57 protein-coding genes and 1 pseudogene (2 of these 58 cut by a window edge) are annotated in these 56,743 nt (G+C 59.0%); 26 read left to right on the top strand and 32 right to left on the bottom strand.

From position 1 onward, the window contains the following. The 6 genes from HEP89_RS28400 to HEP89_RS28375 form a co-directional block, all read right to left on the bottom strand. Positions 1-139, bottom strand: partial view of a transporter substrate-binding domain-containing protein gene (locus HEP89_RS28400; protein ID WP_023001370.1) — the start only. Its footprint begins 1,109 nt before the window's first position; the window shows 139 of its 1,248 coding nt (coding positions 1-139); its start codon is at positions 137-139; its stop codon lies beyond the left edge, outside the window. Between the two features lie 219 nt (positions 140-358). After that, positions 359-1,012 (bottom strand): ANTAR domain-containing protein, encoded by a 654-nt coding sequence (locus tag HEP89_RS28395; protein ID WP_023001371.1) that lies wholly within the window; start codon positions 1,010-1,012, stop codon positions 359-361. 56 nt (positions 1,013-1,068) lie between these two features. Further along, positions 1,069-2,211, bottom strand: coding sequence for a transporter substrate-binding domain-containing protein (locus tag HEP89_RS28390; RefSeq protein WP_023014441.1), 1,143 nt, complete (start codon positions 2,209-2,211; stop codon positions 1,069-1,071). A 65-nt stretch (positions 2,212-2,276) separates the two neighbouring features. After that, the gene (locus HEP89_RS28385; protein WP_077294382.1) at positions 2,277-3,299 is read right to left on the bottom strand and encodes an alpha/beta fold hydrolase; all 1,023 of its coding nucleotides are present in this window, start codon (positions 3,297-3,299) and stop codon (positions 2,277-2,279) included. Between the two features lie 57 nt (positions 3,300-3,356). Further along, entirely contained in the window at positions 3,357-4,673 is a 1,317-nt protein-coding gene (locus HEP89_RS28380; protein WP_077294379.1) for a cytosine permease, read from the bottom strand. Positions 4,674-5,156: 483 nt separating this feature from the next. Then, positions 5,157-6,464 (bottom strand): NtaA/DmoA family FMN-dependent monooxygenase, encoded by a 1,308-nt coding sequence (locus HEP89_RS28375; RefSeq protein WP_168693671.1) that lies wholly within the window; start codon positions 6,462-6,464, stop codon positions 5,157-5,159. 112 nt (positions 6,465-6,576) lie between these two features. Here HEP89_RS28375 and HEP89_RS28370 point away from each other — a divergent pair, with 112 nt between their 5' ends. From HEP89_RS28370 to HEP89_RS28345, 6 genes are all read left to right on the top strand, one after another. Beyond that, the gene (locus HEP89_RS28370) at positions 6,577-7,362 is read left to right on the top strand and encodes an ABC transporter ATP-binding protein (RefSeq protein WP_228148154.1); all 786 of its coding nucleotides are present in this window, start codon (positions 6,577-6,579) and stop codon (positions 7,360-7,362) included. Then, on the top strand, positions 7,362-8,375 hold the full coding sequence (locus tag HEP89_RS28365; protein WP_077294370.1) for an iron ABC transporter permease: 1,014 nt from the start codon (positions 7,362-7,364) through the stop codon (positions 8,373-8,375). Before HEP89_RS28370 ends, HEP89_RS28365 begins: the two co-directional genes overlap by 1 nt. Next, entirely contained in the window at positions 8,375-9,439 is a 1,065-nt protein-coding gene (locus tag HEP89_RS28360; RefSeq protein ID WP_168693754.1) for an iron ABC transporter permease, read from the top strand. The genes HEP89_RS28365 and HEP89_RS28360 overlap by 1 nt, the downstream gene beginning before the upstream one ends. Positions 9,440-9,449: 10 nt before the next feature. Then, positions 9,450-10,415 (top strand): ABC transporter substrate-binding protein, encoded by a 966-nt coding sequence (locus HEP89_RS28355; protein WP_168693670.1) that lies wholly within the window; start codon positions 9,450-9,452, stop codon positions 10,413-10,415. A 298-nt stretch (positions 10,416-10,713) separates the two neighbouring features. After that, positions 10,714-13,737, top strand: coding sequence for a condensation domain-containing protein (locus HEP89_RS28350; RefSeq protein WP_168693669.1), 3,024 nt, complete (start codon positions 10,714-10,716; stop codon positions 13,735-13,737). Positions 13,738-14,075: 338 nt separating this feature from the next. Further along, the gene (locus HEP89_RS28345; protein ID WP_168693668.1) at positions 14,076-15,164 is read left to right on the top strand and encodes a fatty acid desaturase; all 1,089 of its coding nucleotides are present in this window, start codon (positions 14,076-14,078) and stop codon (positions 15,162-15,164) included. A 272-nt stretch (positions 15,165-15,436) separates the two neighbouring features. Here HEP89_RS28345 and HEP89_RS28340 read toward each other — a convergent pair whose 3' ends face one another. Continuing rightward, positions 15,437-16,144: a response regulator transcription factor gene (locus tag HEP89_RS28340; protein WP_168693667.1), complete on the bottom strand. Its 708-nt coding sequence runs from the start codon at positions 16,142-16,144 to the stop codon at positions 15,437-15,439. A gap of 579 nt (positions 16,145-16,723) precedes the next feature. Next, complete coding sequence (locus HEP89_RS28335) at positions 16,724-16,948, bottom strand: DUF4287 domain-containing protein (RefSeq protein WP_075283427.1); 225 nt, start codon at positions 16,946-16,948, stop codon at positions 16,724-16,726. Positions 16,949-17,064: 116 nt separating this feature from the next. Between HEP89_RS28335 and HEP89_RS28330 the strand changes: the two genes are divergently transcribed. From HEP89_RS28330 to HEP89_RS28300, 7 genes are all read left to right on the top strand, one after another. After that, a complete protein-coding gene (locus HEP89_RS28330; RefSeq protein WP_168693666.1) occupies positions 17,065-17,586 on the top strand; it encodes a MarR family transcriptional regulator in 522 nt (173 codons plus the stop codon). Positions 17,587-17,682: 96 nt separating this feature from the next. Next, on the top strand, positions 17,683-18,060 hold the full coding sequence (locus HEP89_RS28325) for a YciI family protein (protein WP_168693665.1): 378 nt from the start codon (positions 17,683-17,685) through the stop codon (positions 18,058-18,060). Continuing rightward, complete coding sequence (locus HEP89_RS28320; RefSeq protein ID WP_168693664.1) at positions 18,047-19,300, top strand: RNA polymerase sigma factor; 1,254 nt, start codon at positions 18,047-18,049, stop codon at positions 19,298-19,300. The genes HEP89_RS28325 and HEP89_RS28320 overlap by 14 nt, the downstream gene beginning before the upstream one ends. A 71-nt stretch (positions 19,301-19,371) precedes the next feature. Further along, positions 19,372-19,836 carry an SRPBCC family protein gene (locus HEP89_RS28315; protein WP_055661001.1) on the top strand — a complete coding sequence of 155 codons (465 nt, stop codon included), beginning with the start codon at positions 19,372-19,374 and terminating at the stop codon, positions 19,834-19,836. Positions 19,837-19,847: 11 nt separating this feature from the next. Then, positions 19,848-20,243, top strand: a complete 396-nt coding sequence (locus tag HEP89_RS28310; RefSeq protein WP_077294634.1) for a DoxX family protein — start codon at positions 19,848-19,850, stop codon at positions 20,241-20,243. Positions 20,244-20,497: 254 nt separating this feature from the next. Then, positions 20,498-20,731 carry a type II toxin-antitoxin system CcdA family antitoxin gene (locus tag HEP89_RS28305; RefSeq protein WP_152507871.1) on the top strand — a complete coding sequence of 78 codons (234 nt, stop codon included), beginning with the start codon at positions 20,498-20,500 and terminating at the stop codon, positions 20,729-20,731. After that, the gene (locus tag HEP89_RS28300) at positions 20,731-21,030 is read left to right on the top strand and encodes a CcdB family protein (protein WP_075283422.1); all 300 of its coding nucleotides are present in this window, start codon (positions 20,731-20,733) and stop codon (positions 21,028-21,030) included. Before HEP89_RS28305 ends, HEP89_RS28300 begins: the two co-directional genes overlap by 1 nt. A gap of 37 nt (positions 21,031-21,067) precedes the next feature. Here the strand turns inward: HEP89_RS28300 and HEP89_RS28295 are convergent, their stop codons facing one another. From HEP89_RS28295 to HEP89_RS28265, 7 genes are all read right to left on the bottom strand, one after another. Continuing rightward, a complete protein-coding gene (locus HEP89_RS28295) occupies positions 21,068-22,096 on the bottom strand; it encodes an ATP-binding cassette domain-containing protein (RefSeq protein ID WP_168693663.1) in 1,029 nt (342 codons plus the stop codon). Then, positions 22,093-22,842 (bottom strand): glycerophosphodiester phosphodiesterase family protein, encoded by a 750-nt coding sequence (locus HEP89_RS28290; RefSeq protein ID WP_168693662.1) that lies wholly within the window; start codon positions 22,840-22,842, stop codon positions 22,093-22,095. Before HEP89_RS28290 ends, HEP89_RS28295 begins: the two co-directional genes overlap by 4 nt. A 12-nt stretch (positions 22,843-22,854) precedes the next feature. Beyond that, positions 22,855-23,664, bottom strand: coding sequence for a carbohydrate ABC transporter permease (locus tag HEP89_RS28285; protein WP_168693661.1), 810 nt, complete (start codon positions 23,662-23,664; stop codon positions 22,855-22,857). Continuing rightward, on the bottom strand, positions 23,654-24,523 hold the full coding sequence (locus HEP89_RS28280) for a sugar ABC transporter permease (RefSeq protein ID WP_168693660.1): 870 nt from the start codon (positions 24,521-24,523) through the stop codon (positions 23,654-23,656). The genes HEP89_RS28285 and HEP89_RS28280 overlap by 11 nt, the downstream gene beginning before the upstream one ends. 70 nt (positions 24,524-24,593) lie before the next feature. Beyond that, a complete protein-coding gene (locus tag HEP89_RS28275; RefSeq protein WP_168693659.1) occupies positions 24,594-25,850 on the bottom strand; it encodes an ABC transporter substrate-binding protein in 1,257 nt (418 codons plus the stop codon). A gap of 140 nt (positions 25,851-25,990) precedes the next feature. After that, a complete protein-coding gene (locus tag HEP89_RS28270) occupies positions 25,991-26,875 on the bottom strand; it encodes a MurR/RpiR family transcriptional regulator (RefSeq protein WP_023001396.1) in 885 nt (294 codons plus the stop codon). Between the two features lie 125 nt (positions 26,876-27,000). Next, positions 27,001-27,660, bottom strand: coding sequence for a helix-turn-helix domain-containing protein (locus HEP89_RS28265; RefSeq protein ID WP_168693658.1), 660 nt, complete (start codon positions 27,658-27,660; stop codon positions 27,001-27,003). Positions 27,661-27,760: 100 nt separating this feature from the next. On the opposite strand from HEP89_RS28265, the gene HEP89_RS28260 reads away from it, so the two are divergent. From HEP89_RS28260 to HEP89_RS28250, 3 genes are all read left to right on the top strand, one after another. After that, positions 27,761-28,486, top strand: a complete 726-nt coding sequence (locus HEP89_RS28260) for a DUF1428 domain-containing protein (RefSeq protein ID WP_168693657.1) — start codon at positions 27,761-27,763, stop codon at positions 28,484-28,486. Beyond that, positions 28,483-29,157 (top strand): glutathione S-transferase family protein, encoded by a 675-nt coding sequence (locus tag HEP89_RS28255; RefSeq protein WP_168693656.1) that lies wholly within the window; start codon positions 28,483-28,485, stop codon positions 29,155-29,157. Before HEP89_RS28260 ends, HEP89_RS28255 begins: the two co-directional genes overlap by 4 nt. Positions 29,158-29,253: 96 nt before the next feature. Continuing rightward, positions 29,254-29,730, top strand: a complete 477-nt coding sequence (locus HEP89_RS28250) for a VOC family protein (protein ID WP_152508003.1) — start codon at positions 29,254-29,256, stop codon at positions 29,728-29,730. A 41-nt stretch (positions 29,731-29,771) separates the two neighbouring features. Here the strand turns inward: HEP89_RS28250 and HEP89_RS28245 are convergent, their stop codons facing one another. The 10 genes from HEP89_RS28245 to HEP89_RS28200 form a co-directional block, all read right to left on the bottom strand. Beyond that, entirely contained in the window at positions 29,772-30,248 is a 477-nt protein-coding gene (locus tag HEP89_RS28245; protein WP_168693654.1) for a deaminase, read from the bottom strand. A 10-nt stretch (positions 30,249-30,258) separates the two neighbouring features. Then, on the bottom strand, positions 30,259-31,695 hold the full coding sequence (locus tag HEP89_RS28240) for an aldehyde dehydrogenase family protein (RefSeq protein WP_168693653.1): 1,437 nt from the start codon (positions 31,693-31,695) through the stop codon (positions 30,259-30,261). Positions 31,696-31,708: 13 nt separating this feature from the next. After that, entirely contained in the window at positions 31,709-32,572 is an 864-nt protein-coding gene (locus HEP89_RS28235; RefSeq protein WP_077294320.1) for a dihydrodipicolinate synthase family protein, read from the bottom strand. After that, on the bottom strand, positions 32,569-32,916 hold the full coding sequence (locus HEP89_RS28230; RefSeq protein WP_168693652.1) for a ferredoxin family protein: 348 nt from the start codon (positions 32,914-32,916) through the stop codon (positions 32,569-32,571). Before HEP89_RS28230 ends, HEP89_RS28235 begins: the two co-directional genes overlap by 4 nt. A 14-nt stretch (positions 32,917-32,930) precedes the next feature. Further along, positions 32,931-33,707, bottom strand: a complete 777-nt coding sequence (locus HEP89_RS28225) for an enoyl-CoA hydratase-related protein (protein WP_168693651.1) — start codon at positions 33,705-33,707, stop codon at positions 32,931-32,933. Then, entirely contained in the window at positions 33,704-34,870 is a 1,167-nt protein-coding gene (locus HEP89_RS28220) for a CoA transferase (RefSeq protein WP_168693650.1), read from the bottom strand. The genes HEP89_RS28225 and HEP89_RS28220 overlap by 4 nt, the downstream gene beginning before the upstream one ends. Positions 34,871-34,884: 14 nt before the next feature. Beyond that, complete coding sequence (locus tag HEP89_RS28215) at positions 34,885-36,252, bottom strand: FAD-dependent oxidoreductase (protein WP_023001408.1); 1,368 nt, start codon at positions 36,250-36,252, stop codon at positions 34,885-34,887. A 77-nt stretch (positions 36,253-36,329) separates the two neighbouring features. Beyond that, complete coding sequence (locus HEP89_RS28210; protein WP_023001409.1) at positions 36,330-37,139, bottom strand: ABC transporter permease; 810 nt, start codon at positions 37,137-37,139, stop codon at positions 36,330-36,332. Then, entirely contained in the window at positions 37,139-37,936 is a 798-nt protein-coding gene (locus tag HEP89_RS28205; RefSeq protein ID WP_168693649.1) for an ABC transporter ATP-binding protein, read from the bottom strand. Before HEP89_RS28205 ends, HEP89_RS28210 begins: the two co-directional genes overlap by 1 nt. Before the next feature lie 4 nt (positions 37,937-37,940). Next, complete coding sequence (locus HEP89_RS28200) at positions 37,941-38,984, bottom strand: ABC transporter substrate-binding protein (protein ID WP_031269507.1); 1,044 nt, start codon at positions 38,982-38,984, stop codon at positions 37,941-37,943. Between the two features lie 182 nt (positions 38,985-39,166). Between HEP89_RS28200 and HEP89_RS28195 the strand changes: the two genes are divergently transcribed. From HEP89_RS28195 to HEP89_RS28160, 8 genes and pseudogenes are all read left to right on the top strand, one after another. Beyond that, a complete protein-coding gene (locus HEP89_RS28195; RefSeq protein ID WP_055660965.1) occupies positions 39,167-40,072 on the top strand; it encodes a LysR family transcriptional regulator in 906 nt (301 codons plus the stop codon). A gap of 165 nt (positions 40,073-40,237) precedes the next feature. After that, a complete protein-coding gene (locus HEP89_RS28190; RefSeq protein WP_168687670.1) occupies positions 40,238-41,167 on the top strand; it encodes a winged helix-turn-helix transcriptional regulator in 930 nt (309 codons plus the stop codon). 151 nt (positions 41,168-41,318) lie between these two features. Next, positions 41,319-42,830 (top strand): alpha-N-arabinofuranosidase, encoded by a 1,512-nt coding sequence (locus HEP89_RS28185; RefSeq protein ID WP_168693648.1) that lies wholly within the window; start codon positions 41,319-41,321, stop codon positions 42,828-42,830. Between the two features lie 13 nt (positions 42,831-42,843). Further along, a complete protein-coding gene (locus HEP89_RS28180) occupies positions 42,844-43,914 on the top strand; it encodes an ABC transporter ATP-binding protein (protein ID WP_168693647.1) in 1,071 nt (356 codons plus the stop codon). A 74-nt stretch (positions 43,915-43,988) separates the two neighbouring features. Then, positions 43,989-45,260, top strand: a complete 1,272-nt coding sequence (locus tag HEP89_RS28175) for an extracellular solute-binding protein (RefSeq protein ID WP_077294300.1) — start codon at positions 43,989-43,991, stop codon at positions 45,258-45,260. A gap of 90 nt (positions 45,261-45,350) precedes the next feature. Then, positions 45,351-46,232 (top strand): annotated as a pseudogene (locus HEP89_RS28170) (sugar ABC transporter permease). Further along, positions 46,229-47,056, top strand: coding sequence for a carbohydrate ABC transporter permease (locus HEP89_RS28165; protein WP_168693646.1), 828 nt, complete (start codon positions 46,229-46,231; stop codon positions 47,054-47,056). Before HEP89_RS28170 ends, HEP89_RS28165 begins: the two are co-directional and overlap by 4 nt. A 202-nt stretch (positions 47,057-47,258) precedes the next feature. Beyond that, the gene (locus HEP89_RS28160) at positions 47,259-49,253 is read left to right on the top strand and encodes an alkaline phosphatase family protein (RefSeq protein ID WP_168693645.1); all 1,995 of its coding nucleotides are present in this window, start codon (positions 47,259-47,261) and stop codon (positions 49,251-49,253) included. Positions 49,254-49,276: 23 nt separating this feature from the next. Here HEP89_RS28160 and HEP89_RS28155 read toward each other — a convergent pair whose 3' ends face one another. Together HEP89_RS28155 and HEP89_RS28150 are read right to left on the bottom strand one after the other, a co-directional pair. Continuing rightward, complete coding sequence (locus tag HEP89_RS28155) at positions 49,277-49,897, bottom strand: LysE family translocator (RefSeq protein ID WP_286201089.1); 621 nt, start codon at positions 49,895-49,897, stop codon at positions 49,277-49,279. 2 nt (positions 49,898-49,899) lie between these two features. Beyond that, on the bottom strand, positions 49,900-50,802 hold the full coding sequence (locus tag HEP89_RS28150; protein ID WP_286201088.1) for a DMT family transporter: 903 nt from the start codon (positions 50,800-50,802) through the stop codon (positions 49,900-49,902). A gap of 120 nt (positions 50,803-50,922) precedes the next feature. Between HEP89_RS28150 and HEP89_RS28145 the strand changes: the two genes are divergently transcribed. Then, a complete protein-coding gene (locus HEP89_RS28145; RefSeq protein WP_168693753.1) occupies positions 50,923-51,816 on the top strand; it encodes a LysR substrate-binding domain-containing protein in 894 nt (297 codons plus the stop codon). 54 nt (positions 51,817-51,870) lie between these two features. On the opposite strand, the gene fba is transcribed toward HEP89_RS28145, so the two are convergent. The 5 genes from fba to HEP89_RS28120 are packed head-to-tail and all read right to left on the bottom strand — an operon-like array spanning position 51,871 to position 55,943. Beyond that, entirely contained in the window at positions 51,871-52,908 is a 1,038-nt protein-coding gene (gene fba, locus HEP89_RS28140; protein ID WP_055660946.1) for a class II fructose-bisphosphate aldolase, read from the bottom strand. Positions 52,909-52,918: 10 nt separating this feature from the next. Next, positions 52,919-53,905, bottom strand: a complete 987-nt coding sequence (locus tag HEP89_RS28135) for a class 1 fructose-bisphosphatase (protein ID WP_023001424.1) — start codon at positions 53,903-53,905, stop codon at positions 52,919-52,921. A 32-nt stretch (positions 53,906-53,937) separates the two neighbouring features. Next, positions 53,938-54,393 (bottom strand): RpiB/LacA/LacB family sugar-phosphate isomerase, encoded by a 456-nt coding sequence (locus tag HEP89_RS28130; protein WP_077294282.1) that lies wholly within the window; start codon positions 54,391-54,393, stop codon positions 53,938-53,940. A 1-nt stretch (position 54,394) separates the two neighbouring features. Next, positions 54,395-55,174, bottom strand: coding sequence for a triose-phosphate isomerase (locus HEP89_RS28125; protein WP_168693642.1), 780 nt, complete (start codon positions 55,172-55,174; stop codon positions 54,395-54,397). A 4-nt stretch (positions 55,175-55,178) separates the two neighbouring features. Further along, positions 55,179-55,943, bottom strand: coding sequence for a DeoR/GlpR family DNA-binding transcription regulator (locus HEP89_RS28120; protein WP_031269510.1), 765 nt, complete (start codon positions 55,941-55,943; stop codon positions 55,179-55,181). A 143-nt stretch (positions 55,944-56,086) separates the two neighbouring features. Between HEP89_RS28120 and tkt the strand changes: the two genes are divergently transcribed. Further along, on the top strand, positions 56,087-56,743 hold the start of the coding sequence (tkt, locus tag HEP89_RS28115; RefSeq protein WP_168693641.1) for a transketolase. Its footprint extends 1,359 nt past the window's final position; only the first 657 of its 2,016 coding nucleotides appear in the window; the start codon lies at positions 56,087-56,089; the stop codon falls past the right edge of the window.

Here is a 56,743-nt window from a genome sequence, read left to right as displayed (position 1 = left end):
ACAGAACCCCCACCTTGATCTGGCCGCCGGCGGCGCGCGCCAGTCCGCTGTTCTTGCTCCAGATATGCGGGAAGGTGCCGAGACCGGCTGCCCCGAAAGCGGCCGACCCGAGAAGAAAATTGCGCCTGTTGGTTTTCACGTTGCTGCTCCATAAACAAAAAAGCCCCGTCCGCCCTGCCTTGCGGCAGCTCGTTCGGGGCATCGTCGCCTCTGATTTTTGTGAACGCGGCTATGGTGCCGCTGAGGGAAATGTCTGAATTTCAGACAACAAAAAACCCCACGTTCCGCCAAGACGAAAACCGTGGGGCTCTTTTACCCGGATGTACGTGGCGCTGTTGCCACGAATAACTTCGAAAGATTAGCTAAGAAGTTCGTGCGAGTCAATTATCGCATTTGCAACTGCACCGATAGTTACACGCCGTTCCATCGCCTGCCGACGCAAATAATTGTAAGCTTCCTCTTCGCTTACATTCTTGACGCGAACCAACAGAGACTTTGCACGTTCAACAAGGCGCATCGTTCTGAGATTTTCGTCAAGTTTATCGATCCGGTTTCTTAGTCGACGCTCGTAAAGAAAGTGCTCGCGCGCCAGAGCGACACAGGTCTGGACCGCGCGCTGGACGACCGGATAGTGCAGCACGCCATGGGCGGCGCAATTGTGGATCAGCTTGAGATCCAGATTGCTGACACCGCGATCCACCAACACCAGACCGGCTTCCGGCTCTCCCGGCAACCAGGGGATACGTTTGGGCATGTCCTCGACCAGCGTGCAGAACACAAGATCGCAATCGACAGGCAACTGCGGCGGGATCGGCCAGATATGGCGCACCTCGCAACGCAGGCGCTGCAACTCCCGGATCAGGCGTTCACCATCCGCATCGGGTTCGACGATAACCGCGATCCTGAGGTTCTGATGCGGAGTTGTCGCGGTGGCGTTCTTGCGCATGGCAGCCGCTGCCGACGTTCGTTGCGAAAGCGGACGCTTGGTCTTGGCCGCCGCGGTTGTATCCATTTCCAGTGTCTCCCCGGTTGTCTGCTTGTTTGTCCAGGTTCTTCGGGAGGTTTGTGTCAGCTGTATTCGAGGCATCGGCCGTACCCAATCAAGTAAGGATCCGCCTTCACGCTGGAGGGCGATTCAAAAACGATATCGAACTGGCCGCTGCGGTTCGCGCGGCCGATGCGGGTCCACAGGTCGGCATGGCCCCACACGGGGTTGATGGAAACTTCGCCCTGCGGGGCATCGAATTCCGATCCCATGACCGACTGGCGGATCATCGAGGTGTCCATGGAGTTGGTCTCGGCAAGGGTCTTGGCGAAGACATTCACCTGGAAATAGGACGCCTCCAGACACATGTTGGTCGGCTCGTCCTCGCCGTAGCGCTTCTTGTAACGGTCGATGAAGGTTGCATTGCGGTCGTTGCCGACACCCTGGAAATAGGAAGCGGCGGTCAGATGGCCGTCGCCGACATCATATCCCATCGCCCGGATCTCGGCCTCGGTGGTCGTCAGGCTGGCGATCGGCATCACCCTCGGGTCGATGCCGAGATCGGCATAGGCCTGATAGAGATATGTGGTCGTGTTGCCGACCACGGTGGAGAAGATCACGTCCGGCTGCACCTGCCGGATTTCGCGCATGATCGGTACGAAGGAATTTCTGTCCGCTCCCAGCCGGACATAACTCTCGCCGACGACACTGCCGCCATTGTTGCGGATCAGCTCCCGCATGATGCGATTGGATTCGCGCGGATAGATGTAGTCCGACCCCACGAAATAGAACCGCGTTCCATAGAGCTCCATCAGGATCCGGCACAGCTGGACACTGTTCTGGTTGGGTGTTGCTCCCGTGTAGATCACGTTGGAGGAAAACTCGAAGCCTTCGTAAAGCGTCGGATACCACAACAGGCCGTTCAGTCGCTCAACCACGGGCAGAACGGCCTTGCGGCTGGACGAGGTGTAACAGCCGAATATCGTGCTGCAGCCGTCCTCGACCATAAGCTTCTTTGCAAGAAGCCCGTAGTTGCGTGAGTCCGAACCCGGGTCATAGATAATCGGCTCGATGGGCCGTCCGTTGATCCCGCCGCTATCATTGATTTCATCGATCGCCGTCAACGTCCCGCGCAACTGGGTTTCCTCGATCACCGACATGTAGCCGGACTGCGAGAACAGCACACCGACGCGCCACGGTTCGGAAGTTTTGCATGAACTGGTCAACCCAAACTCTCCCCTTTCAGTCCTGCGCCGGCCGCCAAAGCGGCCGGCCGGGCTGGCCTTGCCTGTCAGGCACTACCCGCAAGTATTTCCTTCAGCTTCCCGTCCAGAAACGCCACATCAACCGGGCTGGTGCCCGGCCCACCTGCAAAATGTCCCCATATGGATTCAATCGGAATCAACGTCGCATTCGGCATGTTCGCGACTTCGATTTCGCTGTCTTCCGGCGGGAAGTATAGATCCGTTCGGCCGGGCATCACATATGCCTTCGATTGTATTGCCCCCAGCGCCTTCTTGTAATCGCCATGGTAGATGTCGTTGGCGCTGATATCGCCATTCTGCCAGGTCCAGAGCATGGCCAGCAGGTTGTTGGCGTCCTTGGGAAGGAAAAATCCTTCCCAGAACGCAACCAGGAAATCCTCCAGCGAGGAATATCCAAGCGTCTTCAGGTCCAGCTCTTCCCGGTAGAAGGATTGCGAGAAACCCCAACCGGCATAGACACGCGCCATCGCCCGAAGCCCTCGTTCCGGCTTTTTCTCGTACCAGCCTTCCAGAAAGGCGGCATCGGCTGTCAGGGCCGCTTTCACCCCCTCCAGGAACACGAAGTTGTGCCGGGAGCATTTGGCGGACCCGCAAAACGGCACGATCCTCTCGACCATGTCGGGATACATCGCGCCCCAGTGGAAGGTCTGCAGGGCCCCCATGGACCAGCCCGTGACCATCTTGATGCGCTCGACACCGAACTTCTGTGTCATGAGCTGGTGCTGTGCGCGGACGTTGTCATAGGCGGTCACTTTCGGAAACCGCGCCGCGTTGTAGGGCTCGGGCGTGTTGGACGGCGAAGATGACAAGCCGTTGCCGAACATGTTCGGAATCACGATGAAATACTTATCGGGATCCAGCGCCATGCCCTTGCCAACCAACCATTCGTTGTCGACGTGCTGGCCGGAATACCAGGTCGGGTAAACGATGACGTTGTCCTTCGCCGCGTTGAGCTTGCCGAAGGTCTTGTAGGCGAGCTTGCACTCGCGAAGCGTTGCGCCGCTCTGAAAGGTGAAGTCACCCAGTTCGTAAATTTCGTAGTCCGCCATGGAAGGCTATCCTCTGGTTTTTGGTATTGTCCGGCGGCCTAAGCCGCCGGAAATGGGTCAGGCACCGGCCCTTGCGGCCTCTGGCATCCGGTTGAACAGGAGGTAGGCAACCCCACCGGCAAGCCCTGCGGAAATTGCCGTCGAAAACTGCGGTGCATAGAACTCGACGATCACCGCAACGATGGAACCGGCCGCCCAGGCAGCGAATGCGGTTGGGCGCCAGTCACGGTCGATCGTGGCGTTGCGGCGCTGCAGATACTGGTCAACCAGAATGATCGCGCCGATCGGCGGAACCAGGATGCCGAGCAGGGAAAGCCACTGGATGAAGAACGCCCAGACGTTGCCGGCGGCAATGACGATACCGATGACACCCAGGACAACCGCCATCAACCGCATGCGGCTGTTGAGAATACGCGACCAGCCGGTCGCGGCATTGTAAAGGCAATGAGCGCAGACAGAGCCGAGATTGCAGTAGAGAAAGAGGAAGGCAAGGACACTGAGAAAAGTCAGCTGCTTGCCGTTCATGTAGCCGAACATGTTGTCCGTGCCGAAGGGATTGGCATCGGGAACCGCAAGGGCTGCCGTCATGATCCCTCCGACCAGCATGGCGCACATGTTGGCGAACGGAAAGGCGCTGAACGTTGCGATGACGGATGCCTTGGTATCCTTTGCCCAACGGTTGAAGTCCGCCGTCACTGTCCCGGCATCGATGAACAGGGCGATGACCACTGTCAGTCCGACACCCATGGACATGGTCGCCGCGCCGTTGTTGCCGGGATAAGCCGCGATTTCCGCCCAGCTTGTCGTCGACAGGCTGTCGGCAACCACCCAGCCGCCAAGCAGCACGAACAAGGGCACCGACACCAGCCCGATCAGGTGAAGACCGTGTACCCCGACGAAGGTGATGCCGATGTAAAGCAGGCCGGCGATCACGGTCATCGCGACATAGTTCAGCTCGTAGGCCGAGCTGATCAAGGATCCCGTGATGCCGGTTTGCACAGCGTACCAGCCGAGCAGCAAGGTCGACAGCAGGCCGGAGGCAAGCATGTATCCCTTCCGTCCGAAGACCACGCTGGCGAGAAGTGCGAAATTCATGCCCCTGCGCGTGCCCAGAACTCCCAGCAGGCCGACATAGGCAAACATGATCAGGTTGCCCAGGAGCATGGCCCAGACCGCATTTGTGAAACCCATGCCCAGAACCAGGAGGGACCCGGTCATGGCGCCGGTGATGATCATTGGAAAACCGATCCAGACGGTCGTGACCGAAAAGGTGCTCCTGCGGGCCGACATCGGGACCGGCGTGTGTTCATATTCTTCTCCGAGAACATGATCCACTTCGTCCAAGGCTTCCGCCTCGCCGTGTAACTTGCTCATTTTTACCCCTCATTTTTATTGTTCTGCCGCGCCCCGGCAGTTGTTCGGGGTCTCTCTCGCGGCACATCGCTGAGCGCAAAAGAAAAGGCCTCCCTACAGCTTCGTTTCCGAAGACATAGAGAGGCCTTTTCGCCTGCGAATTTTAAAGTGGCCCCGTTGCCACGCTCCAATCACTTGGAGATTGAAACGTTATCGAGAGGTTTTATTTCTGTCAACAAAATCGGCACACGGTTTCTGCCGAATTTTTGACCAGCCACCTAAAAGATTTTTCTTATTAATTTCAATTAATTACGGAAAATTTATCGCATAAGCGCCGGTCAGACAAAGATCAAAGCACTCTATTCGGGCTGCTGTTTCGCGATGTCAGGGGTTGGAATTTTCTTTCGCCAAGCCCCGACACCAGTTTTCGAAAATGGCGCAACCTCGGCCTCTGCAACTGCCTAGTCCGCCTGCTGTGACGCGCTTCTGCGTTTGTCTCGATGCCTATTCCTGGGTCAGATGCTCGAAGAAGGTCGAGCCTGAATAGTCTTTCCGGAAAAGGCCCAGATCACCCAATGCAGGAACCACCTGTTCCAGGAGCAGGCGCACCGCGTCCAGAGATCCACCCGGAAAGGCGACGAAACCGTCGATCGCACCTGCCGCTGCCCAATCCTTGATTTGTGCGACCGCATCGGAAGGTGTGCCGACGACGAGCCAATGGGCCGAGCCGATAACCTCCGGCCGGCACAACAGGTCTTCGACGGCCGGTTCGTCCCGCTCGATCATCCGCCGCAGAAGTTGCGAATGGGTGCGGCTGCGCACCGTTTCCGGTGGCGGGGGCAGATCCGTGGCTTTCACCTGTCGTTTTGCCGGCCAGTCGCAAAGATCGAGCCCGGTCATTTCCAAAACTGTTGCCAGGCACCTGTCCCGGCTCACGCGTGCGTTGGTTTCGGCAAAGAGCTCCTCGGCCTCCGCCCTGGTCGGCGCAAGGTAAAGGCTCAACCCTGGCAAAACCCGGATATCGTCGCCCTTTCGTCCGCGCTGTTCGGCCCGTTTGCGCAAATCGGCCCGCAAGTCCACGGCTGCAGCCTTGTCCGGTGTCGAGGCGAAGATCGCGTCCGCCACCGAAGAGGCAAAGTCACGGCCTGCGCCCGATGCCCCTGCCTGCACAAGCGGTATCCGTGTCTTGCCGAAGCGCGGCAAGTTGAGCGGACCCTTCACGTTGAAGAACGAACCTTCGTGGTCGACCGGTTTGACGAGTTCCGCATCGGCGAACAGCCCGCTTTCCCTGTCGAGCTTGAGAGCTTCATAAGGAAAGCTCTCCCAGAGCTGCCGGACGACTTCGGTAAATTCGGCGGCCCGTGCATAGCGTTCCTCCGGGCTCGGCATTTCGGACAGACCGAAATTCGCGTTGCCGTCCAGCGCAGTGACGATGTTCCAGCCGGCCCGCCCGTTGCTGAGCCAGTTCAGCGACTGGATCTGCCGGGCGACGATATAGGGTGGAAAGAAGGTCGTCGACGCTGTCGACAAGAGCCCGATCCTCGACGTCTCGCGCGCGATCGCGGCCAGCAGCAATGTCGGGTCAAGGCTGGCAAACCCGGTGCCGGATGCCAGCAGCCCGGTGTTCAGAAACAGCGAGTCCGGCAGAAACGCAAAGTCCAGTTTGGCCTGCTCCGCGCGCAGTGCGACGTCGAGATAAAAATCACTGCCGTAAAGGCCTTCCACGCCACTGTCCGCACGACGCCACGCGTCGCCGCTGAGCCATGTCGGGGCGAGCGACATGCCGATATGCAATTTCTTTGAGGGGGTCATCAAATCCGCTCTTGATTGGATTGGAAACGAGTTCGAGGGCTGGCTTTGGGTTTGCTGGCTCGTTTCGGATAGTATAAAGACTTCTGCATTGCAGAAGGTCAAGAGGTCGAAATTGCTGGAGACGAGACACGTAAGCGCGGCTTACGGACCCTTGAATGTGCTCAGTGATGTCTCCGTCCGGTTCAGCAAAAGCCGGCTTACGGCGATCGTCGGGCCGAACGGGTGCGGCAAGTCCAGCCTGTTGAAAGCCATCATGAGCTTCCTGCCGATCAGCGCCGGCGACATTCTGCTGGAAGGCGCACCTCTCCATGGCATAGGCCGGAAAGCTCTTGCCCGCCGGATTGCCTATCTGCCTCAGGATTGCTTCTGCCCGGATTACATGACACTTGGCGAGCTGATCGAGCTTGCCGGCTATTCGCGGTATTCACTGACGGGTGGTCCGTCGGCGCAGGATCGTGATCTCTTCAAACAGGTTCTGGAGACGGTCGGCCTGAGCGACCGGGCCGGTTTTCCCGTCAACAAATTGTCCGGTGGTCAGCGTCAGCGCGCCTGGATCGCAATGGTTCTGGCACAGGATACCGATGTCATCCTGATGGACGAGCCAGTCAATCATCTGGACATGAAATACCAGTTCGCCGTTCTCGAACTTGTCAGGGAGCTGATCGAAACCCACGGCAAGACGGTGATTGCCGTTCTGCACGACCTGAACCTGACCACCGCCTTCGCCGACGAGGTCGTGCTGATGCAGTCAGGCCGGTGCATTACGGCAGGACCGGTTGCGGACACGGTCACCAGTGACAACATCGAACAGGTCTTCGGCCTCAGGACCCAGATCTTTCCACGCAATGGGCGCCTCGTCTGCTTTCCGGAGCGCATTGGGCACACATCGGTAGCCTGATGGACCGGCGTAGTCTCCACCTTCTGCTCATCCTTGCAATGCTTGCCATCGTGCTGGTGGTGCATTTGTTCTTCGGTTTCCACGCGGCCGATCTGCCGAACCTGATTGCAGCGCTCCAGCGTTTCGAAGCTCAAAGTTACGAAGACGCGGTCTTTCTGTTCCAGCGGTTGCCGCGCACCCTGATTGCCATTTATGCCGGCGGCATCGCCGCGGCCAGCGGCTTCGTCCTGCAAAGCCTGGTGCGCAATCCCCTGGCCTCCCCGGCCACACTGGGCGTCAATTCTGGTGCGGCTCTGTTTCTGGTTGCCAGTGCGCTCCTGTTCGGCGCCAGCACCGAGCTGCAGGGCGTTGCGGCACTGGCCGGAGCACTTGCCGGTTTTCTCTCCAGCCTTGCGGTTGCCCGGCTCGCAGGGCGCCGGAACGACCCGCGCGGATTGTCCCTTATCCTGTCCGGCGCCCTGGTTTCCATGCTGTTCACCGGCATGACCAACGCCTTGCTGTTGTCCGACCCGGCCCGCCGCGCCGATTTCCTGAGCTGGGTAACGGGCAACATCAACCACGTCTATATCGATCGCCTTGCCATGTTCTGGTGGATCGGGGCCTTTTCCGTCGTAATCCTGCTGCTGTTTGCCCGGCCGCTGACTCTGATCCTGCTGGGCGCCGACAAGGCCGCCTCAACCGGTGTCAACGTTCCTCTTGTCTCACGTCTTGCCATCGGAGCAGCCGTGCTCGGGTCCGGCTCCGCGGTTGCGGTGTGCGGTCCGATCGGCTTCGTCGGGCTGGTCGTGCCGCATATCGTGCGCCCCTTCATGGGCAACAATCTTGTTCACGCCCTGCCGGCCTCCCTGATCGTGGGCGCGATTGTCGGTCTGGCAGCGGATCTCATAGCTCGGGAAGCCTTTTACCCCTACGTCGTGAACACCGGCCTGGTTACGGATCTGATCGGCGGCATCGTATTCATCGTGATCGTCAAACGCTTCTATCTCTCCCCCGGTAGCCGGGAGGCCTCATGATCAGAGGCGGTAGAGCAATCGACGGCAAACGGGTTCTGCGTCTGCCCGGCGGACTTCAGATGAGGACCGGCAATCTGCTTGCCGGAGCCTGTCTTGTGGCTGCTGCGCTTGCACTTGCGGCTCTTGCCACTGGCCTCGGGCTGACGGACACCGGGCTAACCGATCTTTTCCGAACGCTTGCCGGTGAAAGTTTGCCGGGTGCGGAGAACTATGCCCTCTGGACGGTCCGCCTGCCTCGGATCCTGCTCGGGTTCATGGTCGGCTGGGCGGTCGCACTTGCCGGGGCAATGCTTCAGTCGGTTGCCAGGAACCCGCTGGCTGACCCGGGACTTTTCGGCTTCAGCCAAGGGTCGATGACGATGATCATGTTGCTGCTGGTCTTCCTGCCGGCGGCACCCAAGAGCCTTGTGGTTCTTGCTGCGCTCGCCGGTGGGCTGACGGTTGCCGGTCTGCTTTTATGGCTTGTCGGCAGCGAGCGATCCAGCGGTCTTTCCATCGTCCTGATGGGGATAGCAATCGAGACGGTCCTGTCCTCATTCGGATCGCTTCTCATCCTGTATCTGCCGACCGAGACCTCCATCGCCCTTTCCGAGTGGCTGGCCGGCTCGCTGTTCCAGGCCAACTGGACAGTCATCGCCGCCTTTGCGCCGTTGTTCGTTCTCAGCCTCGCGGCAATCTTCGTTCTCGGCCCTGCCATGGCGACCTATGACCTGGGCAGCGAAATGGCGATGGCATTGGGCGAACCTGTTGGCCGTTCCCGCCCGTTGATCCTGCTCACTGCCGTTGTGCTGAGCTCCGCTGCCGTAACGGCGGTTGGCCCCCTGGTCTTTCTCGGCGTGCTGGCACCTCACATCGCCGGCTTTCTTTCACCGGCCGTCGCCCGGGCGCGGCTTTTCCTGTCCGCCTTGATGGGCGGGATCCTCGTCCTGATCGCCGATGCAATGACACGCGGGCTTGGTGGCTCCCTGCCAATGCCTCTCGGCCTCGGCCTGACCATGGTCGGCGTGCCGCTCTTCATCATCGCGCTGCGTCTGCAGGAGCTGCGCAAACTCCAGTCACACTGAAAGGATCTTCATGCGTTTTCTCGTCTCCTGCGCAATCGCAGCCCTACTGGCGACAAGTCCGGTCCTTGCAGCCGAGCGCACCCTCACCGACGACACGGGCCGGAAGGTCACGATACCGGAGCAGCCCGAACATATCGTCGTCATGCACGAGCCGTTGCTCGGCATTCCTCTGATGGATCTCGGGCTCGATCTTACCGGCAGCTTCGGCCGGGCGGATGACGGCAGTTTCGTTATCGCGGTAGACTTCATCGACACCGTTCTCGGCGAAGGCAAAACGAAACCAAAGGGTTTCGGCCCCGTCGGACAGCTCGATCTTGAAAAACTGAGAGCGTTGGAACCTGATCTGATCGTCGCGAGCGAACTGGATGCCGGCAAAGCCGATCAACTGGCCACTGTCGCGCCGGTCTATCTGCAGAATATTGGCAGCTCGAAGGTCTACGGTTTTGATGTCGAGGAAGACCTGGCAGCTCTCGTCGGCCGGGAAGATGTCTTTGCCGCCTGCAAGGCGGCTTATGAAAAGCGCGTGGAAGATCTGCGAACCAAACTGCCCTTCGATCCTGCCGGCAGGACCTACCTTCCCGTCTTTCTGACCGACCAGCTCAATGTTGTGGGCGATTCCTCCGGCATGGTTCAGGCACTGGAAGACCTCGGATACAGCCGTCTGGATGTCGGTGCGCCGAGTGGCGCCTCTCCGGCAGGCGGTTCCATGATGCTCATGCCGTTGAGTGCGGAGGAATTCGGCAAGCTCGACCCTGATGTTCTTGTCCTGCTCAACAGCTACATGGCCGGCGGCCGCGATGAGGCCGGCACCCGTGCTTCGCTGAGCAAGATTGTTCCCGGTTGGGATCAATTCATGAAACCGGCCAAAGAAAACCGGATCCTGTTCGTCGATCCCGCCAAGGTGATTACCCCGAGCGTTGCAAGCGCGGAACACATGCTGGACGCGATCGCAGGCTGGAACGAGACGACGCAGTAAAACCGGAGCCGCTCCGTCTATCGGTTTTCTGCATCGAACATGCCCGGGCGGCACACCGAGTGCTTGCCCGGGTGTCTTGCCTTCTCCCGTCCAGAAATCATGTCTGGCCCACCTGGATACCCGGGCTTAAAAATATGAGTATTTGATACAAGTTTAATTGCTCCCGTTGGCTGTGCCTGCTAACAAATGCAACTCATATCCGCTTACTCAGTGAGCCCCCGCGTCGTCGGCCCGAATGGCTGCGGACAAGCTCCCAAGGCAAGCAATCAGCACGACACATGAGTATCGGGAGACTGACATGACCGGAGGTTTCGACCGCCTGTTGACAGCAACCGAGTTCGAGCGTTTCGACGCGGAACTCAAATCCCTGGACGGGTCAACCCAGCCTGCCGTCCCGGCTGGCCGTTTGCCGGAAAAAGGCCGGCAACCGCACACCGTCACGCAGCATCAGGAACGGATCTGGCTGGCGCAACAGCAAGATCCGGACAAGGTGCTGCGACATGCCCAGGTCTACCGGCTCGGTGGCACACCCGATATCGCACGCCTCGCCCGCGCCGTGGACGCGATGGTCGAAGCCCTTCCCGAGCTGGCGATGCGCTATCGCTTCAGTGACGAGGGAGAACTCGTGAAGTCCCTCTCGCACGGGCCGAACGGAACACTTGAAATCATCAAAGCTGAAAACCAGCAGGAAGCCGTTTCACTTGTCCTGGCCGTCCAGAAAGCACATTGGGACAGCGAAGCCGAACCCCCTTTCAAGGTGCTGCTGATCCTCTGCGGTCAAGCGGTGATCCTGGGCCTGCTCATGCACCGCATTCTCGAGGAGGTCTGTTCACCTGAAGATGTCCTGAGAAGTCTTGTGGCAGCCTATGACGACATGGTCATTGCTGCACCGGCGCTGCGTCAAGCGAAGCAATTCGAGCCTGATTTTCCCGGCCTTGCGCCGGTCACCTGGTTGCGACGGGGCGAAGGATTGGCCGATACGGCCGTTATCGATTTCAACGGAACACCTGGTCTTCCGCCAACGAGCGACCGGCTCGCGCGGAGGTTCGGAACCTTGCTCGAACCTGTCCTCCATCATGACCAGGATTACTCTTCTTCGGACCACACCACATTGCTGGCACAGGTTGGAGTTCGTTTCGCGCAGTTCCTGTGCAAGCTCGGCGGTCACGAACGGATCGAAGCCATTTTTCCGGCACGGCAGACAGGCAGCCTGACTGACCATTGCGGCGGATTTGCCCGTTCGGACAGCTTTGCTGTTTCGGTTGGACGGGACATGGCTCCCGAAGAGGGTGAACGGCAGGTTCTGTCTCATCTGAATGCGATTTCCAGATCGGAAAAACACGACAACAACACACTGGCAGCAGACCTTCCAAAGGTCTGGATCCATCGGCTCACCGATCCGAAAACCATCGTCCCGACAGACACACTCGACTTCGACCGGATACCCCTGCCGACGTATGAAGCACGCCCCGATTTCGAGCTGGCATTGGGCTTTGACACAGAAGGCAGGGCAATTCTTGAACTGGTCACGGGACAGAGGATCAGGCGACATGCCGGCAGTTTGGTGCTGGATCTGTTTTCCGGTTATCTCCGGAACCCGGAGGTTCTTTCAATCGCGGTGAGTCAGCAGCTTCTCCAGAGCGAAAGTGCCCGTGTTTCTGATGCTCCTCTCCACGCAGGACAAGGAACCGCCCTCAACGTGACGGCCATTCAGGCGGCCATCCTGCAGGAGTTTCGGGATGCACTCGCGGTCGCAGATCTCACACCAGACGACGACTTTTTCGATTTCGGCGGACATTCGCTGGTTGCCACCCGGATCATTGGCCGCCTGCTTCATGATCATGGCATAGAGGTTCGTTTCAACGATCTTTTTGGCAACCCTACAGCAGCAGGTCTTGCCCGGCACGCGACACTGGTCGATGGGGCCGGCGAAAGCGTCGGGAACAACAATGTCGAGATCAGAAACGGCAAGGCCAGCGACGCTGCCTCACCTTTAGCTCTTGCGCAGATGTCGCTCTGGAAGATCTATTCGGCTCTTGGATACCGCGAGATTTTCAACTTGCCGTTTGCCCTGGATTTTCTCGACCCCGTGGACGAAACCGTTTTCGAGGCCGCCTTGGGTGACTTGATGAAACGGCATGCCGCCCTCAGGACTCTCTACTTCGAAACGGAAGAAGGTGATGTCTTGCAGAAGGTTGTTCCCGTCGAGGAACTGGCAACCTACAAATGGTTCTGGACCAGCGCGGAAAGCATCGGTGCGGACCGCAATGCCGAAGCCATTTATTGCTTCGACCTTGCAAAGGAATTGCCGGTCAGGTTGCGGTTTCTCACCGATCCGGAAACAGGCCGGCAAGTGCTCTCGTTCCTGTTCCACCACCTTGCGCTCGACGAATGGTCCGTCAACCTGATGATGGACGAACTGGTTGAAGCCTACCGCGCACGCAGCCTTGGCGTTGCGCCCGAATGGCCGGACGAACCAGCGCCATTTTACGAGTTTGCCCGCAAGCAGGTGCAGTCGGGTGTCAATGCCCGGCACCTTGCCTTCTGGACGGACATGCTCGGTGATGCACCCAGGGAACTGGTTCTCTTCACCAACGACCCCAAACTCCCCGATGAACCCGCCACTGACGATAGTTCGGTCGCAGGCGGCTGGGTTGAAATGCGGCTGGAGAGCGACGTGTCCGAGGGGCTTTATGCCATTGCCAAGGAAAACAGCGCTTCCCTTTTCAACGTCGTCTATGGCGCGATTTCCGCCGCGCTTCAGGCCCTTGGGGGATTGTCCGATCTGGTGATCGGCACCTCTGCCGCGGGCCGCACGGACCCCGACTATTTCGACACGATCGGCTACTTCACCACTGTCGTCGCCCACCGGGTTCGCTTCGGAGACGATCCGACTGTCGGCACCCTGATCGGCAACATCAAGGACATGATCAACGGATCGATGCCCTTTACCGACATTCCGATCGACCTTGTGGAAGACGCCCTAGGCATGACGCCCGGAATGGACCACCTTTTCGATGTGTTCATTCAGATCCATGCGCAAAACAAGTTGAACGGCAACCTGCCAGCGCCGGATGGCGGTACCATCGCGTTTCGCCAGGTAGACCCGGACAAGCATGAATCCCATCTCGGACTGCAATTTGAAGTGATGGAAGAGGTCATCGACGGCGATCGCGCCATGCGCGTGCTGATGAGCTACCAGGCCAGGCGCTATTCGCCTGCACAGGTAGAGGCAATCCGCGCTTCAGTCATGTCAATGTTCACGCAATTCTCGCGTGGTGATGCATCCAACATGAATATTTCCCAACTGGCCGGGACCTGACCTTCTCACATCATCGGAAAAACACCTTCGGGCTGACGGCCCGAAGGTCTCCGGCCTCGGGTGCAGCTCCTGGAAATGCTGACCGCCTCCGGCTGGACTGACTTCCGTTTCACGCCGGCGAGACAACGAATTTCTGAAATAAATTTGATAATTGGCGGTATTTCCGTCGATTTTTTCTGAATAGTTTTCCGTAAATGCAAAAATAAGATTGTAGATGCGGCAGAAAACCTGCAGACCAACTTGACCGGCAACGTCGGTTTAATCGCTGCTCGATATCCACGGACGTCATTCCTGGAGAAACGATCAAACTCCGGAATACTGCGTGGAAGGCCGCATGAATGACCGTAACCTCTAATATTAGCGCGCCCGAGCTCAACCACGGCTCTGAAAATCCGTCGCTGAAAAATCCAATTGCTGATCGCCAGAGCCGGTCCTGGATCGCAGCTCTTGCCAAATTCCGGAACATCAGCGCGCGCCGCAGCAGTTTCGAGATTGCGATCACGGTCCTCCCCTTCATTGCACTGTGGGGAATTACCGCGACACTCGTCTTACACGGCTACTGGTTCGGATTGATCCTGACGGTCCCGGCGGCGGGGTTTCTGGTCCGGCTTTTCATCCTGCAGCATGATTGCGGCCATGGGAACTTGTACGCCCGGCGCAGCATGAACGACTGGATCGGCCGGGTCATCGGGGTACTTACCTTTACCCCTTACGATTACTGGCGCCGAACTCACGCCATCCATCATGCCTCCGCCGGAAACCTCGACCGCCGCGGCGTCGGTGACGTCGATACACTGACCGTGCGCGAATACAGAGCTCTGTCCCGCTGGGGCCGCCTGCGCTACTGGCTCTATCGGCATCCGGTCGTCATGTTCGGCCTGGGACCGGCATGGCTATTCGTCGCCCAATACCGGCTTCCCTATGGCCTGATGCGCGCCGGAATGCAGCCCTGGGTGTCGACAATTGCCACAAATCTCGGGATCGCAGCACCGTTCGCGCTCATGATCTGGCTGGTCGGCGCAAGCACGTTTTTCCTTGTGCAGGTCCCGATCACTCTGATGGCAGCCAGCGCCGGCGTTTGGCTCTTCTATATCCAGCACCAGTTCGAAGAGACCCATTGGTCTGAAGAAAGTGACTGGGATTTCCAGCATGCCGCGCTTGAAGGCAGTTCACACTACGACCTGCCGCCCCTGTTGCGCTGGTTCTCCGGGAATATCGGCATCCACCACGTGCACCACCTGTCTCCCAAAATTCCCTTCTACCGACTATCTGAAGTCCTCAAGGAACATCCGGAACTGCGCAATGTCAGCCGGCTCACTTTGCGTCAGAGCCTTGGCTGCGTGAAGCTGGTCCTGTGGGATGAAAACGCAAGGCGTCTTGTTTCCTTCCGCGATGAGCGGCTAGCAAGACTGGCCGCCCCGGCCTGACCGGCTTCTAAGCGACAGAGCCCGTCCGGAGCGCCCTGAAAAAGGAAAATTAAACAACGAGGCGTGACGGACACCGCGACCGCGCTCTCAACGCGGCGGGACAACCGCAGCATGAGGCAAGTTGTATCCATATGAAATAACCATACGTATAGATACAATTCTCAAAAATCTTCACACCAGTGGCTCGGCAGCATCCATAGACTTGTTTCTGCCAATTTACATTCAGCAGATTGGACCATTCCCGGTCGTTGGCAGAGTTTTTGAATTGCAGCCTAAACGTTACCACCGGCGGATCGATGTATCTGAAGATATGCGGCAGCTGCTTCAGTCCTGTTTGACACGCCCATCTTCGAAATGATGTGGTGAATGTGAAGTTTGATCGTGTGCTCCGACAGCGAGAGATTTGCAGCAATATGCTTGTTTTGCTGCCCTCGTGCGATCAACTCCAGCACTTCCCGCTCTCTGGGTGTCAGCGAACTTACGATGTGCACCCCGGACAAGCCGCTGGCAGCAGTCGCCTTGCGTGCCTTTTCTAGCTGCATGCTCCTGTCGATCTCGAGAAGTTCGACAAGATCCGGCGGCATGTAGGAGCCACCATGCAGCATGATCTGGATCGCATAGAGCCAAAGATCCAGCCGGAGGTTCATGGGTATGACGTTATTGATGATACCGGTTTTCAGACATTTTCGAATGTGCTGCCTGGACGTGTACTCACCGTTAAAGGTTAGACACAGGACGGCATTGGGATACGTGTCCTGGAACACTTGCAACAAGTCGGGATTCATCGCGCCGAAGGCTTCATCAACCAGGATCAGGGAAGGCAAAACACCTTCCTGTTCGGCCTTTTCAACCAGGACATCCCAGTCAGTTGAAACCTGCACAACGAGACCCGGCAGCTCCCGAACCAATGAATTTTCCAAGGGTTTAGGCAATTTGTCCCTGGGACCTATAAAAAATAAATAACGCAAATGCTTGGACATTGAACGTCTCCCGAAGGACCATGACCAGCTCTATTGATTACGTAAAGGAATTTCAGGTCATGACTCGGCTAAAAAGGATCAATGGGTTTTAAATTCCAGCCAACATTTTAGGGCAATTAGTCTACACCGGGGAAAAAATCAGTGACATAAATCATTATATCTAATCGCAGAGATATCATCGCCGCAATTTCTTCTTTTTATTCTGAATACAAAAGCCTTCACCAAAAGCAACGCTCGACACGGACGAACATATTTAATGCAATTACAGTCGAAATCACCTCAGTTTTATTGCTTTTTTCATGTAGGTTTTGATTATGACCAAACGCTTCTCCAGGCAAATATTTAGCCGGAGAATTCAACTGGCAATATATCTTCAAACCGCCACTTAAACGCTAAAGTCTTACCTACTTCCGCGTGGCACTTAAAATGCTTGTAAAGCACAACCAGCAAACAAACAAATCGGTGAAGACTGACCGGCTTTTGCCTGTCGCTCCGCTGGCGACATCCTGGGTGGCGGAGGCGATCTCGTCTTTAGTGGCGCGCACTTGAAAACAGGCCCATCACCACTCAAGCAATCAATCAGCTCTTATCTTCAGCGAGCGTGGCCGCGACGATTGCATTTGCATGTCCGTGCCCAAGCCCGTGTTCTGTTTTCAGAAAGTCGACAATTTCCATGTGCTTCTTTCCGGCCTGGGCGCGCACGAGAGCTTGCCAATCGCCGATAGGCTTGCCGTATTTCTTTTCGATAGACGGAAAGTACGACGCAGGCCCCTTCACCTTGGCGACCTGATCTTTTTCAGCCACCGCACTCTCCTTCGTGATGTATGCGACGCCCGAGACCAAGCACCTGACGTCGCCGGGTTGATTTATCTTGCGCGAAAGATAAACTGAATTGTCTCGCACGCAAGATAAAATCGAGAATGAGCAAAAACGATACGGATCACGTTGAACGCCGACGCCGGCAATGGAAGCTGGAGTTGCCGGAGGTTGATACACGCGGCATGGCAATCCTTGGCCGCGCGCGGGTGATTACCCATTTGGCCCGGCCGGGCATCGAGGCCATTTTCTCAAGACACGGCCTCGATAGCCGGGAATTCGATGTTCTGTCGACGCTGCTGCGCTCCGGATCACCTTACCAGCTTCGCCCCACGGAACTGTTCAATTCCCTGATGCTCACCTCAGGAGGGTTAACCGGCATTCTGGCACGCCTGGAAAGGGCGAAATTGATCGAAAGGCCAAAGGACCTTGCGGACGGCCGGAGCTCACCCGTCCGACTTTCCAAGAAGGGGATCGACCTCATCCAGTTCGCTTTCAAGGAAGACATGGCTCACGAAGCCCGATTGATCGACTGCCTCACAGATGAGGAACAGCGCACGCTTTCGGCATTGTTGGGGAAGTTGACGAAGGCTCTGGAAGAACCGGAAAGCGGTCGCAAGATCTGAAAGGCCGAACAGCCACGCCGCTCTTGCCAAAAAAACTATCCGCAATGTCGCAATTCGAACCTCAGAACCGTCCTTGTAACTATGGAACCGTTTTTCATGTTGTACATGCTGCTTTGCTATAATGATGAAGAGGTCACCTCCGCGTGGAGTGACGAGGAAGACGCTGCTGTCATGAAACGGCTGCAGGTCGTCCACGAGAAGTGGGCAGATCAGTATGAACTGGCTGCCCGCCTCATGCCCACCACAACGGCCACTACCCTCCACAAGAAGGAAAATCTCGTTACCGATGGCCCCTATGCGGAGACCAAGGAACAGCTGCTCGGCTTTTATCTGGTCGAGGTTGAGGATCAGCAGCAGGCTCTGGATTTTGCCAGAGACCTTACCGAAGCCAACCCCGGTGGAGCCTATGAACTGAGGCCGGTCAAGAGCTTCCACCCGGGCACCACGACTGACACCGACAATGCAACCGCCTGATCTCACATGGATTGACAGCAAATTAACTGCCTCGCGGCCACGGGTGATGGCCGCATTGCTCCGGTATTTTCGTGATTTGGATCTGGCCGAAGAAGCCTTTCAGGAAGCCTGCCTGCGCGCCTTGAAAGACTGGCCGGACAACGGACCGCCGCGAAACGTGGAAGGATGGCTGATCACCGTCGGCCGCAATCTGACGCTGGACGTGCTGAAACGAGAGGCAAGGACCTCCGGCCTGCGCCCCGAAGACGTTCTGTCGAACGTGGAGGATGCCGAACCGGACCTGGTTGAACGGCTCGATACGGCGGACTACCGTGATGACATCCTGCGCCTTCTGTTTATCTGCTGTCATCCGGATCTGCCGGCAACCCAGCAGATCGCGCTTGCATTGCGCATCGTATCCGGCATTCCGGTTGGTGACATCGCCCGGGTATTTCTGGTCGGCGAAAACGCGATGCGGCAGCGGATCACCCGTGCAAAGGCGACGATAGCCGACGCTGGCGTGCCGTTCGAGACACCGGATCAGGCAGAGCGGGCAAACCGGCTGGCGGCTGTATCCGCGATGATTTATCTCGTCTTTAGCGAAGGCTACAGCGACCCTGATCCGGCTGGCGAGCGCTCGGGTCTGTGCCACGAGGGTATTCGCCTGGCCAGGCTGCTGCTGCGGATGTTCCCCTCCGACCCGGAACTCATGGGACTGCTTGCGCTCATGCTGTTGCAGCATTCCCGTCAAGAGACGCGAGTTGACGCAAACGGCCTGTTGGTCCTCCTGGAAGATCAGGACAGATCACGATGGAACCGGCCCATGATAGCCGAAGCCCTTGTCCTCATAGACAAGGCGATGCTCCGCCGCGGACCGGGGCCCTATCAGATACAGGCGGCCATTGCTGCTCTGCATGCGCGTGCCGCGACACCGGAAGACACCGACTGGAAAGAGATCGAACAGCTATACGCTGCACTCGAGCGTCGCTCGCCATCTCCCGTTGTCACACTCAACCGTGCCGTTGCGGTGTCGAAAACGGAAGGGGCCGCAGCTGCGTTGCAGATGATCGAACCGCTCGCAGTCAAACTTCGCGGATATTTCTATTATCATGGCGCGCGCGGGGCGCTGCTCAAGCAATTGGGGCGGACAAGCGAGGCACGCTGCGCATTTGATCAGGCCATTTCACTTGCCGGGACGGTTGCGGAAGCCGCTCATATTCGCCAACAGCTCGACCAGATGACGGGCCTTGAAAAAAACTGAACTCATTTGTCGCACGCGCCCTCCTTCATTCGTCCTTGAGCTATCAACAACAGCGCAATGGACGAAATCAGATGTCAGAACAACAGCATGCACTCGAACTGATCCTTGACCTGGATGCTCCGCGAGAAAAACTCTGGCGTTGCTGGACGGAGCCGAAACTGCTTGAAAAGTGGTTCTGTCCCAAGCCCTGGTATGTCTCCGATGCCCGTATCGATCTGCGGCCCGGCGGCGAGTTTTCCTGTCGCATGCATGGTCCAAACGGCGAGGAATTCCCAAATACCGGTGTCTTTCTGGAAGTCGTTCCAAACGAACGTCTGGTCACCACCGACGCATTCCATCCTGGCTGGAAACCAACCGGCCGCCCCTTCATGGTGGCTGAGGTAACCTTTGAAGATCTGGGGGGTGGCAGGACCCGTTACCACGCTCAGGCTCTTCATTGGACGAAGGAAGCCAGGGAAGAACACGAACGGATGGGGTTTCACGAAGGCTGGGGCAAGGCTGCCAAGCAGCTTGAAGAACTTGCCAAGTCTATCTGATGGAGCGCGAAATGAGTAACGGGACCACCATGCTTTGGGCAGGTCGCATTCTGACGGGCCTTTTCGCCCTGTTTATGCTGGGCGCTTCCATTGCGCCGAAGCTGCTCCATCTGCCTGTTGCCGAAGACACGCTGGCCGAACTTGGCTGGCCTGCGGGGTACGCATTTCCGATTGGCTTGATCGAACTGGCCTGCCTTGTTCTTTACCTCATTCCGCGCACCAGCGTATTAGGAGCAATCTTGATGATGGGCTTGCTCGGCGGTGCCATGGCAACCCAGATCCGGGCCGGGTCCCCCCTGTTCAGCCATGTGCTGTTCAGTCTTTATCTGGGCCTGTTCATGTGGGGTGGCCTGTGGTTACGCGCTCCGGACTTGCGCAGGCTGTTCCCGTTGCGGGGATGGACTTGAACTGACACTCCCGATCAATAGAGAAAGACCTGTCCAAGGGAAACTCTTGCCGCTCACTGGCCTTGTCCCCTTCGCGGTGTCCCTTCGTGAAAGGATACTCGTCTGCCCGGACAATACGGACGCTTCGTGCTGGACGGGTCTTTCTCGAGGCCATCGGTATCTCAGTGTGATAATGCGCATTTATGATGCGCATTGAAAATGCGTAAGCATGCCACTATTATCCGGGTACCGGGTATGAATGGTTTGGAAACACGATGGCACGCGTTCACGCACGCAAGGCGACCAATTTGACAATTGATATGACGCTGGTCGGTTCGGCGAAGGAACTGGGCGTGAATATTTCCCAGGCAGCCGAAGAAGGTATCCGGCGCGCGGTTTCACAAGCCCGCGCGGAACGGTGGAAACTTGAAAACAGGGCAGCCCTGAACAGCTCCAACGACTTTGTCGACGAACACGGCTTGCCGCTTGAAGCGAGACGCCTGTTTTAATGGCCAGAAATCAGCTCTACCGGCTGAAACCGGACAGCGTTCTGGTGCTGGATGTGCAGGCGGACCTTCTGGAAAGCCTCAACACACGCGTCGTCGTGCCGCTTTTGCCCAGGTCTCGCGCACCGGCGCCCGCGGCCTACCTGAACCCGACATTCGGCTGGGAGGGCGAGGAATACGTCATGGCGACCCAATTCCTCGCCGCCGTGGCGGTTTCCCAGTTGGGAGACCCGATCGGCAGCCTCGACGAGAACTTTGCGGAAATTACCCGCGCGCTGGACACCCTGTTCCAGGGCTTCTGATCGCCGGTTCAACCAGTTTCAAAAGACGCCGTACCGCTCAAGCCATTTCCACCCGGCTTTCACTTGCTGCATCGAAGTAGATGGCCTGATCGGTGTCATAGCCGATCCAGACGGTTTCGCCTCCGGAGGTCATGTCATGCCGCGGGGCGGTCACGATCAACCTGCCGACGTCGCTTTCACAATGCAGGACCAGATTGGCACCGGTCATCTCCGAAAAGACAATCCGTGCGGGGATTGCGGGAACGTCCGGTGACGAGGTGTGTACCTTCATATGCTCCGGCCGCATGCCGACAGTGAGGCCTGTTCTGCCGGACCAGAAGGGCAAGGTTTCTATGGGCAGAAAATTCGTCGGCAGCATTCCGAGGAACCCGGCGACGAAGCGGTTCGCCGGCCGGTCATAGATCGTGCCGGGCGTGTCGAACTGCAGAAGATCTCCATCTTTCAGGACGGCGATCCGATCCGCCAGGGAAAGGGCTTCCCCCTGATCGTGGGTTACGTAGACGACAGTCGCCCCCAGTTGCCGGTGGAGCTCCTTGATTTCCGAGCGCATGGCAACCCGCAGGGCGTTATCCAGATTGGACAGCGGCTCGTCCATCAGGAAGATGGAACTGTTGCGCGCCATGGCCCGGCCCATCGCGACCCGCTGACGCTGGCCGCCGGACAGGGCGCCCGGCTTTCGGTCGAGATAAGGATCAAGTTTCAACGTTCTGGCCACTTCCTCTGCTCGGGCGTTACGCTCTGACTTGGCGACGCCGCGCAACTCCAGACCAAAGGCGATGTTCTGGCGCACGTTCATATGCGGATAGAGGGCGTAATTCTGGAAGATCATTGCAATGTCCCGATCCTGCGGCGCAACGTCATTGACGCGTTTGCCACCGATGCGGATATCGCCCTGATCGCATTTCTCCAGGCCGGCGATGAGGCGTAGCAGCGTGGATTTTCCGCAGCCCGAAGGGCCGACGATCACGACGAATTCCCCGGCTTGCATGTCCAGCGAAACACCATGCAGAACTTCCGGTCCGCAAGGATAGGATTTGCGGATATCTGTCAGTTCTATCCCGCTCATGACCGCCCCTCCCCCTGCCAGCGGTTCCGGATCGCGATCGCGAGACTGGGCCGGTCGGTGGTGAAAACCTTCACACCGAGCCGAAGGGCCTTTTCGATCTGCGCACAGGTATGCGCTGCCCAGCAGCCGAACTGAAGTCCGGCGTTCTCGACAGCTGTCATCAACTCTTCATCTGCGCAATCGACATGAACACCGATTTCCGGGATCCCGTGAGCCTTTGCCACTTCGAGCGTGCCTGGTGTTCCCAGTTGCTGAAGAACCGGCGGGCTGACAAGCCATAGCCTTGGCCTCTCTGTTGCCCTGGCCAGCTCGTCCTGTGTTTCGACCAGAAAGGAGGAAAACACCGTACGCTCCAGCATGTCTTCTGCGGCAAGCATTGCGACCACCTTCGGAACGAAGTCGGCATAAGGTCTGCGATCCGGACCAGGCTTGATCTCGCAGCGGAAGCCAACGGCACTGCGCCGGTAAATCGCGCAGAGCTCCTGGAGGGACAGCGGATGGCCTCCCGCGCCGTAATCGATCGTTGCCGAGCGAACCTCGGCCTCCCGCAGATCGCAGATCGCGCCGGATCTGTCAGTCGTTCGCTCGAGTGTCGCATCGTGGTGGACCATGATGGCGCCATCTGTCGTCGGGTGCAGGTCGAATTCGACTTCCTCAAGCGCCATCCGCGCAGTGGCTTCGAAGCCCGCCGGTGTGCTGTCGCCAAACTCCAGGGTGCCACCGCGATGAGATGCAATACGTGTCATTGAAACTTCCATTTACTTGACCGCACCCATGGTGATGCCACGCACCAGGTGCCGTTCGACGAATATGAAACCGAGCAGGACGGGAAGAATTGTGATGGTGGAAGCCGCCATCACCAGCGGCCAATTGACCACGTCTTCGCCCGGATTGACCCGGTAGAGACGCGCAAGACCGATCTGGAGCGTGTAGAGGTCTTCATCACCAACTGCCACCAGCGGCCAGATGTAGCTGTTCCATTCCGTGATGAAGATGAACAGCCCCATGGAGAATATGGCCGGGCGGGCAATCGGCACGATCACCCGCCAGAGCACCTTGAGCGGTGTTGCTCCGTCCATATAGGCCGCTTCATCCAGGGCGATCGGAATGCCGCGGATGTACTGCCGCAAAAAGAAAGCCGCGAAGCCGTTGGAAATCGCCGGAAGAATGAGCCCTGCATAGGTGTCCAGCAGCCCCACCTTTGCAAGGGTCAGGTAGTTCGGGATCAGCGAGATATGGCTGGGGATCATCAGGGTTGCCACCACGGTTGCAAACAGCAGGTTGCCGCCAGGAAAACGAAACCTGGCAAAGGCAAATGCGGCCATTGTCGACACCGTCAGGGCAATGAACGTGACCAATCCCGATACGACGATGCTGTTCAGCAGATAGCGGGCAAAATGGTATTGCCCGATGGCCAGTTCGTAATTCTCCAGGGTGAACTCGAACTTGCCAGTGTAATAGGCGTCCACCGTCTGGAACGACATGAAGACCGAATAGAGCGCCGGAGACAGGAACAGAAGGCCGGCAATCAGCGCAAGCCCTGCGAGGATGCGGCTGTCAGGCTTCATAATGCACCCTCCGGCCCAGAACCCGTGCCTTGAAGAGGGCCAATGCCATCAGCAGCACGAAGAGCACAACGGCCAGTGCAGAGCCCTGCCCGATATCGAACAGCGTGAAGCCGACACGGTAGAGCATGTTGACCAGCATGTCGGTGGCCCCCGCCGGACCACCCTTGGTCATGACGTCCACGACGGTGAACACCTGAAAGGCCTCGATCACCGAGACGACAAGCAGGAAATAGGTTGTCGGCATTACCAGCGGAACGGTTACACGGCGGAAGACGCGTCCTTTCCTGCCGCCATCGACGGCGGCGGCGTCATAAAGTTCCTGCGGGATTGCCTGAAGCCCGGCGATGTAGATGACGATATCGTAGCCGAGCTGCTTCCAGGTGTTGACGATGATCAGCACCCAGAGCGCGAGCTGCGGGTCCTGAAGCCAGGGAACCTTGCCGAAGCCGAGAGTTTGCAGGAAGGCATTGATCATGCCGTAGTCCGTCGCAAACAGCCAGGAAAACACCACCGCGATGGAAACGGTGGACGTAACAGAGGGCAGGAACAGCGCGCCACGCAGAATACGGGACGGCAGAGCCTCCCGGACCAGGTAACTTGCAACCAGAAGCGCAAGGCAAAGCCGGATCGGAACGGAAATGACGGCAAAGATCGCAGTCACCTTGAGCGAGTTCCAGAACTCGTGGGACGAGAACAGCAGCCGGTAGTTTTCGAAACCGACAAGGGGCATCGTCGGCGACAGGAAATCCCATTCCCGGAAGCTGAGATTGAGACTGGCTGCAATCGGAATGTAGGTGAACACCGCGATGAAGGAGATCAGCGGCAGCACCAGAATATAGGGTGTCAGGCGGGACAGCATCGGAAAAGGCTCCGGAGGCACCGGGCTTCTTCTGGAAGCCCGGTGCTGATGTCGAAAGAAAATCGGGCGATCAGTTGGTGCGCTCGGCTTCCTTTCGGGTGCGGTCCGCGAAATCCTTCAAGGTTTCCGTGACATCACGCTGACCAAGGGCCATGGCCTGCCACATGTCGTATTCGGTTGCACGCATCCAGGTGACCACCGGCGGGCGCGGACGGCCACGGGCGAAGTCCAGCTGGTCGATCGCAACCGTGATGCCGGGCTTGTCCTGAACGGCGGCGGCGGCCAGCGGCTGTTTGGCGGTATTCTTGTTGATCGGCATGTAGCCGGTGCCGGAGAACCAGGTGGCGTTGGACTCAGGTGATGCGGCAAAGCTGATGAACTTGTAGGCGGCGTCCTGGGTTTCCTTGTCGGCTGACGACAGAATACCGATACCTGCCCCACCGATCGGCACGGCGCACACCTTGTTGCAAGGCATCGGACGAACGGCAAGGTTATCGCCGAGCGCCTTCTTGGAGCGGCCGTAGTTGCCGGTTGAATTCAGCATGATGCCGACCTTGCCGGCCAGGAAGGCATCCCTGCCGTTGTTTTCCTTGGTCACGCCGTCGGCGGAGGCAACCTTGTGCTCATGCACCAGCGAGGCCATCCATTCATAGGCTTCGATCGTGTTCGGGCTGTCGATCAGGATCTCGCCGGTCTTGCTGTCGATCAGGTCACTGTCGTTGTCCATGATGAGACCCCAGCGTGCGAACTGGCCCGGTGCGGCAATGCCCGTGATGCCTTCGTCGCCCAGCTTCTCGGTAATCTGTTTGGATACCGCCAGAAGATCGTCGTAGGTCTTGAGCGCCGGTTCTTCGGCAAAGCCGGCCCGCTCGAAGATCTCCTTGTTGTAGTAGAGCACCGGCGTGGAGGAGTTGAACGGCACGATGTAGTTCTTGCCTTCAAAGACGCCGACTTCGCGGGCAAAATCGAACAGGTCGTCCTTTAGCGGGTCGTTGTCGACCTTTTCGGTCAGATCCAACAGTACGCCGCGGTCAGCGAAGAGACCATACCGGGTGACTTCCATGATCACCGCGTCCGGCGCCCGGCGCGCCGGGATGGCAGCCTGGAGCTTGGCGACGATATCATTGTAGTTGCCGATGAACTGGGCATCGATCTTGATATCAGGGTTGGCAGCCTGAAAGTTCTCGATGATCTCGCCAAGCGCTTCGCCGCCGCTCCCATCGAAGCTGTGCCAGAATTCAACCGTGACGTCCGCCTGCGCGGCACCGACGCTGCCAGAAAGGCCGATCAGGCCCGCCAACAGCACTTTCTTCAAATTCTTCAACATGGAGTCATCCTTGTCAGAGTGAACTATTTCCGTTTGCGCACGAGACTTTGCCGCCGGTTCCAACGGCGGTCTTTTTTGGTTTGTTCAGCGATTTCCGTGTCCAGCCCTGCTTCCGGGAAGGGACAGATCTGATGGCGAACTCATCTGCGCCAGCGTGGCGGCAGCGATTGACGAAATGCCTTGAATTCCTCCAGGGAGCGGATCGACCTACCGCCATCGATACCGGCCAGATCGAGAATGACCGCGTTGGCAATGGTCATCGGCACGACCAGTGACTGGGATTCGCCCGCCTCACCGCGCGAGGCGCAGATCTGATGATCGGGCGCGGGGTCGAACCGGGCTGCGAGCAGGTCCGTCAGCGCCAACCTTGTCGCGCCGCGCATGGACGCAATCCCGTTTGCATCGCTGATTTGCTGTGAAGGGCGGCGGAAGGCGAGCAGCCAGACGACATCGTCCGGTGAAAGCCTGTTCAGCATCTCGGCAAAGTGATGGGTGCGGTCGCCAAGGTCGGCGGCATCATAGCCGGAGCGCTGCAAGCGCAGGGCAATCAGCGAGGACAGGCTCGCGGCATGACCGCGACCGAAAATGAAGATCTTGCGGGCATCGCGCAGGGCTTCGGAGAAGGCGCGGATATCGCTGTCGGGGACGGCGGTACGCAAGGCCTCGAGGGCGGCAATTTCACTATCGAGCACGGACGACAGCACTTGCCCTTCTTCCGCCCGCACCAGCCGGGCCGCCATGCGGGCGGCCGGGTTCTCGAAGTCGTTGCCTTCCTCAACCAGATTTGCCTGCAGGTAGGCTCGAAATTCCGGATAACCTTCAAAGCCGAGCCGCTTGGCCAGACGCACCGCTGCGGCGGGATGCACGCCCGCGCGAAGGGACACTTCCTTGCCGTTTTCGATGGCGGCACGGATCGGGTCCTTGACCAGCACATCGAGTAGACGGGTATCGGACCCCGTCAGCCGGGAGGCGTTGCGGGTGATGAGATCGGACAGGAAACCGGAGGATGGCACAGGTTTTGACATGCCATCGTTCTAGTTTTGCAATTTGAATTGCAGGCTACAGTTCGATGAAATTTTTATTACAAACCCCGGAGACGGTACAGACGCCGGTACAGGCGCTCGCACCGTCGGGCAGCCGTCCAGCCAACTCAGGTCTTTCGTTGCAGTTTGAACCGCGAGACGAATTCAGCAGCAAGGGGAACATCTCCCGACACCTCGACCACGCCTTTGGCGATCAGATCCGCAAGCGGAACTGACCCATAAACGGCTGAAGCCATCCGGTTGCCGTTGCCGGAAAGCACAAAGGGCGTGTCAGGACGGGAAACCGCCTTGGTGTGAACCTTGCCGGAGATCAGCTGCATCTCGAATGCCTCGCCCTTGAAATCGAACCCGGCAAGTGCGTCTCTTTGCGCCGCAGCCTCCGGAACGACGTTGACACCCATGGATATCATCAAGGCAGACGGGCTGATGAAACGCGTCGGATCGTGACCGGGCACCAGCAACGCCCACCGGCACAGCGATTCCAGCACAGGCAGCAGAGCCTGGCCCGCCTCCGTCAGGGAATACACCCCCAGTCGCTCGTCGTGTTCGATGACATCGACCTCTACGAGCTGCGCAAGACGGCCGGTCAGAACACTCGCGGTTATGCCCGGCAACCCGGCGCGGATCATCTGAAAGCGTTTAGCGGAAAACATAAGCTCGCGCACAACGAGCAGAGCCCACCTGTCGCCTATTAGGTTCAGGGCGTGGGCGGCCAGGCACCCCTCGTCATAACGAAGGCGCGTTGTTGTTTTTGTCTCTTTGGTCATTTTTTCATACTGGCAGTTGTTTTTTCATACTAACGCTGTCACGATAATGCTGCAACCGGGATGTTCCCATCATCCCGACAAAAAGGAGGAAATGATCGCCATGTCCTATTTCACAGGTGCGGTAGCGGCTGTTCCGGCCGCAAACAAGCAGAAATATGCCGACCACATCGCCGCTGCCTGGCCTCTGTTCAAATCCTACGGCGCCACCCGCATGGTCGAAACCTGGGGTGTTGATGTTCCGAAGGGCAAGGTTACGGACTTCTACGGCGCCGTCGACGCCAAGGAAGACGAGGCAATCGTGTTTTCCTGGATCGAATGGCCGGACAAGGCTGCTGCCGATGCTTCCTGGGAAAAGATGCAGAACGACCCTGCCATGAAGGAAATTCCGGAAATGCCGTTCGATGGCAGCCGGATGATCTTCGGCGGATTTGCTCCTGTGTACGAGGCAGGCAGACACAGCGATGCTGGCTATTATCAGGGGTTTCTGCTGGCGGTGCCCGAAACGAACAAGAAGGCCTACGCCGAGATGGCGGACGAGGGCTGGAAGATGTTCGAGAAATTCGGCGCTCTCGGGATGATCGAAAACTGGGGCACGGATGTACCGCGCGGCCAGAAGACCGATTTCTACCGGGCCTCCAAGGTGGAAGACACCGAAGTGCCCGTCTTCAGCTGGGTTGCCTGGCCGGACCGTGCCACATGTGATGCCGCTGCCAAAGAAATGGAAGCGGGGATGGCCGACATGGACATGTCCACAATGCCTTTCGACGGAATGCGGATGATGTGGGCCGGCTTCGATCCGCTCTTCGACTCGGAGAAAGCCGCATGACCCTTACCCTCTACACCTTCGACTGGCTGCCGGAGTTTCCACGCGGGTTCGTGCGGGATCTACGAGTCCGCTGGGGCCTGGAGGAGATTGGTCGCAGCTACCAGGTTGCGACCGTGCCCGCACACCCCAAAAGCGCTGAACACCGCAAGCTGCAGCCATTTACGCAAGTGCCCGTAATCCAGGACGGTGAGCAGACGCTTTTCGAAAGCGGAGCGATCCTTGTCTACCTTTGCGAAGGCACGCCGTTGCTGCCGGACGAGCGGAAAGCGGAAATCTGGCAGTGGCTGTTCGCCGCGCTGAACACGGTTGAATTGTCGGTGATGCACTGGGTCAGCATGATCCTGGCCGAGCGGGTCCCGGAATTCTTCGGCCCTCCTCCGGCAGCTGACGTCAGGGCTCACGCCAAGGCAGACATGGAAACCAAGCTGACTGCGCTACAGCAGGCTCTGGGCGACAAGGAGTGGCTCGCCGGTGACTTCTCCGTCGCCGATATCGCGATGGTGGAAGTGCTGCGCGTGGTCGCGGCCGAAGAGGCCCTTGATGCCCATCCGCATCTTGCGGCCTATGTCGAACGGGCAACATCCCGCCCCGCTTTCAAGAAGGCCATGGCAGATCACATGCAGCATTGGCAGGCGGCGGACGCCGAACAAGCGAAACGCAGCACGGGCTGACGCGGGCTTTTCCGCAAACAATGTCATGTCGCCTCTGGATCTTTGAGTAGAGCCATCCGGGGCGACGGTATAACTCCAGGACTGGAAACAATGTCGATTGCAAAGAACACGATTTGCCTCTGGTACGAAAAAGACGCCGAGGCCGCTGCACGATTTTACGCTGAAACCTTTCCAGACAGTGCCCTGAAAGCCGTCAACCACGCCCCTGGCGACTATCCTTCCGGGAAAGAGGGCGACGTTCTGACCGTGGAATTTACCGTGCTGGGCATTCCTTGTCTCGGCCTGAACGGCGGCCCCACATTCAAGCACAGCGAAGCGTTCTCTTTCCAGGTTTCGACCGAGGATCAGGAAGAAACAGACCGTTACTGGAACGCCATTGTCGACAATGGCGGCGAGGAAAGCGCCTGCGGATGGTGCAGGGACAAATGGGGCATTTCCTGGCAGATCACGCCGCGCACGCTGATGGAAGCCCTGGCTGCCGGTGGCGGCGAAGCAAAGCGCGCCTTTGGCGCAATGATGGAGATGAAGAAAATCGACGTGGCAGCCATCGATGCGGCCCGCCGGGGTGACTGACCACCATCAAACCGGCCCGCCCACCCAAGGAACTCCCGGTTTTAGCTGGAGACGCCAGCAGTCGGCTTAGCAAGCTTCATCTTTATTCCAGCTTCCTTGAGCATGATCTCGGAAACCTCAAAACTGTGATCGAGCTTGCCGTCATGCGATGGTCTGGGCGGGCATTCCACACAGGACAGCCCGCTTTGAATGATCGCTCTCGCGCAGTCCGCACAGGGAAACCGGTTGACGTAGAGGGTGCAACCGGCAAGCGCTACACCGGCGCGGGCTGCGTTGTAGATCGCATTGCGTTCGGCGTGTTCCACCCAGAAGAACTTTTCACCACTCGGGCGGTCGAGACGGGTTTCGTCCGTTCCGGAGACCCCGCGCGGCAGGCCGTTGTAACCTGTCGCGCGGATTTCCTGGCCAGGCCCGACAATGACTGCGCCCACCTTGAAGTCGCGATCTTCAGACCATTGTGCGATGTGATCGCACAGCCCGAGAAACCGGTTGCGCCATTTGCCGGATTTGCTGTCCAATGTGCTTCTCCTAGCCTGCAAACAGGTAGCTGGTCTTGACCGTGGTGAAGAATTCCGCCGCGTAGCGGCCCTGTTCACGTGGCCCAAAAGACGATCCCCTGGTGCCGCCGAAGGGAACGTGAAAATCAACACCGGCGGTCGGCAGATTGACCATCACCATACCGGCCCTGACACGCCGCTTGAAGTCGCGGGCATGTTTCAGGCTTGTGGTGCAGATACCGGCTGCCAGGCCGAATTCGGTGTCGTTTGCAACTGTAATGGCTTCTTCGAAGTCGGCCACCTTGATGACGGATCCGCAGGGACCGAAAATCTCTTCCCGGTTGATGCGCATGGAATTGGTCGTTTCGAGAAACAGTGCCGGGGCCTGAAAATAGCCGGGCACGGCAAGTTCGAGCCGCTCGCCGCCAATCACCTTTGCGCCTTCCTTGCGGGCGAGATCCACATAGGCAAGGTTCGAAGAGAGCTGTTTCTCATCGACCACCGGTCCAATCTGGGTAGCGGGATCAAGCGCATCCCCGACCTTCAAGGCCAGCATCGCTGCTTGCAGCTTTTCAACGAAAGCGTCGTGAATGCCCGCCTGAACGATCATGCGCGAGGACGCGGTGCAGCGTTGGCCGGTGGAAAAGAATGTCCCGTTCAGGCATGCGGAAACGGCGACATCCAGATCGGCGTCATCCAGCACCACCATCGGGTTCTTGCCACCCATTTCAAGCTGGCACTTGCGTTTAAGCCGTCCGCACACTTCGGCAATATGGCTTCCCGTGGCAACGGACCCGGTGAAGGAAACCGCATCGACATCCGGATGGGTGACGATGGCCTCGCCAACAACAGAACCGCGCCCCATGACCAGGTTGAAGACACCGGGCGGGCAGCCGCATTCATCCAGCAGAGTTGCGATCACATGAGCGCAGCCCGGCGTCAGGTCCGCCGGTTTCAATACGACGCAATTGCCATAGGCCAGCGCGGGTGCTGCCTTCCAGGCGGGAATGGCGATGGGAAAGTTCCACGGGGTGATCAGGCCGATCACACCGACCGGCTCACGCGTAACCTCAACGTCGATGTCCGGCCGCACGGAGGCCTGCATATCGCCGGTCACGCGCAGCGCTTCACCGGCAAAGAACTTGAAAACCTGGGCGGCGCGCATGGTTTCGCCGATGCCTTCCGCCAACGTCTTGCCTTCCTCGCGCGACAGCAGGCGGCCATATTCTTCGGCCCGTTCCGCCAGCTTTCGCCCAACCGCTTCCAGCAGATCATGGCGGGTCTGCGGCGTTGCCGCTGCCCAGCCTGGCGCGGCCTTGCGCGCTGCCGTGACGGCGGCATCGACATCGTCAACGCTTCCCTGGGCATAAAGGCCAACGACATCATCGGTGTTCGAAGGATTGCGGTTTTCGGAATAGGTGTTGGAAGGCAGCCATTTGCCGCCGATCAGATTATCGTGCTTTGTCATTGGAATTCCGGTTTCAAAGGGTTTCGGCAATGCGGTCGAGAGACCCGCATGCGGCATCGTCCAGTTGTTGAAAGGGAGGCAGGACACGGTTCCAGGCACTTTCAGCAGCGCGTCGGCCAACAAGATATTTGACCGCAGGCACCAGCGGGTGGGCGGCAATGTCCGCCCGTATGCTGGCGACCCGGTCAGCCACTGTCTCGTTTGCAGGATCCTGCAGGAGCCGTGCACAAAGTGGCGCGCTGATGTTCACGGTGGCGGAAATGCACCCTGCGAACCCGGCTCCAGGCCCTTCCGTGAGCGCCGTTTCAGAACTTGGGAACACCTTCAGGTCTGGCAGCCGCCGGACAAGCTCCCGGCAATAGTCGAGATCGCCGGAAGAATCCTTGATGCCCGTGAACCTTTTCGGATGAGTCTTTGCCAGACGCTCGACGACATCCGCGGGTATCTTCAAGCCCGTCATCTGCGGGAAATTATAGAAATAGATCTCGATCGGCGTCGCGCCGAGTGCCCGGTCCAGCGCTTCGTACCAGGCAACCAGCCCCTCTTCGGTGACAGGCTTGTAGTAGAACGGCGGCAGGACCAGCGCGACGCCATAGCCCATGTCGGCAGCTGCACGCGTGAGGTCCAGCGTGTCCTCAAGCGACGTGAGACCCGTGCCGACCATAAGACGGCTCGGGTCAAAGGCTTCGGCCGCCCAGGCCATCACTTGCTTGCGATGGGCCAGACCGAGTGAATTCGCCTCACCGGTCGTTCCCAGGATGTTCAGGGCATCGCACCCGTTGGCCAACGCCCAGGCGCAATGTTCCAGAAAGGTATCTTTCACCGGTGCGCCATGCGCATCGAGCGGTGTCGGCACCGCCGCAACTATCCCCTTCATGTCGTCTGTTCCTCAAAATCGCGTTTGAAAAAATCCCGCACCGCAGGGTGGTCCCGGAAAGGCGTATCGCCCCTGGTCCAGCCACCCGGCGAGACCAGTCCTCCGTCCGGTGCCTGGAACACATCCTTGTTGATCTCGATGAACGCCCGGTCCGCACCGGTCACCTCGTCGTCGTAGCGGATCGCGTCGACCGGGCAGATGCTCTCGCACATGCCGCATTCGATGCATTCTTCGGGGTGGATGTAGAACATCCGCTCGCCTTCATAGATGCAGTCGACCGGGCAGGACGTGGTGCAGATCCCGTCCTTCACATCAATGCATTCGCTCTTGATGATCAGCGCCATCTTGATCTCTCAACTCATTTGCCTTGCCAGACCGGCGCGCGCTTTTCCCGGAACGCCCGAACTCCTTCGAGGGAATCCTCGGATGTGAGAGCGGCGATCAGTTCGGGAGACCGCACGGCCTGTGCCTGGTCGGGCGGCATTTCACCGGTTTCGCGTACTGTGGCCTTGATCGCCTGCACGCAAAGCGGCGCACTTGCCAGAATGTCGGCAATCCAGCGGTCCACTTCCGCATCGAGTTCGTTCTGTGGCACGACCGCATTGACGAGCCCGTAGCGCTCCATCTCCGCCGCGCTTGCCATCCGGCCGGTCATCATCAGGCCGACAGCGATATTGCGGGGAACAAGACGCTGAAGCAGCGTCATCCCGCCTGCCAGCGGAAGGTTGCCGACCTTTGCTTCGGGCAGGCCGAACCTGGCCGTGTCGCTGGCAATCACGATGTCGCAGCCAAGAACCATTTCCATGCCGCCGCCGAGCGCAAGACCGTTGACGCGGGCAATCACCGGCACCTTCAAGGAGCGCCTCAGGGCGATGCCGCCGAACCCAAGCGGGTTTGCGGACGCCCAATATTCAAGCCCACTCAGTCCGTTGCTGTCCTTCAGGTCCGCACCGGCGGAAAAGGCGCGTTCACCCGAACCGGTCAACACCACGCAGCGCACGGTCGGATCGGCTTCGATCTTCCGCCAGATGGTTTCCAGCTCGTCCGATGCTGCCCTGTCGACCGCGTTCATGCGCTCCGGGCGGTCAATGACAACCCGGGCGACATGGTTTTCGAGGGTGAAAAGGACACTCATTCCGCCGCCCCTGCCACCTGTTGCAAGCCGAACTCCGCAATGACTTCGTCGGTGTGTTCGCCCAGGCGCGGCGGTGCGTGCCGCAGTTTCAGTGGTGCTTCACTCAAGTGCACGGGAGACCCCACAACCCTCAAGGGGCCAAGGACCGGATGGTCGAAATCCAGCAGCATGCCGTTGATGGCGGTCTGCGGGTCTTCGAGTGCCTCTCCGAGCGCCCGCACGGGTGCGCAAAGCAGATCCTGCTCTTCCAGCCTGGCGATCCAGTGCGCCGTCGTGTCCGTAGCGAAGACGGCCCGAAACCGGCCCTGCAGATAGGGCTTGTTGGCACGCTGGCTGGCGAGGTCCGGATAGGTGGGTGAAAGGTCCTCGATGCCAAGCGCGGTGCAGATGTCGCGCAACGGGTTAGCCTTGAAGGCACCGACCACCACCAGAGCACCGTCAGTGGTGTCGAAGACACCGGTCAAGGGCATTGCGGCCCAGTTCAGCACTTCGCGGTGCTTGGTCCACTGTGCGGCTTCCTGCATCTGCATCGCGATCATGGAATCGTAGAGCGACACGGAAACCCGCTGGCCACGGCCGGTCTTCGTCCTTGCCAGCAAGGCCGCCAGAATGCCCTGAACCAGGTGCATGCCTGCCGTATAGTCGCACAAGGTTGTGGGATAGATGGACCGCTCGATCGACGGGTCGGCGGTCTTTTCCATGACACCACTCATTGCCTGGGCCAGAACGTCCTGCCCACCCTTGTGGGCATAGGGGCCCTTCTCGCCAAACCCCGTTCCGGATGCACAAATGATGCGGGGATTGATCGCCTTGAGCGCCTCATAGCCGAAGCCCAGACGGTCCATGACACCGGCGCGGAAATTGTCGACGACCACGTCCGCGTTGCGCACCAGATCGTACACCATCTGCTTGCCCTCATCGGACTTGGTGTCGATCTCGACAGACCGCTTGTTACGGTTCAGCGACGAGAAGACGGCGTTGTTCATGCCCTCTTCCGACCGCACGTCGAAGAAGTGCCGCGACAGGTCGCCTGCACCGGGGCGCTCGATCTTGATGACGTCCGCGCCGAAGTCGGCCAGCATCTGGGTTGCACATGGCCCCAGCATGACCTGGGTGAAGTCCAGAATGCGGACACCGGAGAGTGGGAAAGCTTGGGTATTCACGTTTGTTATCCTTTTTATTCTGCCGCGACGGTGCCTTCGACGAGCGCATTTGCTGATGGGATGTCGCCGGGGTCGGCGCCCTGGGCACGCATGCGTTTCTGGATCGTGGCAACGTCGGCGTCGCGCAGTGCACAGTTCTGTTCCAGGGCGACTGAAACGGCGACGCCCGCGGCTTCGCCCTGCGCCATGCACGGCGGAATTTCCCGCGAAAGCTTCTGGGCTTCGCTCTCAACCGAGTAGTGGCGACCGGCAACGATCATGTTGTCGATGCCCTTGGGCAGCAGGGCCCTGTAAGGCGTGTAGTAGTCCCTGCCCCGGCAAACGCTGTCGGAGAAATGACGGCGGGAGCGCACGTCATCGCGGGTGACCACATATTCGCCCTGCAACAGACGGGTCTGGCGAATGCCGAGTTGTTCCGCGGCACCCAGCATCTTGGCGTTTTCGAAACCGGGCAGATTGGCGCGCACGAAGGCGAGCAACTTCATCATGCGCTCGCGGCCTTCGACTTCCGCCGCCAGCATGTGTTCCGGCGACAGACCGTCATACCCCGGCATGTGCGGGCAGTTGCACCAGACGATGCCCGGCAGCGGCGTCTTCAGCCACCACATGCCCCAGGCTCCACCGATCACCCGGCGCACCTGACGGTCCAGGGCCTTGTATTCTTCCGGATTTTCGAACTCGAAGGCTTCCGCCTTGTCCGTGTCGACGTCGCACAGGCGGAACACGGTCGTGACGATGTACTGTCCGGTCTGGAAAGACGCCCCTGCGGACGATGCAACATCCAGATCGCCGCTGGCATCGATCACCATCTTCGCCTTGATCGCCTGACGGCCAAGCTTGGTCTGGCAGATCACGCCGGTCACACGGCCGTCTTCCACCATTGCTTCGGAAAACCACGAATGCAGGCGCAAATTGACACCTGCCTCACGAGCCAGGTCGAGGCTCACCCGTTTCCAGCAATCGGGGTCGAAGGCAACTGCGTGAATGATCGGCTGAGGCATGCCGGTCTTGTGAAAATCGATGCAGCCCCAGCGGGACCACTTCTTCCACATTTCCCAGTTGGTCAGGCAATCTTCCGGCGGCGGAAACACTGCGCCATCCTGAGCCGACATCCGGTCGACGAATTCGTTGACGATGCCCGTCGTGACGATTTCATTGCCCTCGTTGACCATGTCGTCGAGCACCAGAACCATTCCGCCGGAGGCCATGCCGCCAAGGTGGTGGTAACGCTCGAGCAGGGTCACCGAGCAGCCGTTTCTGGCAGCCGATACGGCGGCACTCAGGCCGGCGGGGCCACCGCCGATGACGACCACGTCGCAGTCTGCGACGACCGGAACCTGCTCATTGCGGGTCAAGGAAATCTGCGTTGTGTTGGTGCTCATTTCGGCGCACTCCTCCCGTTGGGCCGCCAAGCGACGGCCCGGTTTCAGTTCAGATTTTCGTTTGGTTCAGATCCGTTTCACCACCGCACGATCATGCGTTCGGCAATGGAAACAGCGGCAAACATCAGCACCGACAGGCCCGACGACAGGAAGACTGTCGCGTAGAGCAAGGCGGAGCGGAAATTGAACGTTGCATCGATGATCAACGCACCCAGCCCGACATCCGCGCCAACCCATTCCCCGACGATGGCGCCGATGACACAGGTGGTGGCTGCGATCTTCAGTGCCGAAAACAGGAACGGCAGCGAAGACGGCAGACGGATCTTCCAGAACACTTCCGACTTGGAGGCGGACAGGATCCGTGCCAACTCCAGCGCCTGAGGGCTGACGGACTGCAGGCCGCGTACCATATTGACCAGTGTCGGGAAGAAACAGATCAGGGCAGCGATGACGACCTTTGCGGTCAAGCCGGCTCCGAAGATCAGAACCAGGATCGGGGCAATGGCCAGGATCGGAATGGTGTTGATGAATACCGCGATCGGGAAGAACGCCCGCTCCACCATCCGACTGTGTACGAAGGCGATCGCGATCAGCACTGCAGCCACGTTGCCGACGACGAAGCCGAGCACGCTTTCGAACAGTGTTGGCCAGAAGTTCCGCATCAACTGCGGAAATTCGGTCACCAGCGTTGTTGCGACTTCGCTCGGAGCCGGGGCGATGTAGCTCGGCACTCCAAAGGCCCGGACGCCGATTTCCCAGGTTGCGATCAGGCCGACCGCAGTCAGCACCGGGGTCGCCACAGCAGTCAGCCGTGCCCTGCGCGCCATGGCCTTTTCGGCAGCGTCATCATCCACCGGCATGCCCATCGTTTCGTCGACGGCAGTCATCAGCACGCCTCCAGAAGTTTGCGCAAATACGCGGAGTATCGGGTGAATTCCGCCGTATCCCGCAACTCGGTGGTGCGCGGATATGGCAGATCGATATCGACGATCTCGTGCAGGCGGCCCGGATGTGCCTTGAGCATCAGCACCTTCTGCCCCAGAAAGACCGCTTCCGGGATCGAGTGGGTTACGAACAGGATCGTCACGCCGGTTTCCTCCCAGACCTTCAGAAGCTGAAGGTTCAGGTGGTCGCGGGTCATCTCGTCGAGCGCACCGAAGGGCTCGTCCATCAGCAACAGCTTCGGCTTGCAGACCAGTGCGCGGGCAATCGCCACACGCTGGCGCATGCCTCCGGAAAGCTCGTGCGGCAGTGCGTGTTCGCGGCCCTTGAGCCCGACCAGCTCAAGCAACTCCATCGGCGACTTGTCGCTGACGGGGATCTGGATCCCGCGGCTCTGCCCCATTTCCAGGGGAAGCTGGACGTTCTCCAATGCCGTGCGCCAGGGCAGCAGTGTCGCGTCCTGAAACACGAAGGCAAATTCCCGTGCCAGACGGGCAGCCTCGGTCGTCTTGCCGAAGATCGACACGTCCCCGGATGCAGGCGGGATGAGATCAGACACCAGCCGGAGCAAGGTCGACTTGCCACACCCCGACGGACCAAGGATGGAATAGAAGGCTCTTGCCTCGATCTCCAGGCTGATGTCCTGGATCGCGGTGAACTGACCGAACTTGACCCAGGCATTGCGCAGGCTGGCTGCAGGCACCAATGTGCCTGCGTCCAGATTTTCCAATACCGCTTCCATGACCTTAACCGACCTTCGGGCGGCTGTCTGCGGTGCTCTCCAGGACCGACAGCGTCATCACATCGTCGACGGCGGGCGCCCCGTTCGCGAATTGCTCGAGATTTTCGTAAGTCTCGATCTGTGCCTGCCAGTTTTCGCGGGTCATGGTGCCCCAGCCGTTTTCGGCGGTCTTTTCGTTGAAGGAATATCCGACCACCAGCGGCACCGCCTTCAGTTCGCTTTCCCTGTCCAGGTTCGGCAGGCGCTCGACCAGATAGTTGACGGCTTCTTCCTGGTTCTCACGAACCCAGCCCCAGCCGCGCGAGATGGCGCGGATCATGGCCTGCACCTTGTCGCCATGCTCGTTCAGCACAGTGTCCGTGGTGTAGAAGGGGTTGGCATAAAGCTGGATGCCCGCATCCCACAGGGACATGTCGACACGCTGGTCCCCAAGGATCGAAAGCGCGTTGACGTTTGTCTTCCAGCCGGTAATCGCATCAACCTGCCCCGTCAGCAGCGGCGCCATGTCACTGCCGATGACCTTCAGTTCAACCTGGTCCTCGGAAATGCCGTTCTTGGCCAGAAGCGCGCGGAACAGGATCCGTCCGGTCGCCTGGGTGCCGATGGTCTTGCCGATCATGTCCTGCGGTGTCTTGATCGGATTCTTCTTGAGCGAGAAATACGTGTAGGGATGCTGCTGGTAACCGGCGGCAATACATTTCACCGGAATGCCCGCCGAACGCGCCAGCATGAGAGAGGGGCTGGAAGACACCTGGCCGAGATTGGATCGCCCGGAAGCGACGGACGCCACACCATCGACATTCGGCCCCCCCGGCACGATTTCGAATTCAAGACCTTCTTCCGCAAAATAGCCCAGCTTGTCGGCCGCGATTTCTCCCAGGTTGCCGTTACCGGCCAGCCAGCCGAGCTGCATGGAAACCTTGAAGGTGTCCTGAGCAAAGCCTGGTACGATATTCACAAGTGTTCCGGCGCCTGCCAGACCAGCGCCTGCAGCCATGGTCTTGAGCATCGAGCGGCGGTTCAATCCATTCGAGAATAGGTATGACATACTGTTGGTCCCCCTCATTTGAGATTGGGCGGTTTGTGGCCGACTGTTCCCCTTGCCGACTTCACAGTGAACTCTAACGGGAAGATGCACGGTGCAAAAAGTGCAAAAACATGCTAACGGTGATGCATAAAATGCACCGCACTTTGTGATGCACTGTTTGCCACTCTGTCCGGGGGGACATCGTGCATTCGAATTTTCTGCGTTATTTCGACGAAGTCGCCCGCCAGGGCTCCATCCGCAAGGCATCTGCGGTTTTGAACGTGTCTTCCACCACGGTGAACCGGAAGATCATCAGCACCGAGAACGAGATGGGTGTTCGCCTGTTCGAGCGCACCCCCGAAGGCGTGACGCTGACCGATGCGGGGGCCATCGTCCTGGAACACTGCCGCAAGACGCTGCAGGATTATGAACGCACCCGCACCATGCTGGACGATATCCGCGACCTTCGGTCCGGGCACCTCAACATTGCCGCCATCGATTCCGTAACCTACGGCCTGTTGCCCCGTATCCTGCTCGACTTCAACCGGATCTATCCGCAGGTCACCTATTCGATCACCACCGCGCAGCCGGACGAGATCATCACCGCTGTCGCAGGCGGGATCGCCGATATCGGCATCACCTTCACCTTCGATCTGCATCCAAACGTTCGGGTAATCTCCGACAAGACCGCGCCGATCGGCATCATCATGCGATCCGACCATCCCTTCGCGGGCCGAACTAACCTTGCCATAGAGGAACTCTCCGGACAGAAAATGGTGCGCACCGTGGATGCGCGCGGTCGCAATTCGATCATCGATCAGGCAATCTCGGGCATGTCCTCCGCCCTCTCGACCAACTGCTTTACCGACACCTTGCACGTGGCAAAACAGATGATCCTGGCCGGCCGAGGCCTCGGCCTTTACACCAAGATCGGTTTCATCGACGAAATCGACCAGGGCATTCTCCGGTTCGTGCCGCTGATGCATGACATCCTGTCCAACCTGCGCATTGGCGTCGTTATGTCCGCCTCTTCCGGCATCTCGCCGCCCGAACGGTTGCTCGGCAACGAAATCAAGCGCGCCCTCACCCAGCTGCGGCTGGATTCCTGAGTTTGCAAGAACACTGCCTCTCGGCTGAAGACCTGTTGTCCGTGAACTGCTTTTTTTCCGATTGGCTAAAATCGGTCTTGCGAACCGGCGCAGTGAAACAGCAATTGTAATTATCGAAAAAAGCGATACAAATAGCTGTTCCAGATTTACAGCCGGGAACAACCCATGCGCGCAAATTTTCTGATCGTCGATCCCGTCAAGGACAAGGTCGCCATGAAGGCGATCGCTTCCCAGCCTCGCCTGCACCTGTTGCAGGAGCTGGTACGGACGCCCGGGATGAACATCAACGCGCTTTCGGAAGCTTCCGGCATGCCGCAATCCTCCGTCTCCACCCACATCCAGGTTCTGGAAGAAGCAGGCCTGGTGCGAACGGAAGTGCAGCGGGCAAAAAAGGGCAGCCAGAAGACGACCTTCGCCATCTACGATGAGATCATCCTGGCTTTCCGCTCATCGGAAGAACGCATCGAGCCGAACCAGATCGAAGTTTCGATGCCGCTCGGCCTTTACACCAACAGCCTCGTCACAGCTCCTTGCGGCATCTGCTCGACAGAAGGGATCATCGGCCTTCTCGATGTGCCAGAAACTTTCATGGATCCGGAGCGGATGAAAACGGCTTTGTTGTGGTTTACCAGTGGCTTCGTCGAATATCAGTTCCCCAACAACGCCAAACTGACGGGCAAGCAGATCGACGGTCTGGACGTGGTGATGGAGGTGAGTTCCGAGGTGCCGGGCACCATGAGCAACTGGCCCTCCGACATCGTCCTGTCGATCAACGGCAAGGAAATCGGCGTCTGGACGTCGCCAGGTGATTTCGGCGACAAGCGCGGGGCCTACACACCCGACTGGTGGAAGCTTTCCGGTTCGCAATACGGCATGCTGAAGACCTGGAGCGTGGGCAGGAACGGCACCTTCGTGGACGGTCACAAGATCTCCGATATCAAGACAGAAGACCTCCAGCTCGACGAACACCGGTCGGTTCGGTTGAAGATCGAGGTAAAGGCCGAAGGACGGCACCCGGGCGGAATCAACGTCTTCGGCCGCGGTTTCGGCAATTACGATCAGGACATTATTTTGCGGCTGCACACCCGCAATTGACCGAAACTGCACTTGAAAAGACGTGGGGACATTCACTTCTGGTTGCACCGCAACAACATTGTCCAGTTGACAATTTTCGCCAAGCTCGCATTCTTATCAGAAATAAAGATTCATATCGATTTATTCGATATATATTTCTGGGAGAATGCGAATGAAGGCACGCGTCACCGTGCATCGGGATTTCCGGATCAGTTCCATTGATGAGCGGCTTTATTCCGCATTCATTGAACACATGGGACGGGCGATCTATTCCGGCATTTATGAACCTGACCATCCGCAGGCCGATGCCAACGGCTTTCGCAAGGACGTGCTGAAATTCGTACAGGACCTCAGGATCCCGGCCATTCGTTACCCGGGCGGCAACTTCGTTTCCGCCTACAACTGGGAAGATGGTATCGGCCCGAAGGACAAGCGCCCCGTCCGCCTCGATCTTGCCTGGCGCAGCAAGGAAACCAACCAGGTCGGCATCGACGATTTCGCAATCTGGGCGGAACAGGCAGGCATCGAGATGATGCTGGCGGTTAACCTGGGTTCGCGTGGTCTGGAAGAGGCACGCAACTTCCTGGAATATGTGAATTTTCCCGGTGGCACCCAATGGTCCGACCTGCGCCGTTCCAATGGCCGCGAGGATCCTTACGGGGTCAAGATGTGGTGCCTCGGCAACGAAATGGACGGCCCCTGGCAGATCGGCCACAAGGTCGCCACGGAATACGGCCGGCTGGCCAATGAGACGGCCAAGGCGTTCAAAGGCTTCGACCCGACGATCGAGGCGGTTGTCTGCGGCAGTTCAAACGACCGCATGCCGACCTATCCCGAATGGGAACGCGAAGTCCTGGAAGAGTGCTACGAGAACGTCGACTACATCTCGCTGCACAAGTATTTCGGCAACAAGAGCAAGGACACGCTCAACTACTTCGGCAAGATCGAGGAAACTGGCCGCTACATCCAGACCATTGGCGGTGTCATCGATTACGTGAAGTCCAAGAAGCGTGCGAAGAACGACGTCCATATCTGCTTCGACGAGTGGAACGTGTGGTACCACATCCGCGAGGACGACAGCCGCCGCATCAAGGAATGGGACTGGCCGGAAGCCCCTCCGCTGCTTGAAGAGAACTACAACTTCGAGGACGCCCTCTTCGTCGCAGGCCTGCTCAACGAGTTCATCCGACGCTCCGACCGTGTGCGTATTGCCTGCATTGCCCAGCTGGTCAACGTAATCGCCCCGATCCGGGCGGAAAAGGGCGGGCCCGCCTGGCGCCAGACCATCTATTACCCCTACCAGTTCGCGTCTCTTTACGGGCGCGGTGATGCACTGAACGTTGCCGTGGATGCACCGACCTACGACTGCTCAGTTGCCGACGACGCCTGCTACCTCGACGTTGCCGGGGTACACGACAAGGCAGCAGGCACACTGACGCTTTTCGTCCTGAACCGGCATCTGACCGAAACGGCCGATCTCGACGTGTCCTTGACGGGTTTCGGCTCGCCGTCCCTGGCTGAACATCTGTCCATGGAAGGCTACGGCCTCAATGACACGAACGGTCCGGACAAGCCGGACAACGTGGTTCCCGGCAAGGGGACAGGCGTTGGCGTGGAGGATGGTCAGCTCAAGGGCAAGCTTGCGCCGCTTTCCTATCATGTCCTGCGGTTGAGCGTCGGCTGAGGGGATCCATGCAATGGGGGTTCAGCTTCGCAACATACGCAAGGTCTTCGGCCCGGTCGGGGTGATCCATGATGTCAGCATGGACATTCCGACGGGTGAATTCGCGGTCTTTGTCGGTCCTTCCGGTTGCGGAAAATCGACATTGCTGAGGATGATCGCAGGCCTCGAGGACACAAGCGGCGGCAAGATCTCGATCGAAGGCACCGATGTGACCTGGCAGGAACCGGCCAAACGCGGCGTTGCCATGGTCTTCCAGTCCTATGCGCTTTATCCGCATCTTTCCGTCTTCGAGAACATGGCCTTTTCCATGCGTCTGAAACGGGCGCCGAAACAGGACGTGCACAACAAGGTGATGGAGGCGGCCCGCATCCTCCAGCTTGAGGAACAGCTGCAGAAGAAGCCGTCTCAACTGTCCGGAGGCCAGCGTCAGCGGGTTGCGATCGGACGGGCGATCGTGCGCCAGCCCAAGGTGTTTCTGTTTGATGAGCCTCTGTCGAACCTGGATGCGGAATTGCGTGTCCAGATGCGGCTGGAACTTGCCCGGCTGCACAAGCAGATCGGCGCGACGATGATCTATGTCACCCACGATCAGGTGGAGGCCATGACACTGGCCGACCGGATCTTCGTCCTGAAACAGGGCGTCGTGCAGCAGGCCGGAAAGCCGCTTGATCTCTACGACGACCCCGACAACAAATTCGTCGCCGGTTTCATCGGATCGCCGGCCATGAACTTTCTGCCGGCAACAGTGCTCGGCCGGGAAGGCGATTGCCTGCTCATTGCCATCAACGGAACGGACGCAGTCCTGCTGGCGAAAGTTTCCGGTGATCTTCCGGCCGACAGCCGGATCACCGTCGGACTGCGTCCGGAACACCTGACCAGCGCGGACACGGGCATTCCCGTGACCGTGGAAATGGCGGAGGACCTGGGAGGTGTCTCCTACCTGCACACGCATATGCCGGACGGCCGCGAGATCGTCGTTGAATGGCGCGGCAGCCGCCATGCCGGGGGCGGTGAGGCAATCAAGCTCACCTGCACGCCGGAACAGGTTCTGGTCTTCAACGAGCAGGACCAGCGTATTCGGTAGACCTTCTGTCTGCCTGGTACCTTTGAACCGGCCTTGATGGGAAATGCCGGTTTTTCATACGGGAGGAAGAGTCGATGAAATACCTTAAGACACTTCTGGCAGCGGGGGCGATGAGCCTTGCCAGCCTGCCGGCATTTGCCCAGCAGGACATCACCTGGTGGGACTTTCTGAGCGGTGGTGACGGCGTTCGCATGAAAGCGTTGATCGCACGCTTCAACGAAGAGCATCCGGACATCAAGATCAACGGAACCACTCTGGAATGGGGCGTACCCTTCTACACCAAGGTGCGCACCTCGGTTGCCGTTGGCCAGGGCCCGGACGTGATGACCTATCACCTGTCGCGCATGCCGCTCGGGCTTGAGGAAAATGTGCTGGACGTGATCAGTGATGACGATCTTGCCGCCGCCGGTCTGAGCAAGGATGACTTCTTCCCGGCGGCCATTGCCGCCGCGAGCGATGCGGACGGCAAGCTCCACGCAGTGCCGTTCGATATCCACGCGATCGTGCTCTACGTAAACAAGACCTATTTCGAAGGATCCCGCTTCCTTGATGACCAGGGCAACCTGACCGGCATTGAAAGCCTCGCCGATTTCGAAGAAGCGCTTGCGCTTGCCAAGGAAAACGGCTCCGAAGCACCCGTCTCCTACGCAACGGGTGACGACGGCGGCACCTACCGGGTCTTCTTCACCCTGCTCAAGCAGCAAGGCGGCGAGCTGATCACCGATGGCGAGGTTCTGGCAGGCGACAATCTGGACAAGGCCGCCAATGCCATCGAGATCATGACCAACTGGCACAAGCAGGGCTGGCAGCCGGAGCAGGCCGAATACGAAGCCTCCGTTGCGTTGTTCACGTCCGGTAAGGCCGCTTTTCACATGAACGGCGTCTGGGAAGTGCCTACCATGGTCGACATGGCGGAAAAGGGAACGCTCGGGTTCGACTGGGGTGCGGTACAAATTCCGACGCTGCTTGGAACCACGGCCACCTGGGCGGATTCCCACGCCTTCGCCATTCCTCAGGGAACGGAAATGAGTCCGGAAAAACGAGCGGCGGTGATGACCGCAATCGGCTGGATGGAGAAGAACTCGATCTCCTGGGCCGGGGCAGGACATATTCCAGCCTACAAACCTGTCGCGACCAGCGATGAATTCGGGGAAATGGAACCCAACGCCACCTATTCGTCACTCGCCGAAACCGCGGCCTACGATCCAAGGTCGCCGATCGCAGGGGTAGCCTCGCCTGTCTATGATGCAGCCATCAACATCATCTCGCCCGCCATGCATGGCTATCTGGAGCCTGCACAGGCAGCACAGCAGATGAAAGACGAGCTTCAGTCGAAGCTTCAATAGACGAAGGCTTTGCCCGGGACGCCTGCCGCACGCACACCTTATGCGGCTGGCGTCTCCTGCGGCGAGAAAAGGACGATTATTCAAGTGGCCATGATTACCAACCGGCGCAGGGAAGTGGCGGTCGCCATGACGCTCATCGCGCCATTTGTCCTGACCTTCGTGCTGGTCTTTCTCTAGCCGACGATCCGGATGATCGAGCTGAGCTTCACCAACGCGCCCCTGATCGGTCCGGGGGAATGGGTCGGCCTTGCCAATTTCAAACGGCTACTTACCGACAACCTCTTCTATACATCTCTGAAGAACAACGGTTATTTCGTTCTCCTGACCGTCGTTCCAACGACCGCACTGGCCCTTGCCATTGCAATGATGATCACGCGCCTCAAGGGGCCGCTTCAGGCGCTGATCCTCGCGCTTTTCTTTCTTCCCTACATTCTGCCCGTGTCGGTGGTGACGCAAATCTGGGCCTGGATGCTGGACTTCCAGTTTGGCGTGCTGCAGCCGGTGTTCGCGTTCTTTACCGGCAAACCGGTACCGGTCTTCAAGAACCCCTATTGGGTCATGCCGACGGTCGCCACGGTGACCATCTGGTGGACCAACGGTTTCAACGTGCTTCTGTTCATCGCGGGCCTTCGAAACATCTCCAGCGACTATTATGAAGCAGCGGCCCTGGACGGGGCGACACGCTGGCAACTGTTCACCAAGGTCACCTGGCCCCTGCTCTGGCCGGTAACCGCTCTTGTCCTGACCCTTCAGCTGATCCTGCAGCTCAAGATTTTCGACCAGATCTACCTGTTGTCGTCCGGCGGACCGTTCAATTCGTCCTACGTTCTGCTTCTGATGGTCTACCGGGAAGCCTTCCAGTTGAACCACGGCGGCTATGCCTCTGCGATCGCCCTTGTTCTGTTTGTGCTGATCGTGGTCGTGTCGGTGCTGCAGTTTCAGTTGCTGCGTGCGGGAGGGAACAAGCAATGAAGTCCCGCAAACTGGAAAACTGGGTTCTGGGCATCGGCAGCCTCTTGGCCGCGGCCATCTGGATCTTCCCACTCTACTGGGCGTTCATCACCTCGATCCGCACCGAGGAAAGGGTCGTCAGCGAAGGCGCAGGTGTCATTCCGGACGAGTTCAACCTGACTTCCTACATCGACGTTCTGTTCGATACCAAGCTGCTCAACTGGTACTGGAACTCCATCGGCACATCCGTGATCATCACGCTGGTTGTCATTGTCTCCGGAATGATGTGCGCCTATGCCATCTCCCAGATGCGGTTTCCTGGCCGGAGGCTGCTTTACGGCGTGGTGCTCGCCAGTTTCATGGTGCCCTCGCAGGCGCTTGTGGTGACGCAGTTCATCCTGATGAACGACATGGGCCTGATAAACACCTGGGCCGGCATCATCCTGCCGCAGCTCATCGTTCCGGTGGTGATCATCGTCTACAAGCAGTTCTTTGACGCCGTACCGAAGGAAATGCGCGAGGCCGTCGTCCTGGATGGCGGCGGTGACTATACGCTGCTGTTCAGGATCTACCTGCCGCTCAACTGGGGCATCACGACCGCTCTGGCGATCATCACATTCATCATGGCCTGGAACCAGTTTCTCTGGCCCTTCCTCGTCATCACAACGGAAAACCAGATGACGATCCCAGTCGGCATCACCCAGGTGAACGATGCCTTCGGCGTATATTATGCCCGTCTGATGTCCGTCGCGCTTCTGGGTGCCATGCCCGTTGCCGTTGCCTATCTGATCTTCCAGAAGAAGGTGACGGAAGCCGTCATGATCTCCTCGGGCGTGAAAGGCTGAAGCCTGCCCTTTCGGGAGCATTTCTTCTTCCGGTTTCCTGTAACTCCTCGGCCCCGCGAACAATGTCGCGGGGCAATCGGTCTTCTGCAGGCACTTGGATGCAGGCGCCGCAGTTCATATGTCTACGTCAACAAGATCAGCATGACGAAGACAGTTGAGCACTCACACCGTGTGTGTTTGGCAAACGGATGAGGAGTTCAGAATGACAGTTGGAGCCGGTCTCCCGATAGTCCTGGCGGGACCGATCCTGCGCCATATCACGGCGAACAACGTTAGCGTCTGGCTCGCCACATCCCGACATTGCGATGTTCGATTTGAGTTTTTCCCCGAAGCACAGCCGGACCTCAACCAGACCTATGAAACCGGCGATCAGGACTGGCAGGTTCTGAAGGCGGGAGAGAACCTCTATTATCATCTCGTTGATATCGAACTGGGCACTTCGCTGCCAATCGATGTCCTGATTTCCTATCGCCTGAGCGTCAAGCCGACTGGTGAAGCTGAGCAAGCGTGGCAGGATCACACGGTGTGGGCGCCCGATCTCTGCTATCCGGGACGTGACCTGCCCTGTTTCAAGGTGCCGGACCGTATCACCTCCCTGTTTCACGGGTCCTGCCGCAAGCCGCATGCGCAAACCCCTGACGGCCTTGCCGGAGCCGACGTGGTCCTGAGGCAGGCCCTCGGCCCTGAGGGCGAAATCACTGCCGGCAGTCCCGCCTTGCCATCGCTGCTCGTGATGAGCGGTGACCAGGTTTATGCCGACGACGTTGCCGGACCGATGTTGCAGGCAATCAGCCTGCTTGTCGAAAAACTGGGCCTGCCGGACGAACCGCTGGACGGCGTTGAGCCTGACCTGCCGGCGTCGGGCAACGAACTGCGGAATGTCGGCAACCTGCTCTATCACCGCGACACGCTTCTGCCCCGGGTCTACAAGAACAAGACCGTGTTCGACGTCCTGTTCGGTGGCACCGAAAAACCGGTTTTCACAACCCAGCACGCCCGCAACCACCTCGTCACACTTGGCGAAATGCTCGCCATGTATCTGCTGGTCTGGTCGCCGGCGTCGTGGCAAGGCATGCCGGAGCTGAAAGCGCCGGAAGGCCTTGAGGCCAAGGACGCGGAGATGTACGCCGAAGAGACGGTAACGCTAAAGGATTTCCGGGCTGATCTGCCTGCCTGCAGACGGATCATGGCGCATCTTCCGACGGCGATGATTTTTGATGACCACGACATCACCGACGACTGGAACCTGTCACTTGCGTGGGAGCAGGCCGCTTACAGCCATCCCTTGTCGCGCCGGGTGATCGGCAATGCCTTGGTCGCCTATGCTCTTAACCAGGCCTGGGGAAACCGGGCACGCACCATCGGTCCGGACATTCTTCCGCCCGTGCAAGCGGCGCTTGCCGATCCAGGTTCAGAGGCGCATGAGACCGCGATCACCACGCTGCTTGAATACGAGGAGTGGGACTATCAGTGGCAGACGTCCCCGCCGTTGATCGTTCTGGACACGCGCACGCGGCGCTGGCGGTCAGAACGCAACGCGCATAATCCCTCTGGTCTTCTGGACTGGGAAGCAGCCACCGACCTTCAGACCCACCTGAAAGGCAAGGATGCCGTTCTGCTTGTGTCCGCTGCCCCGATCTTCGGCGTCAAGCTGATCGAAACGGTGCAGAAGATGTTCACGCTGGCCGGCAAGCCGCTGACTGTCGACGCGGAATACTGGATGGCGCATTCGGGAACCGCCAGTGCGATCCTGAATGTGTTCGGTCACCGCGGCACCCCCCGGCACTTTGTCATCCTCTCCGGCGATGTGCACTACTCGTTCGTCTATGACGTTGAACTGCGCCAGACCGCACCGAGCCTGTCCGGTGCGACCGACGACGGTTCAAAGATCTGGCAGATCTGCAGCAGCGGGATAAAGAACAAATGGCCGGACAAGCTGATCAAGATTCTGGATCGCGGCAACCGATGGGCGTTTTCACCCCGTTCGCCGCTGAACTGGTTCACCAAGCGCCGTGGTATGCGTGTCATCCCGCGCAAGCCCGTCGGAACGCCACATGGCCGCCGGATCCTGAACGCGTCGGGGATCGGCCTTGTGGAGCTGGACGAGACGGGCGCGCCCGTCGACATTCACCAGGTTCTGCCGGACGGTTCGCTGGTGTCGTTTGAACGCCGTGAAGCCGAAGCCCGGGACGACTGACCGTTCCAGCGGACGGTTCTGCTTCAGCGCGTTACCGCCATCAAGGCGCTTCCACCGATCATGAACCCACCCCCGGCATAGCCCATGCGGCGCCGGGCAAGGCGTGTTTGAAAAAGTTTGCGCGCACGCGCGGCGATCAACGCATAGCCCGCCAGAAGCACCATGACGACAACGCTTGAGGTCAGCGTCAGCACAACGAGTTGAACCGTCATGTCCGCGGCCGGGTCGATGAACTGGGCGAGGAAGGCCATGTAAAAGACGATCGCCTTGGGATTGAAGATAGCCGTCAGGGTACCTGCCCAGAAACTGCCCCACGCAGACCCTGCGCGTATGCCCGGTTCAAGGGAAACGCTGTCGCGACGTGCCTCCCTGATCTGGCTGTAACCCAGCCAGGCGAGATAGACGACGCCTGTCCATTTCACGATCTGGAACAGCACAGTGGACGCGGCCAGAATGGCGCCGACACCTGCGAAGGAAAGGCCCGTCAGAACGATACTTCCGACAACGTCGCCGAGAATGCACATCACAGCAGCGGTTTTACCGCGCATCAAGGTTTGCCCGACAACCAGCATGACACTCGGTCCCGGAATGATGGTCAGAACGACACAAGCGAGAGTGTAAGCAAGCCAGGTTTCCAGAGACACGTTCAACTCTCCCTTGGGGTCAGGCAGCGGCGGGTTGCGGCAAGAGGCAGTGAGGCGAGGAGCGCGGCACACCCGATGAGGAGTATGCCGGCCAGATCTGCCCTGTCTGGCATATCCGCGAAGAAGACGACACCCCAAACCACCGCGAAAACGAGATAACCATTGTCGAAAAGCCCGATCAGAGGTGCCGGTGCCAACTGATAGGCAAATGCCACGGCCACCGTAATGAAGGCAAGCAGCAGACCCAGCAGGATCAGAAGACCCCAGGCAGCAGCTGAAAGAGCTGGCCAGGCGCTCAACAGGAACCCTGCCCCGGCAGGGACGGAAAAGAGATGAAGCCCCAGCACGTAGGCACCGCCCGCCAAGGCAAGCACCAGGTTCAGGTTGAACGCCATTGCCAGCGGTGCCTCCTTCCGGCACCTGGCCGACGTGACGACTGCCGCAAGCGCATAAAAGAAGCCTGCCAGCAAGGGCAAGACCATTGCCGCAGACATGTCATCAATTCCCGGACGGAGGAGCATGACAACTCCTGCCATCCCGAGGAGAATTGAAACCGTGCCTTTTGCACCGACTGGCCTTCCCAGAAAGACAGATGTCAAAATGGCCATCCACAGGGGCGCGGTGTAATAGCAGGCTGCCGCAAGTGACAGCGGCATCAGCGGCAATGCGGCGTAGTAACAGCCCCACATCAGCGCAAGGCAAAGGCTGCGCGTCCAGACCCAGGCGTTTACCGCAAGAAGCGGCTGCGATGGGCGCCCTGTGTACGCGAATACCAGCCCAAGCAGAATGGCTGCAACGAGTGAGCGGACCAGAAGCAACTGCCCAAGCGCGATACCGCCGCTGTTCAATTTGACCAAGGCGTCGGACAAGGACAGCAACAGCACTGCGCCGGTAATCGAAATCATCCCGGCAAGGAGCGATCCAGCCTGTTGCTTCGGCAGAAATAAAGATATCATTTCAGCATGGAAGCATGTCTCCTATCTTTGTAAAAATGAGAAATTTCGAGAAATACATGATTGAAACGCATGCATAAGGACGACCTCTCACTGGCCCGCCTGAAACCGTTCGAGGCCGCTGCGCGATATGAAAGTTTCACACGCGCGGCTGATGAACTCGGCCTGACCCAGACGGCCATCAGCCGGCAAATTGGTCAGCTTGAAGAGGAACTGGGTGTCCGCCTGTTCGAGCGGCGCAACCGCGCGGTGTTCCTGACCGAGGAAGGAAAACGCCTGGGCCAGGTTGTCGGAGAAGCACTCAGGGCAATCCGCACGGAAGTTGCCGCCATCCGCGGGACAGGCGATCCAGATACCATCGTCCTGCGATGCCAGCTATGCGAAGCTTTCTACTGGCTGATGCCGCGTCTCTCGGGTTTCCATGCGGCACATCCTGAAATCCAGCTTCAACTGGTCAGCGCATTGGAACCCCTGACGGAGGCTCGCGAACCATTTGACGTCGCCCTTCAGACCACCGGGCGGGCGGCCGGAGCGGCACGGTTGGTGTTCACGGCATCCGACGAGATCTTCCCGGTCTGCGCTCCGGCACTCTTGAAGGACGTTTCGTTGCCGCTGACACCGCAAGAGGTCTCCACCTTGCCGCTCCTGTCGCACCGTGTGGTGCCACAGGACTGGTTCGACTGGCCGGACTGGTTCGAAGCTGTCGGCGTTCCGCGATCCGCCCACAAGAAGGTCATCTATTTCGACAGTTACCCGCTTGTCCTTCAGGCCGCCGTTGCCGGTCAGGGTGTTGCCCTCGGCTGGAAGCGCACGGTGGACGGCCTGGTCGACGAAGGCAAGTTGCGCTCCGTCTGTGATGTTGCCCTGAAGAGGCCAAGCGAGATCTCGGTTTACCGAGGCACCAAACAGTCGCGGCACAATGCCGTCGACCAGTTGATCGCCTGGCTCCGCGCAGAGCTGGCGTAACTCGGCGATATCATTCGAAAAACCTAGTTTGGCCAGACCAATAACGCGTGATGTTCAGTTGTAGCGCTGTGCCATCGCTTCCAGCGGCAGCGGGCGAATGCGGCTGGCGTGGCCGGCTGTTCCGAAGGCCTCGAAACGGTCGCGGCACACCTGCGCCATCAACTCCATGGCCGGCTTCAGGTATTTGCGTGGATCGAATTCGGACGGATCGTTCGTCAGGGCCTTGCGTACGGCTGCCGTCATTGCAAGGCGGTTGTCGGTGTCGATGTTCACCTTGCGCACACCGCTCTTGATGCCGCGCTGGATTTCCTCGACCGGAACGCCCCAGGTCGGGCGAATATCACCGCCGTAGGAATTGATGATTTCCTGGAGATCTTCCGGCACCGAAGACGATCCGTGCATGACGAGGTGCGTGTTCGGCAGACGGGCGTGAATGGCCTCGATCACGTTCATTGCCAGAACGCTGCCATCCGGCTTGCGCGTGAACTTGTAGGCGCCGTGGCTGGTGCCCATGGCAACGGCGAGCGCATCGACACCCGTGTCGGCAACGAAGCGTTCAGCCTCTGCCGGGTCGGTCAGGAGCTGGTCTTCGCTCAGCTTTTCGGTCGCGCCATGCCCGTCTTCCTGATCACCCATTCCGGTTTCGAGCGAGCCGAGCACGCCAAGTTCGCCTTCCACCGAAACACCGGCCGCATGAGCCATGTCCACGACCTGCCGTGTGATGCCCGCGTTATAGGCATAGTTGGCAGGCGTCTTGCCATCCGCTTCCAGCGACCCGTCCATCATCACGGAGGTGAAGCCATGCTGGATAGCCGTCACGCAGGTTGCCAGGTTGTTGCCGTGGTCCAGATGCATGCAGACGGGAATATCGGGATAGGTTTCGGCGAAACCATCAATCAGGCGGGCAAGCACCCTGTCACCGGCGTAGGCCCGTGCGCCCCTGCTTGCCTGCAGGATGACCGGCGCATCGCAATCGGCTGCGGCGCGCATGACAGCCATGCCCTGTTCCATGTTGGAAATGTTGAACGCAGGCACAGCGTAGCCGTTGTCAGCTGCGTGATCCAGCAGCTGACGCAAAGTGATGCGGGCCATCAAAAGCTCCTTAGGTGTTGTCCGTGCAATAGGTAATGAACATGTCGACGTTTTCGGGTGACCCGAAAATCAACGGAATGTTCTGGTGCAGGCTCTCGGGCATCAGGTCGAGGATGGGCGTTTGTCCGTCCGTCGCCTTGCCGCCGCCCTGCTCGATCAGAAACGCGATCGGGACCGCTTCATAGACCAGACGCAGGCGCCCGTTCTCATAGCCGGGCCGCCGGTCGCCCGGATAAAAGAACAAACCACCCTGAAGCAGGATCCGGTGAAATTCGCCAACCGCCGAGGCCAGCCAGCGCATGTTGTAGTTTTCGCCAAGACGCCCCTCCTTGCCTTTCAGAACGTCATCGGAAAAGCGCCGGACCGCATCCGGCCAATGACGGGCGTTGGAGGCGTTGAAGGCCAGTGTTCTTGATTTAGCGGGCACCTGATGGTTCTCCCGCAACATGCGGAACACGCCCGTAGCGCGGTCGAAGACTGCAAGGTGAAGGCCGTTGCCCAGGCTGAACCCCAGGTCTGTAGAATGGCCAAACGAAACATATCCCGCCGCAATGACGGATCTGCCCGTGCACAGAAAACCCTGGTCCGATGCCGGCAGGATCGAGAACAGGGTCCCGAGCGGAGCGCCTGTTCCGATACTGCCGGACCCGTCGATGGGGTCGATGGCAACGTCGAGCGTGCCTTCCGGATTGAGAAGAATAATCTCTTCGGCTTCTTCCGAAAGAAGCTGGCGGACACCCGCTGCCCGCAACACCTCAACCATGTGAAGATGGGCACCGACGTCGAGTGCCTTCTGCTTGTCGCCACTTTCATTGGTGCCGACGACTTCGCCGGGGTCCCCCGGCAACCGGCCTGCGGCAAGCCTGTCTGCCAGGACGCCGGTCGCATCCGCAATGGCCTGAAGAACGGCGGCGGTATCGCTCGCCCCATGCTGTCTTGCCAGATACGCCTGCAGCGTTTCGGCATTCACGTCCGTATCGTTCGGAAGTCTCAGCATGGTCTCATCATTCCTCAGGTCAGCAATTTCGATCAGACCGCATGATACTTCGAATCGACGGCATTGATCGCGTCAACATTGCTAGCAGAACGGCCGTTGACGTCGAATGTTTCCTTCAGGAAGGCGTCGGCGATGGATTTGGCGAGTTCGGGGCCAACCACACGCGCGCCCATGGTGATGATCTGGGCATTGTTGGAAAGGGCTGCCCGCTCGGCGGAATAGGTGTCGTGGGTCAGTGCGGCGCGAATGCCCGGCACCTTGTTGGCGGCAATGCACACTCCGATACCGGTTCCGCACACCAGGATCGCCCGGTCGTAGGCACCGGAGATCACCTGGCTGGCAACACGCTCGGACAGATTGGCATAAAACGCATCCGGCCCTTCGGGCGTTCTGGAGATCTCCTCGACCTCGAAACGATCCTTCAGGTAGTCCGCCAGCAGTTTCGCAAGGCCTTCGCCTGCACTGTCGCCCGCAATTGCAAGTTTCATGTCAAACCTCTCCGAGTTTCGACGAGCACCTGGCGAGAATGTCGAGGTAACCCTCGACTTCCCAGGCTGATCGTCCGATGAACAGCCCGTCCACATGAGGACAGGAAATGAGCTCTTCGCAGTTTCCGGGATTGACCGACCCGCCATAGAGGCAGGGGATACGCCGGTTGAGAACGTCCTCGGCAACGGCAATAATCTCCGCCTGGCGGGCGTCGGCATAGTCCGACGTTGCCGGCACACCATTGACGCCGATTGCCCAGACCGGTTCATAGGCAAGCAGGATCTCGGCCTGTTTCTGCCCATTGGACAGATTGCCAAGAGCCGCGCGAACCTGCGCCTCAAGCACCGCCTGTGCATGTCCGGCCTCTTTTTCCGCCAGCGTTTCACCGATGCAGATCAACGGAACGAGCCCGTGACGCACGGCCGCTTCGGTCTTCAGGCCGACGGTCTCATCGGTTTCACCGAAAAAACTGCGCCGTTCGGAATGCCCAAGTTCGACAATGTCGAGACCGCAATCGGTCAGCATGAGCGGCGAGACTTCTCCCGTCCACGCCCCTGCATCTTCCCAGTGCATGTTCTGCGCGCCGACCTTCACCGATGTGCCTGCGAGCATCGCCTTCACTTCGCGCACCGCGGTGAAGGGAGGGATGACAAACCGCTGGATCCGGGGATCCCGATCCGCGTCGGACGTGACAAGCCCGTCCGCAAATCGTCTGGCATCCGCCAGCAGCTTGTTCATTTTCCAGCTCGTACCGACCCATTTTCCGGTGAGGGCAACCATTCGCTCAGTCCTTTGCGATCATCAGCTTGAGCCCCGCAGCTTCGATTTCCTTCGCCGCATCTCCGGCCGGCTGGTCATCCGTGATGATCCAGTCGAACCGATCCAGATCGGCAAGGGTATGAAGTGCGGTGCGTCCGAAACGCGTGTGATTGACGAGCAGGCAGCGCCGAGACGCGGCACCCATCATCTTTTGCTTGGAACGAACGACGTTGTCGTCCATGTGAAAGGCCTTCAGGTCCGCCACGGCCGGGGTCGACACGAAAGCGATATCCGCGCGCAACTGCGACAGCGCCGCTTCGGTAACGACGCCGAAAAAGCCGTTGAACTTGGCCGAATAGACGCCGCCGAGGCCCAAAAGGGTTATGCCGGGCTCATCCCGCAAACCATCGAGAATGGCGGCGTTGTTGGTGATGACCGTCAGCGGCCGCTTTTCCGGCAGCATTGAGCCGAGCACTGCGGCCATCGAACCGTCGTTGATCATCACGGTCATGCCGGGCTCGATCAGCTCGAGCGCCGCACGGGCCATCCGCTCCTTCGCGGCCGCGTCCTGGCGGGCCCGGATGCGGAAGTCGCTTTCGAACTGCGTTCCTGAATCCGCAGTGGCACCCCCGCGCACCTTGCGCAGCACGCCGGCCTGTTCGAGCTCGTCCAGATCCCGGTGAATTGTCATTTTCGAGACGGCAAATCGCTCCGCAAGGTCGTCGAGATCGACTTCCCTGTGCTCCACGAGCAGATCCATGATCGCCTGTCTTCGTTCTTCGCGTTTCACGCAAATCCTCCTCGTCCGGCGTTCACCGGATGCTTGATACCTAACATCATAAAATCACAAAATCAAAGTTATTTTGTGATTTTGTGATTTATTTTTGTGACATCCTCCGCTACGCCTATGCCGTAAGCGCAGAGGAGGACCTCATGACTACAGACACATTTCTATCGTCGAAAGCAGCCCTGGACCCGGAAAATTTCAAACTCGCCAACTGTATTCGGACGTTGTCCATAGATGCCGTCGAGGCAGCCGCTTCCGGACATCCGGGCGCGCCCATGGGTCTCGCGGATGCAGCGACCGTGCTGTTTCGCAAACACCTGAAGTTTGACGCGAAAACACCGGACTGGCCGGACAGGGACCGCTTTGTGCTGTCAAACGGTCATGCCTCCATGCTCCTCTACAGCCTGCTGCACCTGTGCGGCTATGAAGACATGACGATCGAGGAGATCCGAAATTTCCGGCAGTGGGGTTCGATAACTGCAGGTCATCCCGAGCATGGTCACGCCAAAGGCGTCGAAACCACCACCGGCCCTCTTGGCCAGGGCATTGCGACCGCCGTCGGCATGGCCTTGGCCGAACGGCGTCTTGCAGATGAGTTCGGTGATGATCTGGTAAATCACAATACTTATGTGATCGTCGGTGACGGCTGCCTTCAGGAAGGCATTGGTCAGGAAGCGATCAGCCTTGCCGGCCATCTGGGCCTTGGCAAACTGATCGTTCTCTACGACGACAATTCCATCACCATTGACGGCCCAACCAGCGTTTCCTTTTCCGAGGATGTTCCGGCCCGCTTCGCAGCCTGC

Origin of the sequence: Labrenzia sp. 5N, assembly GCF_012395805.1 — a bacterium.
Lineage (GTDB): Bacteria > Pseudomonadota > Alphaproteobacteria > Rhizobiales > Stappiaceae > Roseibium > Roseibium algicola.
This window is presented reverse-complemented; position numbering and strand designations above follow the sequence as displayed.

What these genes read in the sequence shown, in the direction of transcription:
- HEP89_RS28375 (WP_168693671.1), bottom strand. Translation starts at nt 6,464, where the DNA reads ATGACCCCCTCAAAGAAATTGCATATCGGCATGTCGCTCGCCCCGACA.
- HEP89_RS28315 (WP_055661001.1), top strand. Translation starts at nt 19,372, where the DNA reads ATGTCAGAACAACAGCATGCACTCGAACTGATCCTTGACCTGGATGCT.
- HEP89_RS28365 (WP_077294370.1), top strand. Translation starts at nt 7,362, where the DNA reads ATGGACCGGCGTAGTCTCCACCTTCTGCTCATCCTTGCAATGCTTGCC.
- HEP89_RS28135 (WP_023001424.1), bottom strand. Translation starts at nt 53,905, where the DNA reads ATGCTGAGACTTCCGAACGATACGGACGTGAATGCCGAAACGCTGCAG.
- HEP89_RS28275 (WP_168693659.1), bottom strand. Translation starts at nt 25,850, where the DNA reads ATGTTGAAGAATTTGAAGAAAGTGCTGTTGGCGGGCCTGATCGGCCTT.
- HEP89_RS28215 (WP_023001408.1), bottom strand. Translation starts at nt 36,252, where the DNA reads ATGAGCACCAACACAACGCAGATTTCCTTGACCCGCAATGAGCAGGTT.
- HEP89_RS28330 (WP_168693666.1), top strand. Translation starts at nt 17,065, where the DNA reads ATGAGCAAAAACGATACGGATCACGTTGAACGCCGACGCCGGCAATGG.
- HEP89_RS28190 (WP_168687670.1), top strand. Translation starts at nt 40,238, where the DNA reads ATGCGCGCAAATTTTCTGATCGTCGATCCCGTCAAGGACAAGGTCGCC.
- HEP89_RS28305 (WP_152507871.1), top strand. Translation starts at nt 20,498, where the DNA reads ATGGCACGCGTTCACGCACGCAAGGCGACCAATTTGACAATTGATATG.
- HEP89_RS28395 (WP_023001371.1), bottom strand. Translation starts at nt 1,012, where the DNA reads ATGGATACAACCGCGGCGGCCAAGACCAAGCGTCCGCTTTCGCAACGA.
- HEP89_RS28200 (WP_031269507.1), bottom strand. Translation starts at nt 38,984, where the DNA reads ATGTCATACCTATTCTCGAATGGATTGAACCGCCGCTCGATGCTCAAG.
- HEP89_RS28175 (WP_077294300.1), top strand. Translation starts at nt 43,989, where the DNA reads ATGAAATACCTTAAGACACTTCTGGCAGCGGGGGCGATGAGCCTTGCC.
- HEP89_RS28350 (WP_168693669.1), top strand. Translation starts at nt 10,714, where the DNA reads ATGACCGGAGGTTTCGACCGCCTGTTGACAGCAACCGAGTTCGAGCGT.
- HEP89_RS28225 (WP_168693651.1), bottom strand. Translation starts at nt 33,707, where the DNA reads ATGAGTGTCCTTTTCACCCTCGAAAACCATGTCGCCCGGGTTGTCATT.
- HEP89_RS28325 (WP_168693665.1), top strand. Translation starts at nt 17,683, where the DNA reads ATGTTGTACATGCTGCTTTGCTATAATGATGAAGAGGTCACCTCCGCG.
- HEP89_RS28380 (WP_077294379.1), bottom strand. Translation starts at nt 4,673, where the DNA reads ATGAGCAAGTTACACGGCGAGGCGGAAGCCTTGGACGAAGTGGATCAT.
- fba (WP_055660946.1), bottom strand. Translation starts at nt 52,908, where the DNA reads ATGGCCCGCATCACTTTGCGTCAGCTGCTGGATCACGCAGCTGACAAC.
- HEP89_RS28385 (WP_077294382.1), bottom strand. Translation starts at nt 3,299, where the DNA reads ATGGCGGACTACGAAATTTACGAACTGGGTGACTTCACCTTTCAGAGC.
- HEP89_RS28165 (WP_168693646.1), top strand. Translation starts at nt 46,229, where the DNA reads ATGAAGTCCCGCAAACTGGAAAACTGGGTTCTGGGCATCGGCAGCCTC.
- HEP89_RS28125 (WP_168693642.1), bottom strand. Translation starts at nt 55,174, where the DNA reads ATGGTTGCCCTCACCGGAAAATGGGTCGGTACGAGCTGGAAAATGAAC.
- HEP89_RS28240 (WP_168693653.1), bottom strand. Translation starts at nt 31,695, where the DNA reads ATGACAAAGCACGATAATCTGATCGGCGGCAAATGGCTGCCTTCCAAC.
- HEP89_RS28205 (WP_168693649.1), bottom strand. Translation starts at nt 37,936, where the DNA reads ATGGAAGCGGTATTGGAAAATCTGGACGCAGGCACATTGGTGCCTGCA.
- HEP89_RS28150 (WP_286201088.1), bottom strand. Translation starts at nt 50,802, where the DNA reads ATGATTTCGATTACCGGCGCAGTGCTGTTGCTGTCCTTGTCCGACGCC.
- HEP89_RS28160 (WP_168693645.1), top strand. Translation starts at nt 47,259, where the DNA reads ATGACAGTTGGAGCCGGTCTCCCGATAGTCCTGGCGGGACCGATCCTG.
- HEP89_RS28180 (WP_168693647.1), top strand. Translation starts at nt 42,844, where the DNA reads ATGGGGGTTCAGCTTCGCAACATACGCAAGGTCTTCGGCCCGGTCGGG.
- HEP89_RS28130 (WP_077294282.1), bottom strand. Translation starts at nt 54,393, where the DNA reads ATGAAACTTGCAATTGCGGGCGACAGTGCAGGCGAAGGCCTTGCGAAA.
- HEP89_RS28265 (WP_168693658.1), bottom strand. Translation starts at nt 27,660, where the DNA reads ATGACCAAAGAGACAAAAACAACAACGCGCCTTCGTTATGACGAGGGG.
- HEP89_RS28230 (WP_168693652.1), bottom strand. Translation starts at nt 32,916, where the DNA reads ATGGCGCTGATCATCAAGAGCGAATGCATTGATGTGAAGGACGGGATC.
- HEP89_RS28300 (WP_075283422.1), top strand. Translation starts at nt 20,731, where the DNA reads ATGGCCAGAAATCAGCTCTACCGGCTGAAACCGGACAGCGTTCTGGTG.
- HEP89_RS28295 (WP_168693663.1), bottom strand. Translation starts at nt 22,096, where the DNA reads ATGAGCGGGATAGAACTGACAGATATCCGCAAATCCTATCCTTGCGGA.
- HEP89_RS28145 (WP_168693753.1), top strand. Translation starts at nt 50,923, where the DNA reads ATGCATAAGGACGACCTCTCACTGGCCCGCCTGAAACCGTTCGAGGCC.
- HEP89_RS28255 (WP_168693656.1), top strand. Translation starts at nt 28,483, where the DNA reads ATGACCCTTACCCTCTACACCTTCGACTGGCTGCCGGAGTTTCCACGC.
- HEP89_RS28280 (WP_168693660.1), bottom strand. Translation starts at nt 24,523, where the DNA reads ATGCTGTCCCGCCTGACACCCTATATTCTGGTGCTGCCGCTGATCTCC.
- HEP89_RS28320 (WP_168693664.1), top strand. Translation starts at nt 18,047, where the DNA reads ATGCAACCGCCTGATCTCACATGGATTGACAGCAAATTAACTGCCTCG.
- HEP89_RS28345 (WP_168693668.1), top strand. Translation starts at nt 14,076, where the DNA reads ATGACCGTAACCTCTAATATTAGCGCGCCCGAGCTCAACCACGGCTCT.
- HEP89_RS28290 (WP_168693662.1), bottom strand. Translation starts at nt 22,842, where the DNA reads ATGACACGTATTGCATCTCATCGCGGTGGCACCCTGGAGTTTGGCGAC.
- HEP89_RS28285 (WP_168693661.1), bottom strand. Translation starts at nt 23,664, where the DNA reads ATGAAGCCTGACAGCCGCATCCTCGCAGGGCTTGCGCTGATTGCCGGC.
- HEP89_RS28340 (WP_168693667.1), bottom strand. Translation starts at nt 16,144, where the DNA reads ATGTCCAAGCATTTGCGTTATTTATTTTTTATAGGTCCCAGGGACAAA.
- HEP89_RS28185 (WP_168693648.1), top strand. Translation starts at nt 41,319, where the DNA reads ATGAAGGCACGCGTCACCGTGCATCGGGATTTCCGGATCAGTTCCATT.
- HEP89_RS28235 (WP_077294320.1), bottom strand. Translation starts at nt 32,572, where the DNA reads ATGAAGGGGATAGTTGCGGCGGTGCCGACACCGCTCGATGCGCATGGC.
- HEP89_RS28355 (WP_168693670.1), top strand. Translation starts at nt 9,450, where the DNA reads ATGCGTTTTCTCGTCTCCTGCGCAATCGCAGCCCTACTGGCGACAAGT.
- HEP89_RS28210 (WP_023001409.1), bottom strand. Translation starts at nt 37,139, where the DNA reads ATGACTGCCGTCGACGAAACGATGGGCATGCCGGTGGATGATGACGCT.
- HEP89_RS28260 (WP_168693657.1), top strand. Translation starts at nt 27,761, where the DNA reads ATGTCCTATTTCACAGGTGCGGTAGCGGCTGTTCCGGCCGCAAACAAG.
- HEP89_RS28310 (WP_077294634.1), top strand. Translation starts at nt 19,848, where the DNA reads ATGAGTAACGGGACCACCATGCTTTGGGCAGGTCGCATTCTGACGGGC.
- HEP89_RS28270 (WP_023001396.1), bottom strand. Translation starts at nt 26,875, where the DNA reads ATGTCAAAACCTGTGCCATCCTCCGGTTTCCTGTCCGATCTCATCACC.